The sequence below is a fragment of the Solitalea koreensis genome (assembly GCF_900182575.1).
In the GTDB taxonomy this organism is placed as follows: Bacteria; Bacteroidota; Bacteroidia; order Sphingobacteriales; family Sphingobacteriaceae; genus Solitalea; species Solitalea koreensis.
Map to the genome: position 1 here is coordinate 230,686 of NZ_FXSZ01000004.1, position 57,671 is coordinate 288,356.

General features: G+C 36.4%; 56 protein-coding genes (2 of these 56 only partly in view). 46 read left to right on the plus strand and 10 right to left on the minus strand.

The genetic code is table 11. The annotated features are described in order from the left end of the window. A protein-coding gene (locus FN756_RS08290; protein WP_185955229.1) for a L,D-transpeptidase family protein crosses the window boundary here: on the minus strand, positions 1-988 show its 5' portion. 626 nt of this gene lie to the left of the window's left edge; the window shows 988 of its 1,614 coding nt (coding positions 1-988); it begins with the start codon at positions 986-988; its stop codon lies beyond the left edge, outside the window. A 178-nt stretch (positions 989-1,166) separates the two neighbouring features. After that, positions 1,167-1,883, minus strand: a complete 717-nt coding sequence (locus FN756_RS08295) for a murein L,D-transpeptidase catalytic domain family protein (protein ID WP_246085450.1) — start codon at positions 1,881-1,883, stop codon at positions 1,167-1,169. 213 nt (positions 1,884-2,096) lie between these two features. Between FN756_RS08295 and FN756_RS08300 the strand changes: the two genes are divergently transcribed. Further along, positions 2,097-2,630 carry a hypothetical protein gene (locus FN756_RS08300; protein WP_142603200.1) on the plus strand — a complete coding sequence of 178 codons (534 nt, stop codon included), beginning with the start codon at positions 2,097-2,099 and terminating at the stop codon, positions 2,628-2,630. Between the two features lie 14 nt (positions 2,631-2,644). Here the strand turns inward: FN756_RS08300 and FN756_RS08305 are convergent, their stop codons facing one another. The 4 genes from FN756_RS08305 to FN756_RS08320 all read right to left on the minus strand — a co-directional run bounded on the left by FN756_RS08305 (position 2,645) and on the right by FN756_RS08320 (position 6,929). Continuing rightward, the gene (locus tag FN756_RS08305) at positions 2,645-4,123 is read right to left on the minus strand and encodes a lipopolysaccharide biosynthesis protein (RefSeq protein WP_142603201.1); all 1,479 of its coding nucleotides are present in this window, start codon (positions 4,121-4,123) and stop codon (positions 2,645-2,647) included. 31 nt (positions 4,124-4,154) lie between these two features. Next, complete coding sequence (locus FN756_RS08310) at positions 4,155-4,622, minus strand: GNAT family N-acetyltransferase (protein ID WP_142603203.1); 468 nt, start codon at positions 4,620-4,622, stop codon at positions 4,155-4,157. Positions 4,623-4,671: 49 nt separating this feature from the next. After that, entirely contained in the window at positions 4,672-5,391 is a 720-nt protein-coding gene (locus FN756_RS08315; protein ID WP_142603204.1) for a hypothetical protein, read from the minus strand. Positions 5,392-5,633: 242 nt separating this feature from the next. Continuing rightward, entirely contained in the window at positions 5,634-6,929 is a 1,296-nt protein-coding gene (locus FN756_RS08320) for a glycosyltransferase (RefSeq protein ID WP_142603206.1), read from the minus strand. A gap of 122 nt (positions 6,930-7,051) precedes the next feature. Between FN756_RS08320 and FN756_RS08325 the strand changes: the two genes are divergently transcribed. Beyond that, complete coding sequence (locus FN756_RS08325) at positions 7,052-7,849, plus strand: glycosyltransferase family 2 protein (protein WP_317131200.1); 798 nt, start codon at positions 7,052-7,054, stop codon at positions 7,847-7,849. A gap of 79 nt (positions 7,850-7,928) precedes the next feature. Here the strand turns inward: FN756_RS08325 and FN756_RS08330 are convergent, their stop codons facing one another. The 4 genes from FN756_RS08330 to uvrB form a co-directional block, all read right to left on the minus strand. Next, the gene (locus tag FN756_RS08330) at positions 7,929-10,421 is read right to left on the minus strand and encodes a YfhO family protein (protein ID WP_142603208.1); all 2,493 of its coding nucleotides are present in this window, start codon (positions 10,419-10,421) and stop codon (positions 7,929-7,931) included. A 154-nt stretch (positions 10,422-10,575) separates the two neighbouring features. Next, the gene (locus tag FN756_RS08335; protein WP_142603210.1) at positions 10,576-11,091 is read right to left on the minus strand and encodes an exodeoxyribonuclease X C-terminal domain-containing protein; all 516 of its coding nucleotides are present in this window, start codon (positions 11,089-11,091) and stop codon (positions 10,576-10,578) included. A 134-nt stretch (positions 11,092-11,225) separates the two neighbouring features. Further along, a complete protein-coding gene (locus FN756_RS08340; protein ID WP_142603212.1) occupies positions 11,226-11,522 on the minus strand; it encodes a DUF4834 family protein in 297 nt (98 codons plus the stop codon). Between the two features lie 129 nt (positions 11,523-11,651). Further along, on the minus strand, positions 11,652-13,682 hold the full coding sequence (uvrB, locus tag FN756_RS08345; protein ID WP_142603214.1) for an excinuclease ABC subunit UvrB: 2,031 nt from the start codon (positions 13,680-13,682) through the stop codon (positions 11,652-11,654). 143 nt (positions 13,683-13,825) lie between these two features. Between uvrB and upp the strand changes: the two genes are divergently transcribed. From upp to gmd (FN756_RS08560), 44 genes are all read left to right on the plus strand, one after another. Then, positions 13,826-14,470, plus strand: coding sequence for a uracil phosphoribosyltransferase (gene upp, locus FN756_RS08350; protein ID WP_142603216.1), 645 nt, complete (start codon positions 13,826-13,828; stop codon positions 14,468-14,470). A gap of 97 nt (positions 14,471-14,567) precedes the next feature. Beyond that, a complete protein-coding gene (locus FN756_RS08355; RefSeq protein ID WP_142603217.1) occupies positions 14,568-15,272 on the plus strand; it encodes a YjjG family noncanonical pyrimidine nucleotidase in 705 nt (234 codons plus the stop codon). A gap of 288 nt (positions 15,273-15,560) precedes the next feature. Then, positions 15,561-16,400, plus strand: coding sequence for a UDP-2,3-diacylglucosamine diphosphatase (locus FN756_RS08360; protein WP_142603219.1), 840 nt, complete (start codon positions 15,561-15,563; stop codon positions 16,398-16,400). A 20-nt stretch (positions 16,401-16,420) separates the two neighbouring features. After that, positions 16,421-17,416: a glycosyltransferase family protein gene (locus FN756_RS08365; protein WP_142603221.1), complete on the plus strand. Its 996-nt coding sequence runs from the start codon at positions 16,421-16,423 to the stop codon at positions 17,414-17,416. A gap of 87 nt (positions 17,417-17,503) precedes the next feature. Continuing rightward, a complete protein-coding gene (locus FN756_RS08370) occupies positions 17,504-18,484 on the plus strand; it encodes a DUF6427 family protein (protein ID WP_142603223.1) in 981 nt (326 codons plus the stop codon). A 154-nt stretch (positions 18,485-18,638) separates the two neighbouring features. Next, entirely contained in the window at positions 18,639-19,325 is a 687-nt protein-coding gene (purQ, locus tag FN756_RS08375; protein WP_142603226.1) for a phosphoribosylformylglycinamidine synthase subunit PurQ, read from the plus strand. A gap of 82 nt (positions 19,326-19,407) precedes the next feature. After that, entirely contained in the window at positions 19,408-20,148 is a 741-nt protein-coding gene (locus tag FN756_RS08380; protein WP_142603227.1) for a type III pantothenate kinase, read from the plus strand. Beyond that, positions 20,141-21,439: an OmpP1/FadL family transporter gene (locus tag FN756_RS08385; protein ID WP_142603229.1), complete on the plus strand. Its 1,299-nt coding sequence runs from the start codon at positions 20,141-20,143 to the stop codon at positions 21,437-21,439. Before FN756_RS08380 ends, FN756_RS08385 begins: the two co-directional genes overlap by 8 nt. A 14-nt stretch (positions 21,440-21,453) precedes the next feature. Then, positions 21,454-22,014, plus strand: a complete 561-nt coding sequence (lptC, locus tag FN756_RS08390) for an LPS export ABC transporter periplasmic protein LptC (RefSeq protein ID WP_185955230.1) — start codon at positions 21,454-21,456, stop codon at positions 22,012-22,014. Between the two features lie 103 nt (positions 22,015-22,117). After that, positions 22,118-24,211 carry a peptidylprolyl isomerase gene (locus tag FN756_RS08395; RefSeq protein WP_185955231.1) on the plus strand — a complete coding sequence of 698 codons (2,094 nt, stop codon included), beginning with the start codon at positions 22,118-22,120 and terminating at the stop codon, positions 24,209-24,211. A gap of 91 nt (positions 24,212-24,302) precedes the next feature. Then, positions 24,303-24,818 carry a DUF2480 family protein gene (locus FN756_RS08400; protein WP_142603235.1) on the plus strand — a complete coding sequence of 172 codons (516 nt, stop codon included), beginning with the start codon at positions 24,303-24,305 and terminating at the stop codon, positions 24,816-24,818. A gap of 76 nt (positions 24,819-24,894) precedes the next feature. Further along, on the plus strand, positions 24,895-25,680 hold the full coding sequence (locus FN756_RS08405) for a DUF3108 domain-containing protein (RefSeq protein ID WP_142603237.1): 786 nt from the start codon (positions 24,895-24,897) through the stop codon (positions 25,678-25,680). 116 nt (positions 25,681-25,796) lie between these two features. Further along, the gene (locus FN756_RS08410; RefSeq protein WP_142603239.1) at positions 25,797-26,360 is read left to right on the plus strand and encodes a DUF3109 family protein; all 564 of its coding nucleotides are present in this window, start codon (positions 25,797-25,799) and stop codon (positions 26,358-26,360) included. A gap of 148 nt (positions 26,361-26,508) precedes the next feature. Further along, on the plus strand, positions 26,509-27,390 hold the full coding sequence (gene rfbA, locus FN756_RS08415; protein WP_142603241.1) for a glucose-1-phosphate thymidylyltransferase RfbA: 882 nt from the start codon (positions 26,509-26,511) through the stop codon (positions 27,388-27,390). A gap of 11 nt (positions 27,391-27,401) precedes the next feature. Beyond that, positions 27,402-28,373: a bifunctional phosphoglucose/phosphomannose isomerase gene (locus FN756_RS08420; protein WP_142603243.1), complete on the plus strand. Its 972-nt coding sequence runs from the start codon at positions 27,402-27,404 to the stop codon at positions 28,371-28,373. Between the two features lie 69 nt (positions 28,374-28,442). Then, positions 28,443-29,579 (plus strand): GDP-mannose 4,6-dehydratase, encoded by a 1,137-nt coding sequence (gmd, locus tag FN756_RS08425; protein ID WP_142603245.1) that lies wholly within the window; start codon positions 28,443-28,445, stop codon positions 29,577-29,579. Between the two features lie 7 nt (positions 29,580-29,586). Next, entirely contained in the window at positions 29,587-32,097 is a 2,511-nt protein-coding gene (locus FN756_RS08430; protein ID WP_142603247.1) for an SLBB domain-containing protein, read from the plus strand. Positions 32,098-32,238: 141 nt separating this feature from the next. Continuing rightward, a complete protein-coding gene (locus tag FN756_RS08435; RefSeq protein ID WP_142603249.1) occupies positions 32,239-33,237 on the plus strand; it encodes an NAD-dependent 4,6-dehydratase LegB in 999 nt (332 codons plus the stop codon). Further along, entirely contained in the window at positions 33,230-34,369 is a 1,140-nt protein-coding gene (locus FN756_RS08440) for a LegC family aminotransferase (RefSeq protein ID WP_142603251.1), read from the plus strand. Before FN756_RS08435 ends, FN756_RS08440 begins: the two co-directional genes overlap by 8 nt. 14 nt (positions 34,370-34,383) lie before the next feature. Continuing rightward, on the plus strand, positions 34,384-35,007 hold the full coding sequence (locus FN756_RS08445) for an acetyltransferase (protein ID WP_142603253.1): 624 nt from the start codon (positions 34,384-34,386) through the stop codon (positions 35,005-35,007). 53 nt (positions 35,008-35,060) lie between these two features. Next, positions 35,061-36,134, plus strand: coding sequence for an N-acetylneuraminate synthase (neuB, locus tag FN756_RS08450; RefSeq protein WP_142603255.1), 1,074 nt, complete (start codon positions 35,061-35,063; stop codon positions 36,132-36,134). Between the two features lie 6 nt (positions 36,135-36,140). Continuing rightward, positions 36,141-37,247 (plus strand): UDP-N-acetylglucosamine 2-epimerase, encoded by a 1,107-nt coding sequence (gene neuC / locus FN756_RS08455; protein WP_142603257.1) that lies wholly within the window; start codon positions 36,141-36,143, stop codon positions 37,245-37,247. A 48-nt stretch (positions 37,248-37,295) separates the two neighbouring features. Further along, entirely contained in the window at positions 37,296-38,348 is a 1,053-nt protein-coding gene (locus tag FN756_RS08460) for a nucleotidyltransferase family protein (protein WP_142603259.1), read from the plus strand. Positions 38,349-38,359: 11 nt separating this feature from the next. Continuing rightward, positions 38,360-39,079 carry an acylneuraminate cytidylyltransferase family protein gene (locus FN756_RS08465; RefSeq protein ID WP_142603261.1) on the plus strand — a complete coding sequence of 240 codons (720 nt, stop codon included), beginning with the start codon at positions 38,360-38,362 and terminating at the stop codon, positions 39,077-39,079. 257 nt (positions 39,080-39,336) lie between these two features. Then, positions 39,337-39,672 (plus strand): nucleotidyltransferase family protein, encoded by a 336-nt coding sequence (locus FN756_RS08470; RefSeq protein ID WP_142603263.1) that lies wholly within the window; start codon positions 39,337-39,339, stop codon positions 39,670-39,672. Next, on the plus strand, positions 39,639-40,061 hold the full coding sequence (locus tag FN756_RS08475) for an HI0074 family nucleotidyltransferase substrate-binding subunit (RefSeq protein WP_142603265.1): 423 nt from the start codon (positions 39,639-39,641) through the stop codon (positions 40,059-40,061). Before FN756_RS08470 ends, FN756_RS08475 begins: the two co-directional genes overlap by 34 nt. 15 nt (positions 40,062-40,076) lie before the next feature. Next, positions 40,077-40,943: a dTDP-4-dehydrorhamnose reductase gene (gene rfbD, locus FN756_RS08480; protein WP_142603267.1), complete on the plus strand. Its 867-nt coding sequence runs from the start codon at positions 40,077-40,079 to the stop codon at positions 40,941-40,943. A 14-nt stretch (positions 40,944-40,957) separates the two neighbouring features. Continuing rightward, the gene (locus tag FN756_RS14470; RefSeq protein WP_185955232.1) at positions 40,958-41,119 is read left to right on the plus strand and encodes a hypothetical protein; all 162 of its coding nucleotides are present in this window, start codon (positions 40,958-40,960) and stop codon (positions 41,117-41,119) included. A gap of 33 nt (positions 41,120-41,152) precedes the next feature. Then, complete coding sequence (gene rfbB, locus FN756_RS08485) at positions 41,153-42,211, plus strand: dTDP-glucose 4,6-dehydratase (protein WP_142603269.1); 1,059 nt, start codon at positions 41,153-41,155, stop codon at positions 42,209-42,211. 201 nt (positions 42,212-42,412) lie between these two features. Next, positions 42,413-43,555 (plus strand): Wzz/FepE/Etk N-terminal domain-containing protein, encoded by a 1,143-nt coding sequence (locus tag FN756_RS08490; RefSeq protein WP_142603271.1) that lies wholly within the window; start codon positions 42,413-42,415, stop codon positions 43,553-43,555. Positions 43,556-43,570: 15 nt separating this feature from the next. Beyond that, positions 43,571-44,602, plus strand: coding sequence for a ferredoxin--NADP reductase (locus tag FN756_RS08495; protein WP_142603273.1), 1,032 nt, complete (start codon positions 43,571-43,573; stop codon positions 44,600-44,602). Between the two features lie 18 nt (positions 44,603-44,620). Then, on the plus strand, positions 44,621-45,391 hold the full coding sequence (gene rfbF / locus FN756_RS08500; protein WP_142603275.1) for a glucose-1-phosphate cytidylyltransferase: 771 nt from the start codon (positions 44,621-44,623) through the stop codon (positions 45,389-45,391). 5 nt (positions 45,392-45,396) lie between these two features. Next, on the plus strand, positions 45,397-46,476 hold the full coding sequence (rfbG, locus tag FN756_RS08505; RefSeq protein ID WP_142603277.1) for a CDP-glucose 4,6-dehydratase: 1,080 nt from the start codon (positions 45,397-45,399) through the stop codon (positions 46,474-46,476). Then, entirely contained in the window at positions 46,469-47,383 is a 915-nt protein-coding gene (locus FN756_RS08510) for an NAD-dependent epimerase/dehydratase family protein (RefSeq protein ID WP_142603279.1), read from the plus strand. Before rfbG ends, FN756_RS08510 begins: the two co-directional genes overlap by 8 nt. Positions 47,384-47,391: 8 nt before the next feature. Further along, on the plus strand, positions 47,392-49,110 hold the full coding sequence (locus FN756_RS08515) for a thiamine pyrophosphate-binding protein (RefSeq protein WP_142603280.1): 1,719 nt from the start codon (positions 47,392-47,394) through the stop codon (positions 49,108-49,110). A gap of 70 nt (positions 49,111-49,180) precedes the next feature. After that, complete coding sequence (rfbH, locus tag FN756_RS08520; protein WP_142603282.1) at positions 49,181-50,491, plus strand: lipopolysaccharide biosynthesis protein RfbH; 1,311 nt, start codon at positions 49,181-49,183, stop codon at positions 50,489-50,491. A gap of 16 nt (positions 50,492-50,507) precedes the next feature. Then, on the plus strand, positions 50,508-51,386 hold the full coding sequence (locus FN756_RS08525; protein WP_142603284.1) for a glycosyltransferase: 879 nt from the start codon (positions 50,508-50,510) through the stop codon (positions 51,384-51,386). After that, positions 51,379-52,221, plus strand: a complete 843-nt coding sequence (locus tag FN756_RS08530) for a hypothetical protein (protein WP_142603286.1) — start codon at positions 51,379-51,381, stop codon at positions 52,219-52,221. Before FN756_RS08525 ends, FN756_RS08530 begins: the two co-directional genes overlap by 8 nt. A 3-nt stretch (positions 52,222-52,224) precedes the next feature. Next, the gene (locus tag FN756_RS08535; protein WP_142603288.1) at positions 52,225-52,935 is read left to right on the plus strand and encodes a glycosyltransferase family 2 protein; all 711 of its coding nucleotides are present in this window, start codon (positions 52,225-52,227) and stop codon (positions 52,933-52,935) included. After that, positions 52,917-53,711, plus strand: a complete 795-nt coding sequence (locus FN756_RS08540; protein ID WP_142603290.1) for a glycosyltransferase family 2 protein — start codon at positions 52,917-52,919, stop codon at positions 53,709-53,711. The genes FN756_RS08535 and FN756_RS08540 overlap by 19 nt, the downstream gene beginning before the upstream one ends. A gap of 35 nt (positions 53,712-53,746) precedes the next feature. Further along, complete coding sequence (locus tag FN756_RS08545) at positions 53,747-54,970, plus strand: MATE family efflux transporter (protein WP_142603291.1); 1,224 nt, start codon at positions 53,747-53,749, stop codon at positions 54,968-54,970. Between the two features lie 17 nt (positions 54,971-54,987). Beyond that, positions 54,988-55,902 carry a hypothetical protein gene (locus FN756_RS08550; RefSeq protein ID WP_142603293.1) on the plus strand — a complete coding sequence of 305 codons (915 nt, stop codon included), beginning with the start codon at positions 54,988-54,990 and terminating at the stop codon, positions 55,900-55,902. A gap of 44 nt (positions 55,903-55,946) precedes the next feature. Then, positions 55,947-56,756, plus strand: coding sequence for a glycosyltransferase family 2 protein (locus FN756_RS08555; protein ID WP_142603295.1), 810 nt, complete (start codon positions 55,947-55,949; stop codon positions 56,754-56,756). Positions 56,757-56,774: 18 nt separating this feature from the next. Then, positions 56,775-57,671, plus strand: partial view of a GDP-mannose 4,6-dehydratase gene (gmd, locus tag FN756_RS08560; RefSeq protein WP_142603297.1) — the 5' portion only. 216 nt of this gene lie beyond the right edge of the window; the window shows 897 of its 1,113 coding nt (coding positions 1-897); the start codon lies at positions 56,775-56,777; the stop codon falls past the right edge of the window.

The following is a 57,671-nucleotide window of genomic DNA, read 5'->3' on the forward strand; positions in this document are numbered from 1 at the left end:
CTTTACCTACAATTACAGAACAACTCCAGCTAAGAGTTGATCCTTCATATACGTGCATCTTGAATTCAGGAATATTTACAATTATAAAAGTAGTGTTTGGTTTCGCTTGCATCCATTTACTTCGTTCAAGATTAACCAGGATTTGCAATACTCTGTCATGAATGGGCCGGTTTAATTGCGATAAAACTTGAGGGCCAATTACACCATCCTCCTTGAGGCCATTGCTCTTTTGAAATTCTACAACAGCTTCCTTAAGCTCTTTGGTAAAAAGAGTTGAACGATCATTTGTAGTTAAGTCCCCAAATAAATACAACCGTGTTTTTATTTCAGGTACTGAACCGTTTTTGCTCCCCACTTTAAGCACCGTTGTTTTTAACTCAATACTGTCCCAATTGTTTTTTTTTTCAATTGCATAATATTTCCTTAAAGAATTTAAGAGTAGATCAAACTGATTATTTAGTGTTATCGAATCAAATTTGGAATTTGGAGCATTTTTTAAAAGATGAGTAATCGCCGAATCTGTTGATATTTTATGGAGAGGAATAAACCAGTTAATATCTTTCATTCGTTCATTATCTCCATGATGAATGAAATTAATGAAGTAATAAAAATTGCCTGTAAGTAATAAATCCATTTGTCTTTTTAGAGTGTCAGGTAATGGATCATTGTCGGGAAAGGTTTCTAAATGTGAATAGATTATCTTTAATTCCGGGAAAATCACCATCTTATTTCCAGAATTAAGAGTTGTATAACTATGTAATGCATTAATAAAGCTTTTGGCTGATTCAGTCAATTCAGTGCTGTCAAACCATGCATGCTTAAAATTTCGATTTTTATAAAAGTTAACTATTGAATCTGAAAAAAACCTTAAAAAGTCGTTTTGTGCTACTTCTTTCTGAATCCAGTTACTGTCAATATATAAGGTTTGGTTTGCATGAGTACTGTCAGAAAAAATAAGGGGTTTACTTGGAGATTGGGCTGGGCTCAAGAGAAGACCTATTAGAAAAAGAAAAGAACCAAACGTTAAAATTGATTTGGGGAAAACCATGATCCTTCAATTTAATTGTATTAGTCAATTAGAGAAATGAATAGCTATAACCAAGGATAATTAATTTACAAAAAAAAGGCCTCAAAGACAATTCTTTAAGGCCTGATAGCAGGTGAGATTAGGATCTCAAATATTTGGAGTAGTCATTGTAGTGTGGATCATTACCTGCAATAAAAATTACCGCACCATCTTTAATGGTGTCAATAATTTTCTTGTTTAGTTCAGGCGGCAATGCAGGGCAACCCCAACTTCGACCAAGCATGCCATGAGTCTTTATAAACTGTTGAGATACATAATTGGCTGAATGAACGATAATCTGACGTTCTCTGGCATTGTCATTAATACCGGCTTCCAGGCCATTTAAAATCATGGCATATCCGTGCTTAGGGCTATTAATTACTTCGCCTGCCAAATAAAAGCCAAGGCTGCTTTGTAAAGAACCATTCTTGTTGGAAAATTGAGAAGCAAACTTTTCTCCTGAATTTTTTCCATGAGCCACAAGACTTTGATATAATAATTGCTTTTTCTGCACATCAATAACAAATAAACGTTCTTCGTTTGAAGGTTTATTGAAATCGATAATTGCCAAAATCTTTTTCTTCGGATTTATTTTGTTAAATCCATTCATTGCATTGAAAAGTACCTTATAATCGATCAGTTGACTTAAACCTGTTTGAGTATAAAGTAATTCAGTTTCCAATACTTTTGAAAGAGATGCTATCGGAGCATCCGGGGTTTTGGTGGTTGTTGTATTGTTGGAGTAAGTACTGGTTGTTGTAATTGAAAAAATAAATAAAAGTGTAGCCTTAACTAATCCATTCATCTTTAATCCCATTGCTTTAGTTTTAGTCTTCTTGTACGAAGTTGTAAGTGGTTGGGTTACAAATATTTACTATTTTATTGCATGAAATTGTGCTTGAATGAAAAGAAATGTCTTTATAAAAGATAAGAATAAAATTTATTAATTAAGAATGAATTGGGAAATATTGGCCGTGCTTTTCAAGTAATTGTAAATGAGTAGTTTTAATCCAGTTCATAAATTTACGTTATGAATGCAGATAATATTCGTTTCAATTCTTTAAAACATCATCTGGGCTATATTCAACAATTTGTGTTATTTCCTTCGGTTCACTGGCAGGATGAATTGCTAACGCTGGGGCATTTAGCTTTCGATATCTATACCGGTTTGCTTACGGTATCAGAGAAAGATAAAGAGGTGCTACAAATATTGAAGACTCATGGGGTGATTGATCGTTCTTCTTATTTGCAATTTATAGGCAATATTAATGGCTATAAACTTATTTCGCTGTCGGATGAAAGTGCATGGATATTGCGATGGGGGACAGATGAAAACGAATTTATTCATTTACATCCGGCGAGATTTGGACAATACATCATTCGAGTGAAAGCATCAGCTTTAAAAACAGCTATTGCGCTGGCCATCTCATTAAAGAATAAGATGCAGCCGAACTTAGATGCAATAAATCAGGCAAGAAATTTTATGCAATTACCAATTATTGGTCCCAAAGGAATGGATAGTATAGTCCGCCTTTTTTATATGATTAAGAGAGATGAAGTGTAGTATCCCTGTTTTTTCTATCCTAAATACTTTTTCACATTCTTCTCAATTACCTCATTCATTTCTTGAGATAGGTTGAAATACCAAATTAGTCCAATGTAGGCAATTGTAATGAAGGCAGAACGCACAAAAATATCGAAGTAGAAGTTAGGAAGGGCTGGCATCAATTTAATAAGAAACAGAATGCCGACGCCAATTAATAAGATATAAAGATTTTTGATGTTAAAAGGCTGCATGCCAAATTTTATCCAAACAAACAGGAAACGAAACAGATTGAAAAATAGAGTGGCCGAAGCAGCAGCTAACGCAGCACCTGTAATACCAAAAAGTGGAATGAAGAGATAGTTTGCAGCAATTACAACGACAATCAATGCAATGAAAAAGTAGGTGTCGAACCTGAAGTACCTGGAGGTTGCCAAAATCACTCCATTTACACCCGTAGCCATGTCAAATAAGCTGCCCAAGCCCACGAATAAGATTACATATTTTCCTGCTTCATATTCTTTAGGTAAAAGATAAAAAACATTATCAATGTTGGCCCAAATACCTACAAATAATAAAAGACCCAGTAAAAGTTGATTGATACAGCTTTTTCGATAAATGGATTTAATGGATGACAGATCGTTCTCTTTCCATTTATCTGCAATGATTGTTCCCGCCACTCTATACATTACTCTCGAGGGCATCGCTATCACTGTTCCGAAGAAAATGGTAATCCCATAAATTCCGGTTTGACTTAATCCCAGCATTTTACTGATCATGATTTTGTCGATGTATTGAATGATCATGGTTGTAAAGCCACTAAGTATAGCAAAAAAGCTGATTGCTGCCATGGAACGAACAATGTCTTTGTCAAGAAATTCGAAGTCGGGTTGTAATGTAAAATTGCCATCACGTGCTAATTTTAATCCAATTATTAGCGTAGGTAGGATATTAGCGGCCAGCCAGATGACCATAAATTTTTCAAAATTCATGGTCGTGAACATAAGTAGGGCGGTAGCAATTGCAACAAAGAACTTTTGGAAGAACTCACGAAGTGCAGTTCCGGTTACTGTATCATAAAGGGCACGATTGTAATTGTCAAACACACCAAAAAACAGCAATGCAAAACTTAATAACATTAATGCAAATCTGTATTTCTCAAATACAATTGAATCAGCATTATGAGCGCCCAAAAGTTCAGGCCCTCCAATCCATATGATTAGGCTGCAAAGAATGAAGCCGGCACTGGAAACCAAAATTGAAAGAAATAAAAAACCGTGATTGTTTTTATCTTGATTTCTGAAATACGGAAAATAACGTACTGATGCACTTTGAAAACCAAGGCTACTCAGTTGAACTATAATAGCAGAATAAGAGAGCAATAATTCAAGGATTCCATTTTGTTCGGCACTTAATGCTCTGGGGCGTAAATAAACGGAGGTTATAAAGCCAACGATAACTCCCAAGTAAGAGTAAAAAGTTCCTTTAATGGTTTGTTTTTGGATGATTCCCATGAAAATATGGCTCGCCTACAGAATGAAATGATTATTGCTTCTTTTTGGTATAAACAAAGCTAGGGAACCCTTTAAACTCAAGTTCTGATAAAAGTTCAAAACCAGCATGTTGAAAAGCTTTAACAGAGGCCATGTTATCTTTTTTGATATAAGCTGATATTGTATCGGCAGGATACTGCTCGAAATAGTAATTGCACGCTTCTTGAACCATGCTAGTGGCTAATAAGCGTCCTCTGAAATCTTTATCAATTGAAATTCTGATAAAGTTCTCGTTTTCCTTACGATCAAATAATACCTGGCCAATAGGAATTCCACTTTTTTCATATTCAAAAACAAGAAAGATCGTATTCGGGTCCTGCAATTTTGAATTAAACCAGCTTACATGGGTTGCATAAGGAATCTTACCTGGAGAATAAGAGTTACGTCGTGTATGTTCTTCATTTGCCCATTTAAAGTATAAGTCGAGGTCAGTAGGTTGGGCTAATCGAAATCTTATCATAAGTATTTATGGTATTCAAACATTAAATTAATATATACGTGACCCAAAATTATACATTAGGAATTGATTTTCGTTCGAATGCATCAATATAACTTTTTTCACTTGAGTTAAAAATATTAACTCCTTGTGAATCAGCGTAACTTCTTAATACAAGGTAGCTGTAAAAAGCTTTTGAAATCAATTCGAAAAATTTATGAATTCCGTACTCTTTCGGATCATGCGCTCTTGATTTCATTTCAATTTCTTTTCCTTTTTCATTATAGAAGTGCTTATCTGTTATTACTATATCATTGCTGTTGTCTACAATTAATTGTTCATGCCAACTATGATCTGCACCTAATAAATACACATTTTTAAATTTCCGATTGATGGCAATGAAAATACAGGCGTTAAGTATATTTTGACATTGAGGCATCGCTAAATTATGGCTAAAAAGCCAGTGTTTAACCCATTTAAATCCTTTAGCAACAACGTAGTTATAGTAACAAATGTTAATATTCGGATTTGACTTTTTAAGTTCTAAATGGAACGAATTACGAGCCGATTTTGCAGGCATAAAAATGGTTATTGGCCAGCTTACATCAGTTGCCAGATGTTCGAACGTTTTTTTTACGGCCTCTATTGGAGTTTGTTTTCCGTCGTATGCAGTAAAATATTGATCAAGGAAAATATAATTTGCTGGTTTCAAATCGACGAAATAAGGAGAGACAGCAAAACTGTTGACTACAAATAATTCAGATTTTTGTAGTAAATCACGATGCTTTCCCATGGAGAGATTTAATGAAGGCCCATTTCCAAGAATGTAGCAGGAAGAAGCAGTGGACAACGGCAGTTTCAACCCAAATTTTGATCGGAGGAGAACTTTAATTATGGATATAATCGATTCAAATAGTTGTTGCGAAAATCGCCCAATAGAGTTGATGACCTGTTCTAGCATGTATCAAAATAAAATTATAGAAGAGGTGCGAAATTAAATTAAATTTTAGCAACCTGCGCAAAAGTACTAATTCTCTAAAAAGCTTCCTGTTCCTGTATCGATGAGGTAAGTATCGATTCGTATATCTCTATATACTTGTGAGCGACAACACTTTCGCTATAAGCGTTAGCCACTTTTTCGCGCATGGTGTTGCCTACTTGAACAGTATCGGACTCAAATAAAGCCCAATGAATACCTTTAGCAATATCTTCGCTGTTTAAGTAATTGGCCAGGTAGCCATTTGTTTTATGATCGATAATATCGACTGGACCACTATTGTTAAATGCAATGGGAATGGAGCCACAACTCATGGCCTCAATTAACGTTTGGCCGAATGTTTCATACAAAGAAGTGCTAACAACGGCATTGGATGCTGCATAAAACAGCGGCATCAGTTGTTGGTCATTTATTCTGCCGAAATATTTATAGTCACAAGGAATTTCATTTAAAAAATCAGGGTCATTTTTTATTTCCCCGACTATCATCAAAAAAAGCTGGTTTTTTACAGTTGCATCTTTAGTTAGCATACTTAACGCTTCTTTTAAGTATTGAAAGCCTTTGATAGGGTCGTTTATCTTAGCTGCAGAAAAGAGGATGATTTTTTTTCCAGCAGGTAGGCCCAATTGCTGTCGAGTTTCAATTTTAGGAAGTGGCTGAAAAGCGTCGATGTTGATAACGTTCGGGATGGTTTTTACCGCTTTCTCTCTCCATAATGATGAATGCCTGACCTGTTGTGCCAGCCAGCTGCTTACTGCAACAGGATGGATGTTATTGCGTTTAAGCAACGTGTTTTTTTTAAGCCAGATTCGATGGGATAAATCATTATGAGTAGGATGTTGTAAAAAATGACAATTACCGCAGCTTTCCTGAAAATGTAAACACCCCAATGAGTGATGGCAAATACCAGTTAATGGCCACATGTCATGCATAGTCCAAACGATGGGTTTTCCTGTATTGATGAGTTGTTGGATGTTTTTAAGTGATAGAAAACCTTGGTTTACCCAGTGCAGGTGAATAACATCTGCTTCATTCACTGCCTTTGTTTTACTGAGGTCAATTCCGATATTGGCTATGGATACAGCAAAAAGATGTTTTTTGCTTAACGAATTATTCAGAAAGATAGTTAGACGTTCCCATGCAAATTTGAAAAAATTAAGTTTGGAGATGAAGGTAGATCTGTTTACGGATACAATATTTTCATCAACTGTGCTTTTGTCGCGGACAATCATGGTAGCATGCACTCCTGATTTGCGCAAGGCCTGCATTAATCGTTTACAGGCAATGGCAGCACCGCCGGTTTGTTCAGCTGTATTAATTAGCACAATTTTCATGGAGCAAAGCTAAGTAATTAAATTAATGCTGCTCAACGATCGCCGGCCTGAAAGAGAGAATCGAGAAATTAGTTACTTTTACAACTTTTACATACATATCGCATTTTACTAAACCATAAGCTTTGCAAGGCGGATATAGAACTCAACACATTTCTTCAAAGAAGACAGAAAATCTACCTGTTCTCTCGGTAATTACTATTGTTTATAATGGAGCTGATCTTATAGCGCGTACAATGAAAAGTGTTCTATCTCAAACGTACTCCAATATTGAGTACATTATTGTGGATGGAGCTTCAACTGATAATACCCTTGATTTAATAAAAAAACAGGAGGCTCAAATTGCGCTTTGGGTTTCAGAAAAGGATAAGGGCATTTACGATGCAATGAATAAAGGGCTCGAACTTGCCACCGGCGATTATATACTGTATATGAATGCCGGTGACCAGTTTTTTGCAAATGATACAGTAGAAAAAATATTCGCAAAAGATCCTAAAGCGGATATTTATTATGGTGATACATTAATTGTGGATGATGAAGGAAACAGCCTTGGTCCACGCCGTTTACGACCACCTCAACAACTTAATTGGAAAAGCTTCCGTTACGGAATGTTAGTGTGTCACCAATCTTTTGTGGTTCGCCGCAGTTTAGCCCCAGCTTATGATCTTCATTATAAAATTGCTGCGGATATTGATTGGTGTATCAACTGTTTAAAAGATGCTAAAACAATAATAAATACTGAAATTTTCATTGCCCGCTATTTGTCAGGCGGAGCATCATGGCAAAATCAGAAGCAGGCCTTGAAAGAACGTTTTGATTTGATGCAAAAGCATTACGGAACGGTTTCCGTCATTACCTCACATGTTGTAATTGCGGCCCGATACATTAAGTTTAGATTGCAACGGGGAAAGACAACGAATTAATCTAAAAACAAAAAACCTCCCGAGAATTTCGGGAGGTTTTTTGTTATAAACTTTAAGTCTCAACCCTCAGTCTTTTAAATTAGACTTTTTGTAGTTTCTGAGCGTCCGGCTCTTTTTTCTTTTTGTATTCAAACCAGGCTAAAGCCGCTAATCCTCCAATTAGTAAAATAGAGAATACCATTGAAATTTTTTCTCCGGTATAGTAAGCCTTAGGTTCAAACTTGAACTCAACAATGTGCTTACCTGCTGGTAATTGCATTGCACGTAAAACGTAGTTTGCACGGAAATAGTCAGCAGGTTTGCCATCAACGTAAGCATTCCAGCCTTTATTGTAATAAATATCAGAGAACACGGTAAGTTGTGATGCAGCTGAATTGTATTCGTAGCTTAAGTGATCCGGATGATAGTTGGTTAATTTGATGCTTGCTTTCGGATCAGAATCGATTCCCATGATGTTGATCTTGCTTTTGAAATCTTCATTAACAATGATTTTATCTTTAGGGTCAAAATTGGTTAATGCTTCTAATTCAGCGTTTGCATTAGGTACAAATTGTACTCCAGGAACGAACCAAGCATTACCCATTGCATGCGGATTCTGTTGCACAAAAGCTCCACGACCGGTACTATCCGGTGAGATGATGTATTTGGTGTTCAACATACTTAACACAGCAATGTTTCCACGTACAATTTGACTATCGATTAAATTCTGGTAACGTTTAAGTTTGGCGGCATGGTATCCACCAATGCTTTTGTGAAAAATAGAAGCACTTGGGTTGCTAAACGGATTTCCGGATGTCATGTCATACACACGGTAATAAGGATCTTTATCCTTCATGATATCAAGATCAACTTCACGTGGCTGTTGGTTTTGAGCCAATTCGCTTTTCTTTACAAAGTTTTCATCTTTCAAATAGCGTTTGTCAACGCCCCACATATCAACGATCAAAAACAGGCCTAATGCGATATAAGCATATTGTGCTTTGATTTTATCGGTAACAAAGGCCCAAATAACTCCGGCAGATAAAAGGATAAAGATGAATGAACGGATGGCATCGATTCTGGCGATTGAGATGCGGTCCATTATTAAGGCCTGAATAATTTTATGACTAAAGTCTGCTCCTCCCAATTGGGTTAACTGATCAACTAATGCAGAATCGTTAGGCGACTTAAATGACAATAATAAACTAGGAACGGCAATGAAAATTAGTAAGAAGCCGCCTAAGCCATAAACAGTGTGTTTTAATTTATTCAGAATTTCTTCTTTTTTAATTTCACCATCGAAAATTTGCTTTAGTAAGACGAATGCTAGTAAAGGGATGGCAATTCCGGCAATAACCAAAATGGATTCAACCGCACGGAACTTACTGTACATTGGGAAATAGTCGAAGAAAAGGTCTGAGAACCATTGTAAATTTTTACCCCAGGCAAGAACAATGCTTAACGCAGTTGCAATTGCTAACCACCATTTTAGTGGTCCTTTAACTAAGCTTAGTCCTAAAATAAATAAGAATACTACGATTGCTCCGAAATAATATGGCCCGGAGGTGAAAGGCTTGTCTCCCCAATAACGTCCCATACGGCCAATCTGATCAGCAAACTGTTCCGCTTGTTGTGGGCCAGCGTTGTTTTTAAGTAGTTCTTGATAAACATTTGATTTCTTGGTTAATGGAATTCCATTAGCACCTCCAAACGCATCGGGAACAAGAAATGTGATTGATTCTCCAATTCCTTCGCTCCATTGGTAAGCATATTCTTTAGCTAAGCCTTTAGAAACATTTCCGGTTTGGCCGGTCGTTAAATCTGATTTACCACGAGTTGATTCCTGAGCATACTCATAGTTAACCCATAAGGTACTAAAGTTAACGCCGATGCCCACAATTGCAGCTACCAGTAACGCCAGTGCAGGTTTTATAAAACTATTGAGTTGTTTAGTTTTAAAAGCATTTACAAATTCAACAATTGCCAATACAAGTACAGCAATCATTAAATAGTAAGTCATTTGTGGGTGATTCGCGCGAATCTCCAAGGCAAAGAAAAAAGCAGTTATAGCCGCTCCGAGATAAGCCCTGCCTCTGAAAGCCATAATAATTCCTCCTAAAATAGGAGCAAAGAAAGCAATGGCAATAGCTTTGGTTGTATGTCCTGCTTCGATAATTACGAAGTTATAAGAAGAAAACGCAATGGCCAATGCGCCAATGAATGCAAGCCAAGGTTTAAAACGAAGCATGGAAAACAAGAAGTACCCGCCTAATAAGTATAACAAAACGAAATTCACCGGATTAGGGAAAATATTGTTCCATACGTTAATAACGTGCGAAGCGATGTTTGCAGGGTATTGCGTCCAAATTTGGAAAGATGGCATGCCAGAGAACTGTGAGTTGGTCCAAAGTGGGCCTTTCCCGTCAATTTTCTTGTAAGCCATAATTTCCGTCTGCACAGCGGATGCATTCTGCACGTCGCCTTGAAACAACTTCTTGCCTTGCAAAATCGGACTGAAATACACGAAACAAATAATAATAAAGAGTGCGACTGCAACTACGTGCGGTAAATTCTTCTTAAGCCACTGGTTCATTCTGTTAAAGGTTCTTAGTTTTTAGGTGAGCCAAATATAGAAAAATGTCTTAACTGTAAAAGCTTATATTATAGATCTGGCAAAGTGGAAAATTTTCTTTGCTTAAAACAAAAAACGCGATACAAATAGGGTATCGCGCTTAAATTATCATTGTTTAGTCATCCCAATCATCTTCTTCATCTTCGCCTGTCGGTCCTTCATATGGGAAGTCATCCAGATCACTGAATAGATCATCTTCTTCATACGATGGAGGTGCCGGAGCAAAGTTTGCACGTTGCAGTTCAGGATTTAGTTCCTGTTCATCAACTTCGGTATTTAAATCCAATGATTCCATGCTTGTTTCATCATCATCATCCGGCATACCGAATTCTTGTTTCCAGGCTTCTTCATCAAAATAGGCATAAGCATCTTCTCCTTCTTCCTCTTCTAACCCCAGTGCTCTTACCCACTCGAGTCGTTTGGTTTCAAGAATGTCAATAGCTTCCTCAGAGATAGAAAGATCAGGATTCAGTTTCATTAAATCTTCAATTACCGGCGCGGTAATAAAGAAGTCTTTTTCTTTTCGAACGCATTGTTCAATATAGTCAGGATTTAACTTAACTACTTCTTCAAGTGTTTTACCCTGATAGTGGCCAAACTTTAATTCCGATTCCAGATCGTAGAAATGCATATTATATGATTACACAGATTATTAAATGAGATTATACCGATATGCTGTCGCGAGCTACCGGTTAAGTGTTTCGGTTTTTTATATGATTAAATTGATTTTTTGACAGTGATCCTTAAAACCTAAAGCCTCAAAATTTAGTTCACTTCTTCGTAATCAACAAAATCGCCGGCATTGTCCAATTTAGGTTTTCGTTTTTCGGTTGCAGTCGGCGGTACATAGTCGACATGAATAGAACCCTTTGGTTGGCTATGTTGATATTGATTTTGTTGGTATTGATATTGTCGTTGTTGCTGTTGATAAAACTCTTCAGCTTGTCGCTGGGCTTTACGAGCTATTGAAGTAAATAGAAATGGCGCAACAAATCGTAACAACACGCGGATCAACCACATGATCACTATAATTTCAAATATAAATCTTATAAGCGCTCCCATGATAAAGTAAAATAGTCTGCAAAAATAAGGGTTATGAGCGGAATAACTGTCAATTTATTGTAACGATTTATTACTCAGGCATTCCACTCCCTGGACAATGTTTTAAAAATTGAAGGCAAAGCAATTAATCTATTTTCCATACTTCTCCATCATTAAACCTTCTAAAGCAAACATTTCATCGCGCAGTTTGGCGGCAAGTAAAAAGTCCATTTCTTTAGCGGCTTTCTGCATATCCTTTTTGGTGTTATCAATGCTTTTTTGAAGATCCGTTTTACTCATGTATTGTACAATCGGGTCCGCAACCAAATTCAGCGTTTCGCTTTCTACATAGGCTTGCTGAACACCTCCCCGGAAATCAACCACAGACGTTTGTTCAATAATACCAGCTTTATCGTGTCCGACTGTACGAGGAGTAATTCCATGCTTTTCATTGTAATTGATCTGCTTTTCACGCCTGCGCATGGTTTCATCAATGGTGCGGCGCATGCTGTCGGTAATTTTATCACCATACATAATGACACGGCCATTTTGATTACGAGCAGCGCGGCCAATCGTTTGAATCAATGAACGGTCAGAACGCAAGAATCCTTCTTTATCAGCATCTAAAATAGCAACGAGGGTAACTTCCGGTAAGTCTAACCCTTCTCTTAATAGGTTAATACCAATAAGTACATCGAATTCTCCAAGTCTTAATCCTCGAAGTATCTCAACACGTTCAAGTGTTTTAATTTCAGAGTGAATATATCGACACTTGATACCCAGTCGGTCCATGTATTTAGCCAACTCTTCCGACATGCGCTTGGTAAGTGTGGTTACTAATACACGTCCACCTGCTTTTACGGTTTTATCGATTTCGTCTAATAAATCATCAACTTGATTGGTTACCGGGCGCACTTCAATAGGAGGGTCCAATAATCCTGTAGGCCGAATTACCTGTTCAATGATCACTCCTTCGCTTTGTTCTAATTCGAAATCTCCCGGAGTGGCACTCACATAAATGGTCTGTCCCGACAGGCTTTCAAACTCATTGAAATTTAAAGGTCTGTTATCCAAAGCAGCCGGTAAACGGAAACCGTAATCAACCAGCGCTAATTTCCGTGAGCGGTCACCGCCGTACATGGCTCTAATTTGAGGAATCGAAACATGACTCTCATCAATTACAGTCAAATAATCAGCAGGAAAATAGTCCAACAAGCAGAAGGGGCGAGCTCCAGGTTTTCTTCCGTCAAAAAAGCGGGAGTAATTTTCAATACCTGAACAGTACCCCAGTTCGCGCATCATTTCCAAATCATAGTTCACCCGTTCTTCCAACCTTTTAGATTCTAAGAAGCGATGTTCCTGGGTGAATTGCTCCTTGCGTTGCTCCAGCTCTTCCTGAATGGCCCAAATGGATTGGGTCATTTTATCTTTAGGAGTAACGAAAAGATTAGCCGGGAATATGGCCATATTGTCCATCTTTTCGATGGTTTTTCCAGTATCAGGATCGATAGCGCTTAGTTCTTCAATTTCATCTCCAAAAAAAGAAATACGATAGGCATAATCAGCATAGGCCAGGTAAACATCAACGGTATCGCCTTTCACGCGAAAAGTACCACGACGGAATTCAGCCGTTGTTCGTGAATACAAAATCTCGACTAATCGATGCAAAAATGCATTGCGACTTATACGAGTTCCAACGGCGATTCTAAAAATGGAATTCGCAAAATCATCGGGATTGCCCATACCATAGATACAGGAGATCGACGAAACCACAATTACATCCCTACGGCCAGACATTAAAGCGGAAGTGGTGCGAAGTCGGAGTTTTTCAATCTCCTCATTAATTTTTAAATCCTTTTCAATATAAGTATTGCTGGAAGCGATGTAAGCTTCAGGCTGATAATAGTCGTAATAAGAGACAAAATAATTAACCGAGTTTTCAGGGAAAAACTGTTTGAATTCACCATACAACTGAGCCGCCAATGTTTTGTTATGGCTTAAAATAAGTGTTGGGCGTTGAGTTTGCTGAATTACATTCGCAACTGTAAAAGTTTTACCCGAGCCTGTAACTCCCAACAGCGTTTGGTACATATCTCCCTTGTTTACACCTTCAACTAATTGTTTAATGGCTTCAGGCTGGTCGCCTGTAGGTTGATATAAAGAGGTAAGCTTAAAATCCATGTTGTCAAAGATAACATTTATCGGTTCTAAAGGTTCTAATAGGAGCAAAGTGCCACATCAAATAATGACTGAAATTTCTTAACTTCAAACTGTTTTCTTTTGCTTTTCAATCGGGGTTCTTACTTCTTAAAGCCATTAAGCATATGATACATCTCCTCAATAAAACACCGTCAATTGCTAATCAGTTCATTGCAGAGTTGCGACATATTGATATGCAGAATGATCGGATGCGTTTTCGTAAAAATATGGAGCGTTTAGGTGAAATTTTTGCCTATGAAATCAGTCGGAAAATGGAGTACTTGGAAGAAGATGTTTTAACACCTTTGGGTATGGCCAGGGTTCCATTAATTCAGGAACTGCCGGTTTTAACGACGATTCTTCGAGCCGGATTACCTTTACACCAGGGTTTGCTTAACTATTTTGATAGGAGTGATTGCGCTTATATTTCTGCTTATCGGAAAACCAGTAAAAGCAATGAATTTGAGATTAAAATGGAATACTTTTCAACTCCTGATTTATCCGGCCGGATCGTTATCGTTTCAGACCCCATGCTAGCAACCGGAAGTTCGATGGTGCTGGTTTGTAAAGAACTTTTGGCCCGTTTTGATATTAAAGAGTTACACATTGTTTCAGTTATTGCTTCTGCATTAGGAGTTGAACATGTACGGGCAAATTTACCTAAAGCACAATTATGGCTTGGAGCAGTCGATGAAGAACTTACCTCAAAAGCATACATCGTTCCCGGATTGGGAGATGCTGGAGATTTATGTTTCGGAGAGAAGATATGATCGGTTCATAGTGGATAGTTCATGGAGATTATTTAATTTCGAGCCATATCCAAAAAAAATCATAGCCCGTCAGTTCCTAGGTCTATGAACTAGAATCATGAACCAAAGTGCCAAATACAACCATCTCTTTTTCGATCTCGATCATACTATTTGGGATTTTGACAAAAACGCTGAAGAAACGCTACGTGAGCTTTTTATAGTTTACGATTTGCCATCCATTGGTTTGCATTCGGCCGATGAATTCATTACTACGTATACCCGTAATAATCATCAGCTCTGGGCTGATTATCATTTAGGAAAGATTAACAAACAACAGCTTCGTGAAACCCGCTTTCGCAAAACATTTATGGAACTTTCGGTAAACGAACACCTTATTCCTTTGGATTTCGAAAAGGATTATGTTCGAATTTGTCCGACTAAAACCCACCTCTTTCCTCATGCACATGAAACGCTTGCTTATTTGCAAGCTAAATACAAGCTACATCTTATTTCCAACGGATTTCAGGAATCAACACTAATGAAGGTTGAAAATACAGGTCTGGGAAAATATTTCGATAACATTAATATATCCGAAGTAATAGGTATAAACAAGCCTCATCGAGGTATTTTTGATCATGCATTAACCTTAGCAAACGGCACTGTTGATAATAGTATTATGATTGGGGATAGTCTGGAGGCTGATATCATGGGAGCGAAATCAATTGGCATGGATTGCATTTTCTTTAATCCCCGAAATGTAAAGCATGACATTGAAGTTGATCATGAAATTGCCTGCCTTGATGAACTTACAAAAATCTTATAAAAAGAAAGCCTGAAGCTTTTGATAAATGCAAAACGTTACGAGTATGGGTTAATTAAATCTTTACAAATTGTTCATATTTAATTAACACTAGGTTGGTTTTTTGAAGTGATATTTGAGTCAGTTAATTTAATAACTCTTAAATTAATGGAAACAAGTTTAATCACTTTTTTAATGCTTGCTGTTGTAGTGTTGGGTGTTTATTACCTTAGTCCGTTTGATTTAAAAGTAGAGGACGACGAAGAGTAAATGTCAGGATTACATTTCAAGCTAAACTAATTTAGCCCAGGAATGCCTAAACGAGAAGTGGAGATTGTCATCATATCTGACGTACATCTCGGAACATTTGGCTGCCATGCCAAAGAAGTATTAAAATACCTTAAAAGCATTAAGCCGAAAACGCTAATTCTTAACGGCGACATCATCGACATCTGGCAATTCAGCAAATCTTATTGGCCCGAAATGCACATGAAAGTGCTTCGGAAAATCATGAAATTAGTGAGTCAGGGTGTAAATGTGCATTACCTTACCGGAAACCATGATGAAATGTTGCGCAAGTTTGCGGATTTCGAAATGGGAACTTTTAAGCTTCAAAATAAAGTTGTGCTCAATGTTGATGGTAAACGCGCATGGATTTTCCATGGAGATATTTTTGATATCACCATGCAACATTCCAAATGGCTGGCAAAACTTGGCGCGGTTGGCTACGATTCTCTTATTGTTATCAATACATTTGTGAATTTCATCCTTACTAAATTCGGGCGGGAGAAAATGACTTTTTCGAAGAAGATCAAAGGGAGCGTGAAGAATGCAGTTAAATTCATGAATGATTTTGAAAATACTGCTGCATCAATTGCTATTGAAAAAAAATACGATTATGTAATTTGCGGCCATATTCATCACCCGGAGATAAAAGAAATAAAAAACGATCAAGGTTCGGTGACTTATCTTAACTCAGGTGATTGGGTAGAAAGCCTTACCGCTTTAGAATATAATAAAGGCAGATGGGAAGTTTTTTATTATAAACCCGAAGATTTTACGAATATTGATGTTGATACGGTAGGTGATGACAATGAAAATCTGGATTTAAAAGTGGATGTGAAGTTGTTGTACCAGGCACTTATGAAATAATATTAACCGATAGCTACAATTTGAAAATACTTTTCGCCATTCAGGGAACCGGTAACGGGCATATCAGCAGAGCAAGAGACATTATTCCTCATCTTAAAAAGTACGGCGAGTTGGATCTTTTAGTTAGCGGAACTCAAGCCGATGTGAGCTTAAATCAACCGGTAAAGTATCAGCTTCACGGTTTTAGTTTTGTTTTTGGGAAAAACGGAGGAGTAGATCATTGGAAGACATTCGAAAGCATGAATCTTGGGCAATTACAAAAAGACATTAAAACATTGCCCCTAGAACAATACGATCTCATCATTAATGATTTTGAACCGGTTGCCGCCTGGGCCTGTAAATTGCGTAACATTCCTTGTGTGGGTTTAAGTCATCAATCTTCCTTTCTTTCCCATAAAACACCTCGTCCAAAACGTATTATTCCTCACTGGGCCGAATTGGTTTTGAGTAGTTACGCTCCGGTAAAGGAAGCGGTTAGTTTTCATTTTGAACGTTATGATGAGCACATTCATACACCGGTTATTCGAAAGGAAATACGAGATCTGGTACCAGACAATAAAGGGCATTATACGGTTTATTTGCCGGCATATGATGATGTAAAGCTGGTTAAAGTATTGAAAGAGGTAAAAGATGTGCAATGGGAAATATTCTCTAAACACAGCAAAAAAATATACGACGACGGAAATGTTTCTGTACGTCCGGTAAATAATGCCGAATTCAATTTGAGTTTGGCAACTTGTGAGGGATTGCTGACAGGAGGCGGTTTTGAAGGGCCTGCAGAAGCCTTATTTCTAAATAAAAAACTACTGATTATACCGATGATGGATCAATGGGAACAACAATGTAATGCTGAGGCCTTACGCTTGTTGGGCGTTCCGGTTATAAAAAAAATTGGAAAAGACTTTGTTCAAAAAATCAGTGATTGGGTGCTGAATGGTACTTATATTAAGGTGAATTACCCTGACGAAACGGCTTCAATTGTAGAAAATCTTGTCAAAAAGTATGCGAGAGCTTAACTGGCGATAATATTCATTTATACTAGCTTCTTAGTTTTTTTTTAGCGTAAAAAGTAGGAATATTGCAAAACGCATTAAGCTAACCAAATGATCAATCTTTTTCGCAAGGCGCAGCCATCCAACTTGTTTTTTTTATTTATAATTATTTTGTTGCTGCGGGCGGCGGTATTGTTAAATCCAAGAATTTATACTGCCCTGATCATTTATCAGCCTTTTGCTAAAATTCTAACCTTTTTTACGTTTAGTTTTCTTTCAAATCCGGTTGCCAATATTTTATTTACAGCTGTAATTGTATTTATTCAGTCGGTTATTTTGGGTAGAATTATTACTAAATATAATTTTTTCCATAAAACATCCTATATTCCTGAACTCATGTATGCTGTGTTGAGCAGCCTATTTACCCCCTTTCTTACATTTTCTCCCATTATAATCTGCAATTTTTTATTGTTGTGGATTTTGGATAGAATTTTTTCACTTTACCGAACAACGAATACGATGGGCAGTGTTTTTGATATGGCCATTATTATTTCGATCGGTTCATTGCTCTATTTTCCGTTCATATTTATTTTTCCGATCATTTGGATTAGTCTGTTGATTTTTCGTGCTTTTTTATGGAAAGAATGGATGACAGCGCTTATAGGATTAGCCATACCCTATATTTTATTAGGTACCTGGTATTTTTGGAATAATGATTTTAATGATTTTTACAATGTTTGGTTACCCTTCAAATTTGTAGTTCCTAGTGCACTTGCAATCGAGGCCGAAGATTATTACGCATTAATTCCATTAGGTATCATTTTGCTGCTGTCACTAAATTCAGTGCGTGTAATGTTTTTTAAAAATGTTATACAAATACGCAAATCTCTGCAATCGTTAGCGGTATTAGCATTGGTTATAGTCGCTGCTTTTTTTCTATTACCCAACATGAAAATTAATCAATTAATGTTGGCTACTGCCCCCCTGGCGGTATTTATGGCCTTCTATTTTAATAATGCTCGGATACGTTGGTTTTATGAAAGTATTTTTTTGTTGTTGATTATTTCAATATTCTATTTTCAATTGTTTTAATCGCTTAGTTATAATGAGATAGGGGGGTAAAAGTGTTGTGGAGGGCAATAATTGTAAGTTCTGTCTTCCATCTCACATTTTCCATTAACCGTCCTCGAAAAAAATCCTACCTTTGCATTTTAATTCGTATTTCTCAATACTCAAATCTATTAAAATGAAATTTGGCGTTGTAGTTTTTCCCGGTTCAAACTGTGATCAGGATGCAATTAATCTTTTAAGTAATGGACTTGGCCAGCAAGTGGCAACCTTATGGCATAAAGATCATGATCTTCAGGGTTGTGATTTTATTATTCTTCCAGGAGGTTTTTCATATGGTGATTATCTGCGTTCCGGAGCAATTGCGCGATTCTCTCCGATTATGAAAGAGGTAATTGAGTTTGCAAACAAAGGCGGTTACCTGATGGGTATTTGTAATGGTTTCCAAGTTTTAACAGAAGCCGGGCTGGTACCGGGAGCGTTGTTGCACAATGTGAACCGAAAATTCATCAGTAAAAATATTTACATGAAGGCTCAAACCGAGAATTCATTAATTACTTCTCAAGTGGATACGGCTAAAGCGCTGAAAATTCCTATTGCACATGGCGAAGGTAATTATTATGCCGATGCAGAGGTGCTGAAAATGATTAACGATAATGACCAGGTGTTATTCCGTTACTGTGATGAAAATGGAAATATTACCCCTGAGGCTAATCCGAATGGCTCTATCCAGAATATCGCCGGTGTTTGTAACAAAAATCGCAATGTATTTGGTTTAATGCCACACCCGGAAAGAGCTGCTGATCCAATTTTGGCAAATGAAGATGGTTTAGCACTGTTTGAATCAATTTTACAAACTGTTTAATTATAAGTTTTTAAAAGAAAGCTGAAAACCGGAGGAGAATTCCTTTTACGTTTTCAGCTTTTTTATTTTTATAAATAGCGTGATGAATCTGGTAATTGACATAGGAAACCACCGGTGTAAAATTGCGGTCTTTGATAACAATGAACTGTTGGAAGTACATGCTACCGAAGAATCTCCTTTAGAAGCTGTTGATCGGTTTGTTGAAAAATATAAGCCTGAAAAATCGATCCTGTCATCAGTGGTAGTTACCGATGAAGCACTTATTCGCCGATTATCATTAGCCACAACATTCGTTCAGCTCTCAACAGCTTTACCGCTTCCTTTAAAAAATAATTATGGAACCCCCTCAAGTTTAGGGACAGATCGTTTAGCTGCGGTAATGGGTTCGAAAACCATTGCTCCCAACCGAAATGTGCTCACTATCAATGGGGGAACATGTGTTACCTTTGATCTGCTAACTGCAGATGGTGCCTATAAAGGAGGTGCAATTTCCCCAGGGCTGAACATGCGATTTGCTGCACTCAATACTTTTACCGATAAACTTCCGTTGATTAGTTTTGATGAAAACTTTGAAGCTTTAATCGGAACATCCACGCAGGAGTCAATTTTATCCGGAGTACAAAATGGGCTGATTGCAGAACTGGAAGGAGTGATTATTCAATATAGTGAAGTCTATGAAAACCTTGTTGTAGTAGTCTGCGGCGGTGATTCAAATTTTTTTGTCAGTCGTTTGAAAAATAGCATCTTTGCGCACAACCTTATTTGGCAACCTCATTTAGTGTTAATTGGGTTAAATGCCATTTTAAATTATCAATATGTATAAATTTACACGAGTAGTTACTTCAGTTTTACTTTCGTTAATAAGCGCTGGAGCTTTCGCGCAGGCAACCACTAATTCGCCATATTCAGCTTATGGAATAGGAGGGATTGTTGCACCAACATTTGTTCCTTCAAAAGGAATGGGAGGTTTATCCTTTAGTATGCGCAATCCTGATAATATTAATTTTGCCAATCCGGCTTCTTACAATGCACTTTATCTTACAACTATTGAAGCAGGTGCTCATGGTGTTTATAATAAATTAACTACCAGTAGCCTTAGTGAGAATAATAAAAACTTTTCTATTGATCACCTTGCCTTTGGTTTTCCTGTAGGAAAGGAAAATTCAAGTAAATGGGGAATGGCTTTTGGTATGCTTCCATTTAGTACCTCCGGCTATCAGGTAGGCACGAAAAGTAATTTGGATACAGTTCAGGTATCAAATAATTTGGATGGCGACGGTGGTTATTCACAAGTATTCATTGGAAACTCTGTGAAAGTTGTCAAGGACTTATCCGTAGGATTCAATATTTCTTATGTATTTGGAGAAATATCAAGAACTAATAATTCGGAGTTTACCATTCCTGGTGCTTTCAATAGCCGCACAACGAGTGCGACAAGCGTTAGCGGCTTTAATTTTAACTATGGTTTACAATATGTTTTAAAGAAGGGTGATCATAATTTAATTCTTTCTTACTCAGGTTCTCCTAAATTAAGGCTTGATGCGAAAACTGATTATGTTTCTGATCGTTATGTTAAAAATAGCCAAGGAACAATTATCCGTATGGATACTTCTGATTATCATCCTGGAGTGAAAGGAAGCTATCTTTTACCTTCACAACACGGTTTCGGCATTATGTACCAAAAACCATTTAAACTTCAGGTTGGATTAGATTTTCAATATCAGAACTGGTCCAACTTTGAACAAAATGATCAAAATCAAGGATTCAAAGATGCTTACTCAGTTATCTTAGGTACTCAATATACTCCTGATATTACTTCGGTTTCTAAATACAGTAATCGAATTGATTACCGTGCAGGTTTTAGCTACAATAAGTCATACTTGTACCTGAATAGCAAGAACATAAATCAAGTTCAGCTTAGTTTTGGAGTGGGACTTCCGTTATCGCATCAGTCATTTGGAGGAAATTTATATACTGCTTCAAAACTGAATATTGCTGTTGAATTGGGGCAACGCGGTACAACTGAAAATGATTTGGTAAAAGAGCAGTACGCAAGACTTAATTTTGGATTAACACTTAACGATCGTTGGTTCGTGAAGCGTAAGTTCGATTAATTAATCTAATCGTGTTGAGAAAGAATTTTAATTGGATAATTATTGGATTGGGGCTGTGTGTTATAGCCTGTTCTAATGATTTGGATAAGGTGAATACTATTTCTGCGAAAATTGCGGAGAAACCAGTGGAGCGCAGTAAGAATGTCGATCTCATCTTTTCAGACTCTGCAAAGGTTAAAGCAGAACTTAAAACTCCTGAATATCTTCAGTATAAGGTACAAAATCCTTACGATGAAATGCCTAAGGGCTTAAAGATTGATTTTTTTAGTCCTGATTTGCTTATTGAAAGTACGCTTACAGCGAAGTATGGTATAAGAAGATATAATGAGCAAAATATTGAGGTTCGTGATAGTGTAGTGGTGGTCAATAAGAATGGAAAAAGGCTAACCACCGAGCAATTGATTTGGGATCAACCCAAACACATGATTTTCTCAGATAAATTTGTTAAAATAACCAGTCCAGACGGCACTGTTCAACAAGGTTACGGTATGGAAGCGAATGAAGATTTGTCTAATATCCGAATCAAAAAATTCTCTGGAGAGCTTTATTATAAGGAAGGCTCAGAGACACCTTAAGGGGCTAGTTTCAAAAAAAATTCCTCAAAATGGAAAAATTTGTATCTTGCGCCGCTTAAAAAACCAATTGCTTTAAATTTTAAAATACAGAACTAATATGTTGATGAACTATTTACGTGAACGTGCAGGATTTTTAATCATCGGATTTATTGGTCTTGCTATTATTGCCTTTGTCGTTAGCGATGCTTTGCGATCGAGTTCTCCATTTTTACAGGATTCGCGTAGTAAAGTAGGTACTGTAGCGGGAGAAAATATTTCTTATCAAGAATTCAACAAACGAGTTGAACAAAATTTGAACGCAATTAAAGAGCAGAGTGGTGGTGTTGTGGCTCCTCAAATGGCAAGCTATGCTAATGAGCAAACATGGCAACAAATGGTGCAAGAGATTGTTTTCAAGAAACAAGTTGCTAAAACCGGCGTAGGTTGTGGAGCAGAAGAATTATTTGATATGGTACAGGGTAAAAATCCTGACCCTCAAATTCGTCGTATTTTTACCAACCCTCAAACCGGTGAATTTGACCCTAAGTCAGTTCTTACGTTCTTACACAACAAGGATAAAGATCCGAATACTCAAAAACAATGGAATGAATTTGAGAAAGGGTTGCAATTAAGCCGTTCAACTCAAAAATACATGGGTTTGATTACCGGTGCGATGTATACTACTTCTCTTGAGATGAATCAAGCCAACGTTAACAATACAAAAACAGCTAGTATTAAATATCTAACTCTGAATTATGCTTCAGTTGCTGATGCTTCTGTGAAAGTTAGCGATGATGATATTGAAAAGTATTATAACGAAAATAAATACAAATACAAGCAAAAAGAAGATCAACGTACTTTCGAATACGTAGTAATTAATGTAACGCCTTCTAAAGAAGATACTTTAGCTTCTCAAAAAGACATTGAAAAAATTGCTGCTGATTTCAAAGCATCAACAAATGATTCTTTGTTCTATGCTGTTAATGCTGATACAAAAATGCCTTTGACCTACATGAAAAAAGGACAATTGTCGGCAGTGCTTGATTCAAATTTATATAATGCCTCTGTAGGTACCGTTTATGGTCCTTACTTTGAAGATGGAGCTTATAAGGTAGCTAAATTATTAGGAGTTAAAAATATGCCTGATTCTGTTAAAGCTCGTCATATTTTGATCGGTGCTCAAAAGGGTGGTTTAACTCCAATGGGTATTGCCACAGCTGATAGCTTGAAGAAAATGATTCAATCAGGTAAAGCGAAATTTGCTGATCTTGCTAAAACTCATTCAGATGATCCAGGTTCAGGTAGTAAAGGTGGAGAATTGGGCTTCTTTAGCCGTGGCATGATGGTTCCTCAGTTTGAAGATGCAGTGTTTAATGGCAAACCTGGAGACATTAAAATTGTACAAACGCAATTTGGTACGCACTTAATTGAAATTGAGGATCAAAAGAATACTTCAAAGGCTGTTAAGATTGCGGTAGTAGATCGCGTATTTTCTCCAAGTCAAAATTCGCGTCAGACTTCTTTTGCAAAAGCAAATAATTTCCTTGCCAGCGTTAACAATGCAAAAAGTTTTTCTGAAGCGGTAGAAAAAGCAGGCTTAACTAAACGTATTTCAGATAACATCGGAGCTAATGCTGCAGAAGTTACTGGCTTAGGCAATTCACGTGAAGTTGTTCGTTGGGCATTTCGTGCTAAACAAAATGATGTTTCAGAAGTATTTGATGTAAGTGATAAATATGTGGTAGCTCACTTAATTCAAATTCGTGAAAAAGGATATGTTCCATTGGAATATGTGAAATCAGAAATTGAAGTAGCTGTTCGCCAAGCGAAAAAAGCAGAGCAACTAGCTGAGAAAGCAAAAACAGCCATGAATGGTGCATCATCAATCGATGCTGTAGCAGCTAAATTGGGAACTCCTGTACAAGTTGCTGATGGCCTTACGTTCAATAATCCTGTCATTAATGGTGTTGGTCAGGAATTGAATCTTATGGGTTCTGTATTTGGTTCAACTGCGGGTAAATTGGGTAAAGTAGTTAAAGGAGATCATGGTGTGTTTGTTTACATGGTACAAAACTTTGGTACTCCTGCACCAATTGCTGATGTTAAAGCAATGCGTAATAACCTTGAAATGATGCAAAAACAAATTGCAAGTCAGGGTACGATGGATGCCTTACAAGATAAAGCTAACATTAAAGATAATCGTGCTAAATTCTATTAATAGATATTTTTAAGTAATTTTAAATCTAAAAGACCACCTTGTTGTTAATAAGGTGGTCTTTTGATTTAAGGATTTGTAACAACGGCTCAATATGGATATTCAAGAAACATTTGTAAATAAAGTCGCAAACAGCGGATTAATCAGCTTTGATCTGGCCGATTATTACGATAAAGGCGAGCGACTGTTGTATGATATGAAGGAGAACCTCTTTCAGGGATTGATACTTCGGGAAAAGGATTTTAGAGAGTTTGTTAAAAATCACGATTGGACTCAGTATAAGGATAAAAATATAGCAATAATATGTTCAGCCGATGCCATTGTGCCAACGTGGGCTTATATGTTATTATGCTCAAAACTTGAGCCATTCGCTAAATGTGTTGTGTTTGGCAACCTTGAGTACTTAGAAAGCGTCTTGTTTACAAATGCTCTTCATAAAATTGATATAGAAAATTATCGCGATCAGCGAGTAGTTGTAAAAGGTTGTGGGGATATACCTGTTCCTGTTTCTGCCTACGTCGAAATTACCGCCAAATTGCGTCCGGTAGTGAAAAGCATAATGTATGGCGAACCTTGTTCAACTGTACCCATTTATAAGAAAAAGGATTAAAATTTTTTATCCGAATTTTATAGTAGATTTTAATGTAGTATCTTTTTGCGCGTGACGTTAAAAAAATTAAATCAATATGAGAAAACAGTTTCTGCTTTTAAATTTACTGATTAGTTCATTTTTATCCCATGCTCAAATATCTCCCGAAGTAGGTAATCCACCTTTCCAAGTGGGAGAAGAATTACGCTATAAAATTCGTTATGGCTTATTAAACTGTGCTGAAGGTATCATGCGTGTTGAGGAGTCCCCTAAGGAATTTAATAATAGTAAAGCGTTTAGGCTGATAGCTAGTGGGCAAACCTCAAGTGCGGTGTCATGGATTGTAAATGTTCAAAATAGATGGGATTCTTATGTAAATGCAAATACGCTACTGCCATATATGTTTACAGAAACGGTAAGAGAGGATAACTATCGCCGCGAGGGGTATATCAGCTTTGATCGTAAAAATAAAAAAGCAAACACCAACAAAGGGGTTTTCAATATCAATGAAGATACGTTCGATATTATTTCCATGTTTTACTATGCTCGGGCTCTTGAGTTGTCGGGGGTAAGGCCGGGAGATGTTTTAACATTTAGCTATTTTCTCGATGATACTTTATATCCGATGAATATTCGGTATTTGGGTAAAGAAAAAGTTAAAACTCCCAATGGTAAAGTAGAGTGTTTAAAGTTTACTCCGTCATTAGTTAAAGGCCGCATTTTTAAAAAGAATGGAAAAATGTACTTATGGGTTACTAATGATGCAAATCGTATTCCGGTTCGCGCAGATGTTGAAATCCTGGTTGGGGCCATTCATCTTGATCTGATTTCCTATAAAAACTTAAAACATCCTTTCGGGCAATTGGCAATGAGCGATAAATAGATAAATAATTGCTCCCGAACACTATTTGAACCAGATCGTTCATAACCTTTTCAAAATTTGTAACTTTGTCGCTTACAAAATAGCAGTGAGTAACTGCGCCTTTTAAGTTATAAATTATGATTCAGGTAGAGAACACGTTGGTGCATGAGGATATTATTAAGGAATATTTCGTTTGTAATTTAAATGCCTGCAAGGGAGCATGTTGTGTGCAGGGAAATGCTGGTGCTCCTTTAGAGAATAATGAGCGTGAAATTCTTGAAGAAATCTACCCTAAAATAAAACCTTATCTTACAGAAAAAGGTATTCAAGCCATTGAAAAAGATGGTACTTATGTAGTCGATTTTGAGGGTGATTATACTACTACCTGTGTAGACGGAGATCAAGAATGCGCATATACTGTATTTGAAAACGGGACAGCTTTATGTGGCATTGAGCGCGCTTGGAAAGATGGTGTGATTGATTTTCGTAAACCTATCTCCTGTCATTTATATCCTATCCGAATTACTAAATACCCTGAATTTGATATCCTAAATTATGACCGTTGGAACATCTGCTCAGCAGCTTGTTCACATGGTAGTGAATTAAAAGTATCAATTCATCAATTTTTAAAAGAACCACTTATTCGTAAATATGGCCAAGCCTGGTATGATGAGTTAGAAGAGCAAATTGCAATGCGCTAAATAGCTGCTTCTTCTGAATTCTGTACATGTAATTTATATCACTAAATTTTTATAAATTCGCCGCGCAAAGTGTTTTTTGTTAGACACATGGCGGTCTTGTGCGATGACGATAACTCGCTGATAAATTACCTATTTAAAATAATACTTAGTGAAAGGAATTATACTTGCCGGAGGTTCTGGTACGCGCCTGCATCCATTAACATTGGCCACGAGTAAGCAGATGATGCCTGTTTATGATAAGCCAATGATTTACTACCCATTGTCAACATTGATGGTGGCCGGAATTCGTGAAATTTTAATTATTTCCACTCCTCAGGATCTGCCTAATTTCGAACGTTTATTGGGTGACGGTTCTCAACTCGGTTGTGTTTTCAAATATGCTGTTCAGGAACAGCCAAATGGACTTGCGCAGGCATTTGTTATTGGTGAAGAATTTATTGGGAATGATGCTGTAGCCTTAGTGCTGGGTGATAATATTTTTTATGCTGATGGCTTAACAGAACTATTGCAGAATTGTAAAGATCCTGATGGCGGAATTGTATTCGCATACCATGTTTCCGATCCGGAGCGATATGGGGTTGTGGAGTTTGATAAAGATTATAATGCACTTTCAATCGAAGAAAAACCTGCGCAGCCTAAATCTAGTTATGCTGTTCCCGGTTTGTATTTCTACGATAATGAAGTAGTAAGTATTGCCAAGTCATTAACTCCATCGGCAAGAGGAGAATATGAAATCACAGATATCAATAAAGAGTATTTGCGTCGTAAAAAATTAAAAGTGGGCATTATGAACCGCGGTACAGCCTGGCTGGATACAGGTACTTTTGCTTCCCTTATGCAGGCCGGCCAATTTGTACAGGTAATTGAGGAGCGTCAAGGATTAAAAATTGGCTGTATTGAAGAGGTTGCCTACCTGATGAACTTTATCGACAAAGATCAACTTAAATGTATTGCCGAACCATTGAAAAAAAGCGGGTACGGTCAATATTTATTAAACGTAATAAAAGAACACGAATTATTTCAGTCATAATATACTAAAGTATGAACTACATTAGCCAGGAACTAAAACAATTTTCAAAGCAAATTAAATATGCAGTTGATAACTACAAATCACATGGCATAAGTGCAGATAGCATTTCTAATATTGTTATTTGTGGAATGGGCGGATCGGGTATTGCCGGTCGAATTATTAAATCCTATTTTAATGATAAAATCGCCGTACCAGTTGAAATTGTTAATGATTATAGCCTTCCTCGTTATACAGGCCCGAGTACTTTAACTATTTTTTGTTCTTATTCAGGAAATACGGAAGAAACGGTAGCTGCTTACCAAATTGCGCGTGAAAAGGGCTGCAAAATTATAGCCATAACCGGGGGCGGACAGTTGCAGGCAAAAGCTAATGCAGATGAAAATAGAGTTTATCATGTTGAAGGTGGTCTTCAGCCTCGTATGGCACTAGGATCTCCATTAACCTATTTGTTTTTAATTTTCTTTGATTTATTAGGTCAATATAAAAATGCTGATCTAACCAAAATTGCAGAATTCGCTTCTAATACCGATGATTATATTAATCAATCAGGAGAAATTGTAAATCGTTTTGCAGAAAGTGTTAGCAATAAATATATAATAATTTGTGATCCGTTTTTTGAAGGAGTAGCTATTCGTTTCGCTCAACAAATTAATGAGAATGCCAAGTTAGAAGCATTTGTAAATGTGTTGCCGGAGGCTAATCATAATTCAATCGAAAGCTATTACGGAAAACAAAACACCAACTTTATTTTCATCAATAGTCGCAGCAGTAACCGCACAAATCTTCGTTTTGCATTCCTGAAAGAATTATTAGGCGAGGCTGTTGTTGCTGAAATTTTGGTTAAGGATACTTCTTTGAACGCCCTTTATCATAATATTTATCTGCTTGATTGGATGTCATTACAAATAGCTAATAAAGTAGGAGCAGTATCCAACCAGATTGCTAATATTAATTCGCTAAAAGAGTTTTTAAGTAAGCAATAATAATTTCGTTATCGGTTAATGTCTCGAAGTAGTCAGGTAGGTGTTAACCGGTAACAAGAACCACACTAAATGAAAGTTGCACTAATTACCGGTATTACGGGACAGGACGGAGCGTACCTGGCAGAATTTCTCCTGAAAAAGGGATACTTTGTTCACGGTTTAAAACGTAGAAGTTCGTTGTTTAATACGGATCGTATTGATCATCTCTATCAGGATCCTCATGAGGAAAACCTGCATTTAAAACTGCATTACAGTGATTTGACGGATTCAACCAGCTTAATACGGATCATTCAGGAAACTCAGCCTGATGAAATCTACAACTTGGCTGCAATGAGCCACGTAAAAGTTAGTTTTGATACTCCGGAGTATACTGCTAATGCTGATGGTATTGGTACTTTACGAATTCTTGAAGCAGTTCGTTTACTTGGCTTAACAAAAAAAACCAAAGTTTACCAAGCTGCAACTTCTGAGTTATACGGTTTGGTTCAGGCAGTTCCTCAAAGTGAAACTACCCCTTTTTATCCACGGTCGCCGTATGCAGTAGCTAAATTATATGGTTACTGGATAACCGTTAACTACCGTGAAGCGTATGATATGTTTGCCTGCAACGGTATTTTATTTAATCATGAAAGTCCTATTCGGGGAGAAACTTTTGTGACTCGTAAAATTACACGCGCGGCAGCTAAGATTGCTTTAGGATTGCAAGACAAACTTTATCTGGGTAATCTGGATGCTCAACGTGATTGGGGCCACGCAAAAGATTATGTGGAGGCCATGTACCTGATTTTACAGCAAGAAAAACCTGAAGATTTTGTTATTGCCACGGGCGTTACTACCCGGGTACGTGAATTTGTACGTATGGCCTTTGCTGAGCTGGGAATCGAACTGGAATTTAGCGGTAAAGCTGAAAATGAAAAGGGTGTAATTATTAATGTGGATCATGAACGTTTGGAGGAGTTGGGAATTAAGAATGAAAACTTACACCTCGGCACAACAGTAGTAAAAGTAGATCCTAAATATTATCGCCCAACGGAAGTTGATCTATTATTGGGCGACCCAACAAAAGCCATGACTAAATTAGGCTGGAAGCCTAAGTATGATCTTCCTGCTTTGGTTAAAGACATGGTTCATTCTGACTTACATCTTGTTCAAAAAGACAAATATTTAGCTGATGGCGGCTTTAAAGTCATGAATTATTTTGAATAAATACCTTATGAATATAAAATTTAGAGTTCTAATAAATATCGTTCTTTTAACATTAATCATAATTGTTGGTAAACCGCTTATCACTTTAGCTCAAACTGGAGGAATTTCAATTGAAAACCTGGCGAGCGTTAAGGTTGATAATTTATCAGATGATCAAATTAGAAAGTTTGTAACTCAAGCTCAAAACTCCGGATTAAATGAAAGCCAATTGGAACAATTAGCTCAGCAAAAAGGAATGCCAGCAACTGAAATTGCAAAGCTAAAAGAGAGAATTGCAAAGCTTGGCGGTATTACTACTCAAACCAGAAACGGGGATAAAAGTCAAAAAACAAACAGGACCTTTGATCAAAGTGAATTGGGCAATAATCCAGATTCTACATTATTAAAGAAAAAATCTAAGGTTTTTGGTGCTGAACTATTCAATAATAAGAGTCTTTCTTTTGAGCCTAATTTAAAACTAGCTACTCCCGGAAATTATCAAATTGGGCCTGAAGATGAATTGGTAATTGATATTTATGGCAACTCAGAAGCAACTTACCGTTTACAAGTTTCTCCTGAAGGTTCTATCCGCATTCCTTATTTAGGGCCGGTTTATGTGAATGGCTTAACAATTGATCAGGCTAGGACCCGTATTAATAACCAACTGGCTTCTATTTATTCTGGTATCAAATCGAAACAAACCTCGGTAAATATTACATTAGGTAATATCAGAACCATAAAGGTAACGCTGATTGGAGAAATTAAACTTCCGGGAACCTATACCTTACCTTCATTAGCTACTGTGTTTAATGCATTGTATGCTTCCGGCGGCCCGAATGATAACGGTTCGTTTAGAAATATAAAAGTAATCAGAGATAGCAAAGTTGTTGCCGTAATCGATATTTATGACTTTTTGTTGAAAGGGAGTCAGAGCAAAAACATTCGTTTGCAAGATCAGGATGTAATTAAGGTCAGTCCTTATCAAACGCGTGTAGAATTAACCGGAGAAGTTAAGCGTCCTGCAATTTATGAGACGCTGAAATCCGAAACGCTCGAAGATGTATTTAACTTTGCCGGCGGTTTTACCGATAATGCCTATCGCGATATGGTAAAGGTGGTTCGTAATACAGCTAAAGAAAAGAGTGTTGCCGATGTTCCTGCTACTATTTTTGGCATGTTTACCCCGCAAACCGGTGATGTGTATACGATAGAGAAGATATTGGATCGTTTTGCCAATCGTATCCGTATTGGAGGGGCTGTCTTTCGTCCCGGAACCTTTGCTTTGGAAAATAATATGACCTTAACTCAATTAATCAAAAAAGCAGAAGGTCCACGAGAAGATGCATTTATGAACAGAGCGACGATCAATCGATTGAAGGGTGATCTTAGTCCGGAAGTAATCGCATTTGATCTGAATAAGATTCTGGACGGAACTCAGGCTGATATTGTGCTTAAGCGAGAAGACAGCGTTTTTGTTTCTTCAAAGTTTGACCTGAGGGAAGAATATTCACTTTCGATCGATGGGGAAGTACTAAGACCCGGAACTTACGATTTTGCTGATCATATGAGTCTTAATGATATGATTCTATTAGCCGGTGGTATTAAAGAGTCTGCTTCTTTGAGTAGGATTGAAATTGCCCGCCGGATGAAAAATGTGGATTCACTTTCAAAGAGAGCTCAAACGGCACAGCTTTATAATTTTTCGATTACAAAAGATCTGAAGGATAATCCAGAGGTTGCCAACTTTATATTGCAACCGTTTGACGAAATTCACGTTCGTCCTGCGCCAGGCTATGAGCAACAAAAGAAGATCACGATTGAGGGAGAAGTACTTTATCCAGGCAATTACACCATCATTAATAAAGGTGATCGTATTTCTGATGTAATTAAGCGTTCAGGAGGGTTATCTGCCATTGCATTCCCTGAAGGAGCAGTATTACTGCGTAAGCAAAAACTTACTGAGACCGATAAAATGCTTAAAAGGGAACGATTGAATGCATTAATTAAGCAAAGTAGAGATACATCGGCCGTTATTAAGGAATTAACTAAAGAAGAAAAAGCAAAAGGTGGAATGGGCGAAAAAACGGAGATGATTGAACTTGCTGAAAAAGCTGATTTACTCGGAATTAATCTTCCTAAGATCCTTGAAAAGCCGGGATCAAAATTTGATATTTTGCTTGAAGATGGAGATGTGATTAAAGTGCCTAAGGAGTTGCAAACAGTGCAGGTAAAAGGAGAGGTTCTTTATCCGATTTTGATTCGTTATAGCGGTAATAAAGGATTTAGAGATTATATTTCCAATGCGGGCGGATTTTCCATCAAAGCGTTAAAACGCAAATCGTACATAGTATATGCTAACGGTACAGTAGCCAGTACCAAGAAGTTTTTATTCTTTTCAAGTTATCCTTCAGTTAAACCAGGAGCAGAAATTTATGTGCCGGCACGTGAGGAAAAAGAAAGAATGAGTACAGGAGCCATCGTTGGAATTACCTCAAGTATAGCATCGTTGGCTGTTGTGCTTGTATCGTTGTTTAAATAGAAACTAATATAATTATGATAAAAATGGCTTCCCCAACGATCAGGAAGCCATTTTTTATTACTCAAGTTTCTTCTCACGGAACTTTCCTAGGAATATGTATTTTTACTTCTCGTTTTAGGGGAAATAGTTTCAAAAGATTTCATGCAGTTAAAAAATAAAAAAGTATTGATTACCGGAGCCGATGGTTTTATTGGTAGTCATTTGGTGGAGCGCTTAATTGATGAAGGTGCGAAGGTTAAAGCGTTTGCTTATTACAACTCCTTTAATAGCTGGGGTTGGATGGACACCTTTCCTAAAGAGAAGTTAGAGCAAATCGACGTATTTACAGGTGACGTTCGAGATCCTAATGGAGTTCGTACAGCCATGCAAGGATGCGAGGTGGTGTTTCATTTGGCGGCTTTGATTGCCATTCCGTATAGTTATCATTCACCGGATAGTTATGTAGATACCAATATCAAAGGAACCCTGAATATTTTGCAAGCTGCAAAAGATCTTAATGTTGAAAAAGTGCTGGTCACGTCAACATCCGAAGTATATGGTACTGCTTTATATGTACCGATTGACGAAAAGCATCCAAAACAAGGGCAATCGCCTTATTCTGCTACAAAAATAGGAGCTGATCATATTGCTGAATCTTTTTACCGCAGTTTTAATCTGCCTGTTACGATCGTTCGTCCATTCAATACATTTGGGCCTCGTCAATCAGCCAGGGCAGTAATTCCAACTATTATTACTCAGCTTTTAGCGGGTAAAGAAGAAATTAAACTAGGAGCCTTGCATCCAACCCGCGATTTGCTTTTTGTAAAAGATACTGCAAATGGTTTTGTGGAGATTGCCAAGTCGGATTCGTTGATTGGAGAAGAAGTGAATATCGCTACTCACTCTGAAATTACGGTTGGAGAGCTTGCTCAGAAGTTGATCAATATGATCAATCCTGCCGCAAAAATTATTACGGATGATGTGCGTTTGCGTCCGGAGAAGAGCGAAGTGGAACGTTTGTTTGGTGCTAATGAAAAGATCAAGCAACATACGAATTGGAAGCAAAATTATTCGTTAGATGAAGGTTTGAAAGAAACCATTGAATGGTTCCGAAATCCTGAAAATCTGAAACAATATAAAACGGATATCTATAATGTTTAGTGAGGTAGTTCAATTTATACGTTCTCAGTTTAATAGCGAAAAGTTTATTCCGCTTCATGAACCGGTTTTTGTCGGAAATGAGAAAGAGTATGTATTAGAAACGATTGATTCAACATACGTATCTTCAGTGGGTAAATTTGTGGATCGTTTTGAGGAAATGGTTCGTGATTATACCGGGGCAAAATACGCTATCGCCACTACCAATGGTACCGCTGCTTTGCACATGGCCCTGATGATGGCAGGGGTAGATCGTGGAGATTTGGTGATTACTCAAGCGCTATCGTTCATCGCCACCTGTAATGCCATTAACTACATTGGAGCAGAACCTGTTTTTGTAGATGTCGATTTGGATACGCTGGGTTTATCTCCGGAAAAGGTGGAAGAATTTTTAAAAGAAAATACGGAGATTCGTAATAATACTTGTTTTTTCAAAGCAACCCAACAAAAAATAGCAGCATGTGTCCCGATGCATACATTTGGCCATCCGGCTCGAATTGATCAGCTTAAAGTTATTTGCGAACGCTATCATATCAACCTGGTGGAAGACGCTGCTGAATCCTTAGGTTCAAGTTATCTGGGGCAACAAACAGGTACATTTGGTTTATTGGGCACCTATAGTTTTAACGGTAATAAAACGATAACTTGTGGGGGAGGAGGAGTGATTGTTACCAATGATGAGCGCTTGGGCAAGTTAGGTAAACACCTTACAACCCAGGCAAAAGTGCCGCACCGCTGGGATTTTGTGCATGATCACATCGGGTATAATTACCGCTTGCCGAATTTGAATGCGGCTTTGGCTTGTGCTCAAATGGAGCAGTTGGATGTTTTTATCAATAATAAACGAGAGCTTTCAAAAAAATACAAGGAATTCTTTGATGGCAAAGGATTTAACTTTGTTGTTGAACCCCAATATTCAAGGTCAAACTATTGGTTAAATGCTATTCTGCTCAATGATCGTGAACAAAGAGATGCATTTTTAACGTTTACAAATGATAAGGGAGTGATGACTCGTCCGGTGTGGGCCTTAATGACCAGACTGGAAATGTTCAAACACTGTATAAAAGCAGATCTTGCTAATTCCGAATGGATTGAAGATCGATTGGTAAATATTCCAAGTAGTGTAAGGCTTTGATTGAAACAAAATAAATGAAAAAGGAAGCCATTCTTATAGGGTACTCAGGTCATGGATATGTTGTGGCCGATGCATTAATCTGTGCAGGATATTCAATTAAGGGTTATTTGGATACGGCTGAAAAAGAAAATAATCCTTATAAGTTGGTTTATCTGGGTACTGAGGATAGTGATTCAGCTTCTATTGCCTTGAAATCAACCGGGTTTGTTGTTGCTGTGGGTAATAATGCTATCCGTAAAACGATCACAGAAAAATTAATAGATAAAGAGTTTTTCTCACTCAATATAATTCATCCTTCAGCCATAATTTCAGGTTCTGTTAAAATGGGGACAGGTGTAATGGTAATGGCGGGAGTGGTCGTTAATCCTTTTGCAGAAATTGGTGATGGCGTTATTCTAAATACAAATTGTACAATTGAGCATGAGTGTAAAATTGGTTCTTATACTCATATTGCCCCTGGAGTGGTATTGGCAGGCAATGTAACTATTGGTGAAAATGTTTTTGTGGGAGCAAATTCAGTAATAAAGCAAGGGGTAACTATTGGGAATAATGTAATAATTGGAGCAGGAACTGTCATTATAAGAAATATACCTGATGGAGCTACCGTGGTTGGAAATCCGGGTAGAATTATTAAATAATGTGTTTTTAATGAGTAGCTCTGGGCTTTAATCCATGGAATGAAAAATAATAAATGAGTCAGCTTTTAAAAAATATAAAAGATTATACCCCTTCTCCCTTTGGAAAGGGCAAAGTGATGATCATTGCTGAAGCTGGTGTAAATCATAATGGAGATATTACTCTGGCTAAGAAACTGATCGATGCGGCAGTGGATGCAGGCGTTGATTATGTAAAATTTCAAACCTTCAAAGCTGAAAAATTGGTAAGCAAATCGGCTAAGAAGGCGGAATATCAGGAACGAAACAGTAGCGATGGTGATGATTATCAGTTCAACATGTTAAAAAAACTGGAGTTGGATGAAAAGAGCCATCATGAATTAATTAACTATTGTGCGAGTAAGGGAATTAAATTTCTTTCCACAGCTTTTGATCTGGAAAGTATTGAACTTTTAGATTCATTAGGAATAGATCTTTTTAAAGTTCCTTCGGGAGAGATCACCAACTATCCTTATTTAAAAAAGATTGGCTCAAAAGGCAAACCTGTAATAATCTCAACAGGTATGGCTGATATGAAAGAGATTGCAGAGGCCTTGCAGGTCGTTACAGAAGCTGGTACTCCGCTTGAAAAAATAACCATCCTTCACTGTAATACAGAATACCCCACGCCAATGCAGGATGTAAACTTGCTGGCCATGTTGAATATTCAAGAAGCGTTTAACGTGCAAGTTGGCTATTCCGACCATACTTTGGGAATAGAAATTCCGGTTGCGGCTGTTGCCCTTGGTGCCGTTTGCATTGAAAAGCATTTTACGCTCGACAAAACCATGGAAGGCCCGGATCATAAAGCCTCATTGGAGCCTCAAGAGTTAAAAGCAATGGTTCAAGCCATCCGTAACATCGAAAAGGCGCTGGGTGATGGTGAAAAGAAACCTTCTCCCTCTGAAGCAAAGAATAAAGAGATTGCTCGCAAAAGCATTCATTTGGCGTTGGATTTAAAAGCCGGAGCTATTCTTACTGAAGAAAATTTAATAATGAAACGCCCCGGAAACGGTATCAGTCCTATGCAATTGCCATTGGTTATTGGTAAAAAGCTGAAGGTTGATTTAAAGGAAGACGCTTTGTTAGAATTCAAGCATTTAGATGAATAATAAAAAATGAAAATTGCAGTTCTAACCTCTTCTCGAGCTGACTACGGAATTTACCTTCCACTACTACTTAAACTGCAAATTGATCCGGCATTTGATCTGCGTTTGATCGTTTTTGGTACACATTTAAGTCATTCGCACGGTCATACGATAGATTTGATCGAGAAGGATGGCTTTGCAATTGATTATAGAATAGAAACAGTACCTGATGCTGATTCTGAAGAAGCCATAAGTGCTTCCATGGCGCTGACAGGTATGAAGTTTGCTCCCGTTTGGGCCGCTGAAAAAGAAAATTATGATCTTGTTTTTTGCCTGGGCGATCGATACGAAATGTTTGCAGCAGTTGCGGCTTCCGTGCCTTTCAATATTAAATTGGCTCATATTCATGGCGGAGAAACAACTCTTGGCGCAATTGATAATAAGTTTCGTCATTGTTTGAGTCTTTTTTCTGAATTGCACTTTGTTTCCACGGCAACCTTTGCTAATCGTGTGGCGGAAATCATTGGGTACGCTGAGCATATTTACAATGTAGGAGCGCTCAGTTTGGATAATCTAAATGATATAGAACTGTACACGAAGGATGAATTTAAAAAGCAGTTTAATATTGATATGGAGCAGCCTACTGTATTAGTCACTTTTCATCCCGAAACAGTTTCTGTAGATAGAAATTTAAACCATGTTCGAGCCTTAATAGCAGCCTTAAATGAATTGGATGAACAAGTTGTGATAACGATGCCCAATGCCGATACGATGGGGAACACCATGCGTAAAGAATATGAAGCATTTGCTGCAACAAAATCCAATGTGATCTGTATTGAAAACTTCGGAACCAAAGGATATTTCTCCTGTATGCAACATGCCAACTATTTATTAGGAAACACTTCCAGCGGAATTATTGAAGCAGCATCTTTTAATAAATACGTTATAAATGTAGGCGATAGGCAAAAAGGCCGGGCTGTTTCTGGAAATATTTTAGAGGTTATTCCTGAAAAAAAAGCTATTCTTGAGGCTTGTAAAAAAGTTAAGGAATTAGGAAACTATAAAGGCAAGAACATTTATTTCAGTAGCAATGTCGCTGATCAAATTATAAAAGTGATTAAAGAGAAAGTAGGATGATCTTCAATTATCTCAATACTTTATTCTTAATACTCAAATCTATTTTTCTTGAAAGACATTCAAAAACATATTATAGCTCATACATCTTCAGCTCGTGATGCTTTGCGTCAGCTCGATAATCTACCTTCATTAGATGAACGTACTCTTTTTGTATTGGATGAAGATGAGAAAATTGTTGGTTCTGTAACCGACGGTGATATTCGTCGGGGTTTACTCAACGATAAAGAAATTTCAAATCAGGTTATGGTGTTCATGAATCCGGGATTCAAATTTCTGGAAGAAGACATGCTTGATTTGGGCAAAATAGCAGAGTTTAGAGCTAAGGATATACATCTAATCCCGATTATAAATAAGTCGAAGCATATCGTCAGATTGCTGGATCTGAAAAAACAGCATTCTGTTATTCCTGTTTCGGCGCTTATAATGGCTGGGGGGCGTGGAGAGCGTCTTAGGCCCCTTACTGACCTTACTCCTAAACCGATGTTGAAGGTAGGGGCCAAACCCATTATTGAGCACAATGTTGATCGACTGGCGAGTTTCGGTATTCAGGAAATCTATATCAGTGTAAAGTATCGTGGTGAGCAGATCGAGCGTTTTTTTGGAGACGGTTCTTCCAAAGAGCTTCAAATAAAATATATCCATGAAGAACAGCCTTTAGGAACATTAGGTGCATTAGGATTAATACAAGAATTCAAAAATGAGCATGTACTGGTGATGAATTCTGATATATTAACCAATATTGATTACGAAGATTTCTACAAGTTTTACCTCGAGTCAGGTGCTGATCTCTGTATAGCAAGCATTCCTTACCAGGTTAAAATTCCTTATGCGGTTCTTGAAACCAGTGATAATACTATACTTTCATTTAAAGAGAAGCCTACTTATACCTATTATTCTAATGGAGGTATTTATTTGATGAATAAATCACTTCAAGAAATGGTTCCTGAAAGCCAATTATACAATGCGACTGATTTAATGGAAGAGATGATTAGCCAGGGGAAGAAAGTAGCCCATTATCCGGTGCTGAATTATTGGTTGGACATTGGCCGCCATGAGGATTTTTTAAAAGCCCAGGAGGATATCAAACACCTTAAGCTGTAATCTCTGCTGAAATGAAACCTAATCAACAGTTATCCGAAGAAGTCCGCTCCGAGACCTTATTTTTAATTCCTGCCCGCGGAGGTTCAAAAGGTATTCCTGGTAAAAACATCAAACCTTTAGCAGGCAAGCCATTGATTTATTATGCCATTGATGTAGCCAGGGAACTTTCTACAGATGAACATATTTGTGTAAGTACAGACGATGAAGGGATTAAAAGTGCTGTAGAAGACTATAATATGCACGTCCCTTTTATGCGCCCTACAGCATTAGCGACCGATCAAAGTGGTACGTATGAAGTTTTATTACACGCTATTAATTTCTACAAAGAGCAAGGTAAGAATTATAAAATCTTAGTTTTATTGCAGCCAACTTCGCCTTTTCGAACCAGTCAACAAGTGAAGGAAGCATTAAGCATGTTTAGTTTCGATTTAGATATGGTTGTATCGGTAACTGAAAGTAAAAACAATCCTTATTACAATCTATTTGAAGAAGATCAAAACGGTTTTCTACATAAATCAAAAGAAGGTGCTTATACCCGCCGGCAAGATTGTCCCTCTGTTTATGCCTACAATGGGGCTATCTATGTGATAAATGTTTCTTCATTAGTACAAATGCCACTGCATCAGTTTACCAAAATTAAAAAGTACGAAATGGATGAACGCACATCCATTGATTTAGACACGCTAAACGACTGGAAATTGGCAGAAATCTTAACTGATAGTTATAAATAGAGGTCAGTTTTAGATGCAATTCTGCAATAATCTACTTGATAAGTAATTCTAATTAAAGAGACTATAAATTAAACTGCCTTCTATTTAATTCTGTTTTGTTATGGCATGAATTATTCGCAGATTTGCACTCGCATTCTGGAATAATCATTTTTATTTAGAGTAGCCAAGCCATTTATCTTTTATGAAGGAAACCAACCTGCCAACAACTACTATCACTAGCGCAGAGGACGAAATTTCGCTAAAGCAAGAGATTGTGCATGGAAACTGAAAACCTGGATCATCAATTAGCCTATATAGAAGAAGTAAAGCAAATTCTGCTGGACCAGAAAGGGATAGAGGAATATGCTGTTTTTCTTTATGGCAGCAGAGCTCGCGGATCACATCATCGACGATCTGATATTGATATAGGAGTATTGGGAAAACAAGAGATGGATTCTTTTTTAAAGGCTGATCTCGAGCAAAAATTGGAAGACAGTAATGTGCCTGTTTTTATTAGCCTTGTTGATTTTTATAGGGTTGATAAAGCATTTAAGCAAGAGGCCTTGAAAAATATTCAGATATGGAACTGTCCGAACGATATACAGCTTTACTAACAGATTTTGAAAAAGCATTGAAAAGTTTTTCAAATGCCTTAGAAATGGATAAAAATAAATTTAGTGTCGAAGAACTTGATTTATTTCAAAACGGTTGTATTCAGAAGTTTGAGTACACGACTGAGCTTGCATGGAAACTGGGGAAGGTGCTGTTAGAATGGAATGCAGGAGAAATGCAATCTTCGCCGAAACAAGTGATAAGGGCAATGTTTTCGTATAACTTTATCGATGAAAATTTAAGCCAATGCTTATTGAAAACCATAGAGGATAGGAATGCACTTAGTCATGTGTATAAAGAAGAGTTGTATGAGTCTGTATTAGTGCACTTACCGGCCCATGCTGATTGTTTGCAACAGTATTTAGTGCAACTGAAGCAAAAAGGAGTTTAATTAACCATTAACCAAATGAATATATTAGTAACCGGCGCAAACGGACAATTAGGCAATGAATTAAGATTACTGGATCAAACCAGTACCCATAACTTCATTTTTACCGATGTTGCTGAACTAGATATTTGCAATGCTGAACATGTTAATCGGTTTTTTGAAACGAATGCTATAAATGCTTGTATCAATTGTGCCGCGTATACGGCGGTTGATAAAGCTGAAACGGATCAAGAATTGGCTTACGCAATTAACGTAATTGGTCCTGAAAATTTGGCAAAAGCTTGTGCTATTCATAATGCTGTTATGCTGCAAGTGTCAACCGATTTTGTGTTCGATGGCAATGCTTCAGTACCTTATACAGAAGATATTCCAGTTACTCCACTAAGTATTTACGGTCAAACTAAAGCAGATGCTGAGCAATTGGTGTTAGCTTTGAACCCAAAAACATTCGTGCTTCGAACCGCTTGGTTATATTCCTCGTTCGGAGGTAATTTTGTGAAAACCATGTTGCGTCTGGGGGCTGAACGATCGGAATTAGGGGTGATTTTTGATCAGGTAGGAACGCCAACTTATGCACGAGATTTAGCAAATGCTATTCTTGTGATGATCGAAAAGGAAAATTCTGAATACGGAATCTATCACTATAGTAATGAAGGGGTAGCGTCCTGGTTTGATTTTGCAAAAGCTATATTTGAACTCGGTAATCTTTCTCCTAAAGTAAAGCCATTGCGCACTGAAAATTATCCTACACCAGCCAAACGTCCGCATTTTAGTGTAATGGATAAGCAAAAAATAAGGAAAGAATTTGGACTGGAAATACCTTATTGGAGAGAAAGTTTGAAAGAATGTTTAAGCCTTTTAGTAGAAGGTGAAATCAAAAATTAATACTTGCCCCATCATTGAGCGTTGGGAATCAAAATCCGGCGGGCCATGGATTGGTTTGTGTGGAGAAGCTTTCGGATTTTGTGCCCTTTTCTTTGCTTCGTTTCTTTTGGGCAAGCAAAAGAAATGAAGAGAAAGTGACCGAATTAGGAATTCTTGATTTAGAGTTATCAGTATAGAATATATCCCTTTAAAAAAGGGTAATAAACATAATGAAAAAGATATTAATTACCGGAGGTGCCGGGTTTATAGGTTCACATGTGGTACGTTTGTTCGTAAACAAGTACCCTGACTATACCATAGTTAATTTGGATAAGTTGACTTACGCGGGCAACTTAGCAAATTTGAAAGATATCGAGCAGAAAGCAAATTATAAGTTTGTAAAGGGGGATATAGTAGATGCAGTTTTCATAAATGACTTGTTTCAAACGGAACAGTTTGATGCAGTTATTCATTTAGCGGCCGAATCACATGTGGATCGTTCCATTACAAACCCTTTGGATTTCGTGATGACGAATGTGATAGGTACCGTGAATTTGCTGAATGCTGCCAAGAATTTGTGGAAGCCTGAACTGGGCAAAGAGATGACCGATAAACGTTTCTACCATGTTTCAACCGATGAGGTGTACGGAACCTTAAATGAAACTGGTATGTTTACCGAAGAAACCGCTTATGATCCACATAGTCCTTATTCCGCATCAAAAGCAAGTTCTGATCATTTTGTAAGAGCTTATGGCGATACCTATGGTTTGCCTATTGTGATTTCTAACTGCTCAAACAATTATGGCCCATTTCATTTTCCTGAGAAATTGATTCCACTTTGTATCAATAATATTAAGAACAATAAACCGCTTCCAATTTATGGTAAAGGTGAAAATATAAGGGATTGGTTGTTTGTAGAAGATCATGCACGAGCGATTGATGTGATTTTCCATTCAGCAAAAAATAGCAGCACTTACAATGTAGGCGGACATAACGAATGGACAAACATTGATGTAATCCGTTTGCTGTGCAAAATCATGGATGGCAAACTAGGTCGGGAAGAAGGCGAATCAGCTAAACTGATCACTTTTGTAAAAGACCGCGCTGGTCATGACTTACGTTATGCCATCGATTCCACCAAATTGCAAAATGAACTCGGTTGGAAACCTTCGCTTCAGTTTGAAGAGGGTTTGGAAAGAACGGTTGACTGGTTCTTGGAAAATGAAGAGTGGTTGGAAAATATCACTAGCGGTGCGTATCAAGAATATTATCAGCATCAATATTTGTAAAAGTATTCAAGTAAGGTGAATATGAGTATCCGCTAAAGATTCAGGAAGTTGTTGACGAAACAGAGGATACAATTTACGATTCGTTGTGGAAAAAATAATGAGGTTAAGAATAAAATTTCTAACGAATTTGGCGCTGCGTAAAAACTTATGTTCATCGCCAGGGATTTAAAAATATTAAAATAGATTACACGACGAAATTTGATGAACGGGAATAACAGTAATAACGACCTTGTTGAATACACCGTTCCTTCTGTTGAAGGGAAAAAAGTAGAAACCAAGTCGGTGCTGGCTGACGATGAAATTTCATTGAAAGAAGTCATTGAAAAGCTGGTAGAGTGGTGGCAATATTTGCTATCCAAATGGGTGATTATTGTTGCAGCCGGACTTCTCGGTGGCGCAATTGGTTTTACCTATGCCTTGTTTCAAAAGCCTCAATACACGGCCCGATTAACTTTTGCCTTGGAAGAAGAAAAAGGAGGAGGGTTAGGTGCTTATGCAGGTTTGGCTTCACAGTTTGGTATTGATTTGGGCGGAGGCGGAGGCGGTATATTCGCGGGTGATAATTTAATCGAGCTGATGAAGTCGCGTTCGATGATAGAACGCACTCTATTGAGCGAAGTTGACATTAATGGAAAAAAACAAACACTTGCAGAATATTATATCGATATCAATGGGTTGCGTGAAAATTGGGCAAAGAAACCGGAGTTGTCCAATATAAATTTTCCAATTAATGCTAGCCGTGACAAGTTTACACGGGCTCAGGATAGCGTTTTGAATACCATTACTGAAAACCTTAAAAAAAGTACCATCTCTGTTGATAAGACTGATAAGAAATTAAGCATTCTTGCAGTAACCTGTAAATCAGAGAATGAATTATTTTCAAAATCTTTAACGGAGGGTTTAGTTGCAACCGTAACCGGTTTTTATACCAAAACCAAAACCGGCCGTTCTGCGAAGAACGTAGCCATTTTACAAAATAAAGCCGATTCTTTACGCAATGAAATGAACCGTGCCATGTACGGTAGAGCCGCAGCAGTTGATCAGACATTGAATTTAAACCCTGCCCGCCAGACGGCTACCATTCCTTCTCAACGTAAGACTATCGATGTGCAAATGTTGAGTTCTGCTTATGCTGAGGTGGTGAAAAACTTAGAGATCTCCAAAATGGCTTTAATGCGCGATACGCCATTAATTCAGGTGATTGATGAACCGATTTTGCCCTTGGGGAAGGAGAAGTTTGGGAAGATGAAGGGGTTGATGCTGGGAGGAATATTAGCGGGCTTTTTAACCATAATTGGCTTATTGGGTAGAAAAGTGTTTTCGGGGATACTGGAGGAAGATTAAATAGTAAAGAGTGCTATGCAAAAGTATACTTTAAAAGTTCAGGAAGTTGTTAATGAAACGGGCGATACGATTACTATTCGTTTCAAGCAACCCGGCTTGAAAAAAGTTAAGTATAAACCCGGTCAATATCTTACCATTTGTGTAAATGTTAATGGACGTAAGTATAAACGCCCCTATTCTATTTCATCTGCCCCGGGAATTGATTCGACTGTTGATGTTACTGTAAAACGTGTTGCAGGAGGGGTGGTATCTAATTTCTTGAATGATACTATTGCAGAAGGACAGATGATGGAAGTTTTAGAGCCAATAGGTGATTTTGTCCTGAGTGAGAATCAGAGTTCAGCAAATCTGGTATTATGGGGTGCAGGCAGTGGTGTAACGCCACTATTGTCAATACTGAAAGCTTCTCTAATCAATTCAATTGGTCACATAAGTCTGGTTTATTGCAATCGGGATCATGATTCGGTAATCTTTAAGAAAATGCTTGATGCGATAGTTGAGCAAAATCCAGACCGACTAAAAGTATATTATATCTATTCTAAACCTAAAAGGGAGGATCATAATATCTTTCAGACGGGAAGGCTTAATAAGCAAATGGTTCATAAGATAATAGAAGAAATTAGTGATCCCATTAATACACTTCACTATATCTGCGGTCCAAAAGGAATAAAGGAGACTGTTGTGAATGAACTTATCTCTTTGAGCTTTCCGGAAAATCAAATTTATTTTGAAAACTTTGAGAAAACGATTGATCCCAAGGAATTCGAAGGGGTAGAAGATCGGGAAATTTCGATTGATTTTAATGGAACGAATTCAATGTTAAGAGTAGAGAAGGGAAAATCGTTTTTAGATGCCGCTTTAGACTCAGGATTCGATTTACCTTACAGTTGTCAAATTGGGACTTGCTTGGAATGTAAAGGGAAAATTATAAGCGGAGATGTAAGAATGTTAGGCTTAGAGAAAGTCCCATCTGAATTAATGACTGATGAGTGCTTGCTTTGCTGCTCACACCCATTAACTGATAATATACAAATACAGATTAATTAGATAATAATATTTCTATATATGAAAGTAGTTTTACTTGCTGGAGGATTAGGTACTCGTTTATCGGAAGAGACAGTATTGAAACCCAAACCTATGGTGGAAATTGGTGGCATGCCTATTCTTTGGCACATCATGAAGATCTATTCAGCTCATGGGTTTAATGATTTTGTTATTTGTTTGGGTTATAAGGGCTATGTGATTAAGGAGTATTTTGCTAATTATTTTCTTCATAAGTCTGATGTATCTATTGATTTGAAAAGCAACTCTGTAAAAGTACATGATTCTCAGGCTGAACCTTGGAATATTACCTTGGTAGATACCGGTAATGAATCAATGACCGGTGGCCGTGTAAAACGTATTCAACATCATATCGGCAATGAGCCATTCATGCTTACCTATGGCGATGGCGTAGCTAATGTGGATATAAAGGGATTGGTTGATTTTCATAAGAAGAGTGGTAAACATTGTACTGTAACATCCGTACAGCCTTCAGGTCGATTTGGCTCTTTGAATATTAATGGAGATAATACCGTTCATTCTTTCCTGGAGAAACCCAAAGGCGACGGTTCTTGGATCAATGGAGGTTTCTTCGTTTGTCAGCCAGAAGTTTTTGATTATATAGAAGGTGATTCGACCATTTTTGAACGTGCTCCAATGGAAAAACTTGCTTCCGACGGACAAATGGTAGCCTATCAACATGATGGTTTTTGGAAACCGATGGACACACTTCGTGATAAAATTGAATTGGAAGAAAGTTGGGTGGCGAATAAGGCTCCTTGGAAAATTTGGTAAATAGTATGTTTAAAGCTTTAGAAGAAACATATAAGGGCAAAAAGGTTCTTTTAACCGGGCATACTGGTTTTAAAGGAGCTTGGATGTTAAAAACATTATCCATGTTAGGAGCCGAAGTTCAAGGCTATTCTTTGACTCCGAAGAACGATTTTGATCTTTATAATCTTATAGATGGTGATAAATTATGCACATCTACAATTGCTGATTTGCGGGATAAAGAATTGTTAAAAAAGACAGTTCTTGATTTTCAGCCTGATTTTGTTTTTCATCTTGCAGCTCAGCCATTAGTTCGATTATCATACGAGATTCCTGCTGAGACTTTTGAGGTAAACGCTATTGGCACCGCAAACTTATTAGATGGTGTACGTTTATTGAATAAACCCTGTAATGTTGTTCTAATTACTACAGATAAGGTTTATCATAATAATGAATGGTTATACCCTTACAGAGAAAATGATAGGCTAGGAGGATACGATCCATACAGTGCTAGTAAAGCATGTGCGGAACTGGTCATTGATTCTTACAGAAATTCGTTTTTTAATTTATCTAAATATAATGAACACAAAAAAGCAATCGCAGTTACCCGCGCAGGCAATGTAATTGGTGGAGGTGATTGGGCAAAAGATCGTTTGATACCCGATATTGTTCGTTCATTAATTAAAAATGAAACAATAGAGATACGTAATCCTAATGCTGTTCGTCCATGGCAACATGTATTGGAACCAATAATTGGTTATCTGTTGTTGGGAACTTACTTAGATAACGATCCAATTAAGTACGCACAGGCGTATAATTTTGGGCCTTCTGCTACTGACGCTTTGCCGGTTGTTGACATGGTTAATTTAGCTATTAAAGCTTGGGGCTGTGGAAATTATGAAGTCAAACAGAATGCGAATCAACCTCATGAGGCAGGTCTTCTAAAGTTAGACATTAATAAAGCTAGTGTTGAATTATTATGGCAGCCTAAAATGAATGCTGTTCAAGCAGTTGAATTCACTATTGATTGGTATAGACAATATAATTCTACTAAATCAGAAATCGGTAGATTTACCGAGACTCAGATTAAAGAATATATAAATGCTTAGAGTTCTCATCACAGGGGCTACCGGATTCATAGGATCTCATATTGCTGACTCATTGGTTAAGAGCAATTATGAGGTTATTGCTTTAAAACGAGAAAATTCAGACTGCTGGCGTTGTGAGGAGATAAATGACAAGATTAAATGGATCAATTTAGATGAAGAAGGTCAATGGAAGAAAGTGGTTATTAGATATAATCCAGAAGTTTTTATTCACAGTGCTTGGATTGGGGTAGAGGCACATGAAAGAGATAATATAAAAACTCAAATAAAAAACATTGACTTCTTAACAGATTTGCTGGAAATAGCTAAAGAATTAAAAATTAGAAAATTTGTTAATCTAGGTTCTCAAGCTGAGTATGGTTGTATTGACGGAAAAGTAAATGAGAGCTTTAATGCAAACCCTACTACTACTTATGGCAGTGTAAAGCTTGCTTCTTTAGAAATTTTTAAAACTTTTTGCATACAGCACAATATTAATTGGGTTTGGTTAAGGTTGTTCTCGTTTTTTGGTGAGAAAGAGTGTAGGAATTGGTTGATTCCTGCTTTAATTCAGAGAATGCAGGAATCCAATGAAATGGATTTTACTCCCGGATTGCAAAAGTATGCTTACCTCTATGTTAAGGATTTAGGTGAAATAACAAATAGAATGATTTCGCAACCAATTGATTCTGGAATTTATAATGTTTCTTCAAATCAAGCAATTACCTTAAAGGTATTAATAGAGAAGATTAGAGACAAAATAGCACCAACTTTTAAATTAAACTTTGGGGCATTATCTTATAGGGAGAATCAATCAATGCACATTGAAGGAGATAGTTCAAAACTAATTAACCAATTGGGAGAAATTCAGCTTACTGATTTCGACCAAGCTTTGAATAGTACAATTGAATATTATATTTCTAATAAATAAAGACCTGGATGAAAGCATCAGATTTTATAGCTGATTTCTTAGAGAAAAAAGAAATAAAGAGTGTTTTTGAGTTATCGGGGGGGATGATTACGCATCTTTTAGATTCTATTAGTCAGCGTACTCAAATAAATATTGTCACGATGCATCATGAGCAAGCTGCTGCTTTTGCCGCTGATGCTTATGGACGAGTAACAGGTTTGCCTGGCGTGGCTTTAGCTACTAGTGGTCCTGGTGCAACTAATTTACTTACAGGTATTGGAAGTTGTTATTTTGATTCCTCTCCTGCAATTTTTATCACAGGGCAAGTAAATCGTCATGAACTGAAGGGCGAAAGAGCAATAAGACAATTAGGTTTTCAGGAAACGGATATAATATCTATGGCCAAACCGATTACAAAAGCTTGTTTTCAAATTAATAATCCGGATGAAATTCCTGATATTTTTGAAAAGGCATTTCGAATCGCAAGCGAAGGAAGGCCAGGTCCGGTACTTATAGATATTCCTATGGATGTTCAAAGAGCTCAGATTGAACCGGTTCCTGAAACTATACAAGATGTTGTTTGTCAGGACTTATCGGAACGAGACCTAAATAATTTACTTGCTGATATTCAAAAGGCAAAAAAGCCTTTAGTACTTGTTGGTCGAGGTGTTAAAGCAGCTAAATGCCAGGAATTATTTGATCAATTTATTGAACAAACTCAAATACCTGTTATAAGTACTTTACTTGCGGTTGATGCGATTGAATATGAACATGAATTACGGGTTGGATTTATAGGTAGTTATGGTAACCGATGGGCTAATATTGCTTTCGGAGAAAGTGACCTTTTAATAGTTTTGGGCAGTCGATTAGATATTCGTCAAACAGGAGCCGATACAAAATTTATTGAGAATAGGAAAATCTATCATATAGATTGTGAGGAGGGGGAAATTAATAATAGGGTTAAGGGGTGTGTTCCTTTTCTGACGGATTTAAAAACCTTCTTCAATCAATTTGCAGTGCTTAGTAGCAAATTAGAATTTGAGAAGCCTTTGTCTTGGCTTGAATATATAAATGATTTAAGAAATCAATGGCCTGATACAAAAGAATTAACACCTATAGGTATTAATCCTAATGTATTTATGAGTCAACTTTCTGAAGTTAGTGAAAAGGCATTTTCTTATTTAGCTGATGTAGGAAGTCACCAAATGTGGGCTGCACAGTCTTTAAGGCTAAGGAAAGGGCAACTCTTTTTAACTTCAGGCGGAATGGGGGCTATGGGATTTGCACTACCTGCTAGCATAGGTGCAAGTATAGCCAAGGAGAAAGCTCCCGTTGTAGTCATTATTGGAGATGGGTGTATGCAAATTAATATTCAAGAACTACAAACGATTGTTCGAAATAAATTGCCTATTAAGATGATAGTGATGAACAATAAGAGTTTGGGAATGATACGGCAATTTCAGGATAGTTATTTTGATTCAAGATATCAATCTACATATTGGGGATATGATGCACCTGATTTTGAAAAAGTTGCCAAAGCTTATGGCTTAGGAACAAAAACGATTTCTACTACAGAAGAAATTGACCAAGCGGTAAAATGGTTATGGGATAATGACAATAGTGATAAACCATTATTGTTACAGGTTATGATTGATACTCATACTAACACCTATCCTAAAATCGCATTTGGTAAACCATTAACAGAAATGGAACCGTTTGCAAAACCAATTGAAATGGAAGGAACCTAATAGTCATAAAACTTTAGGTTAAAATAAAACTAATGTAAAATAATTGATAAAGATATATATCTTCTAAAGCATGGAATTAGTGAAAAACTGTAATGTCGATTCATTGCAAGATAGTATTAGAGAAATTGCAAAAAAGAAAACTACCCAAATAATTGTTCCGGGTGAAAACTATATTCCTGTAACAGGAAAAGTACTTGATGAAGAAGATTTATTGTTAGGGGTAGAATCGGTTTTGGATGGATGGTTAACCGCTGGTCGTTTTTCTAATCAATTTGAAAAAGAATTTGCATCGTATTTTGGAGCTTGCAAATCGTTATTGGTAAACTCTGGATCATCTGCAAACCTAGTTGCTTTTTATACACTGACTTCTCCAAAGCTTGGAAACAGAGCAATTAAACCGGGAGATGAGGTGATTACGGTTGCGGCAGGCTTTCCAACCACCATCAATCCAATGATTCAGTTTGGAGCTGTTCCTGTGTTCGTTGATGTTGATATTGCTACGCATAATATCAAAGCAGAAATGATTGAACTTGCTATTTCTCCTAAAACGAAAGCCATTATGATTGCTCATACTCTTGGTAATCCTTTTAATTTGGATGAAGTGATGCGAGTGGCTAAAAAATATAATTTATGGGTGGTAGAAGATGATTGTGACTCATTGGGAGCAACTTATAACGGTAAGAAAACAGGCACTTTTGGTGACTTGTCAACTTTTTCTTTTTATCCTGCTCATCATATTACGATGGGAGAGGGAGGAGCTGTTGTAGTTAATAATCCTGAATTAGCTAAAATCGCTGAAAGTTTCCGCGATTGGGGCCGTGATTGCTATTGTGAGCCAGGTAAAGATAATACCTGTGGATGCCGCTTTGGGCAGCAATTAGGTTCATTGCCTTATGGTTACGATCATAAATATACCTATTCGCATATTGGTTTTAATTTGAAAGTAACTGATATGCAGGCTGCACTAGGAGTTTCCCAGTTTAAAAAGTTGGATTCATTTGTTGCTAAACGTCGTGAAAATTACAAGGCCTTATATGAAAGAATGAAACAATTTGAAGATGTATTCATTTTACCTGAGCCTACTCCTAATGCCGATCCTTCTTGGTTTGGTTTCTTGTTAACCCTACGTGAAGGTGATGCAGCCGATCGTCATATGCTAGTACAGCATTTGGAAGAAAAGAAAATTGGAACCCGATTATTATTCGGAGGGAATTTGTTGCGCCAACCCGCTTATGCAAATATTCAACATCGCATTGTTGGTGATTTAACCAATACTGATATCATTATGAATCAATCATTTTGGTTGGGAGTTTGGCCTGGCCTAAATGAATCTCATTATGATTATATGGCTGATGTGATTGACAGTTATTTAAAAGGATAAATTGTTTTTTAAATTATTGTCAAATAAACAACATATGCGAATCTCAGCATTCCTTCCCGTTTACAATGAAGAAAAACGAATTGATTCGGCGCTAACTTCTTTACAATGGTGCGATGAAATAATACTACTGGACAAGTACAGTACTGATAGAACCGTTGAAATTGCTCGTAGGTATGGAGAAAAAGTGAAAATCTTTTTCATGAATAACTCTGAAACTTATGATGCTAATGAATGGAACTTTCTGTTTGATCAATGTAGTGGAGAATGGATCATTCGTTTTACAGCTAGCGATATTATGCATCCTGAATTAGCTTTAAGTATTCAGACTTTAATTAATAATGATTCATTCAACTACGATATTATTGAAATTCCATTTAGAAGATATGTTTTAGGACTGCAATCAAAATACTCCCCTTGGCATTCAAATGTCTGTCCAATGGTTTTTAGAAAATCAGCACTTTATCTTGATAAGCATGATGTACATCATGCTTTAAAATTTAAGGGTACAACTTATACCATGAAAGGGCATGACGTTTATTGTATGCATCATTTGACCCATGAAACGGTTGATATAATGATGGAACGTCATTTAAGATATTTAAGAGGAGAGTCCAGAGGATTTGAAAGTGACGAATTGAGAAAGCCATTTATTTCAGTTATCCTAGAAACTTTAAAAGTTTTCTTTTATCGTAGATCATTTGTTTTAGGATGGGATGGAATTATGCTGGGTTTTGCATATATCACATATCATATGATGTCATTTGTATATAAATGGGAGAGAAAAAGAAATAATGCCGCCGAAGTTTATAGAGTTTTGAGAGAAAACTCTATAGAAGATTGGAATAAGAATTCTTTGAATAAGGTTAATATTTCTGAGAACAATTATTATGAGTAATTATAAAAAAGTTTTTTGCTCGTTTGGAGATTCTAGATTACAGAAAAGCCTGAAAAGAATTAAGGATCAAGCGGTTGAAATGAACGCGTACGATAAAATATTTATATACGATGAAACTTTCTTAGATACCTTATTCCAGAATAAGTTCTCTGATAAATTGAAGCCAGGCTGTAGAGGGTTTGGTTATTGGTGTTGGAAACCTCAAGTTATTTTACAAACGCTTGAGAAAATGGATGAGGGGGATATTTTACAATATTCCGATTCTGGATGTCATCTTAATAAAAATGGGAGAGACCGATTATTGCAATATTTTGATATAGCTAAAAATAGTAATTCAGGAATTTTAAGTTTTAGAACTAAACATGAACATGAGCTTTGTTCTGGTGAAAGTTTTTATGCTAATTATGAATACAAATATAACAAGGCAGATCTATTGCAATATTTTAATGTTTTGAATGATAGAAGATTTACTCATACTGTTCAATATGAAGCAGGAATAATATTTATCCGAAAGGAAAAATTCACTGTTGAGTTTATAAAGAGATGGATTGCAACTTTTTCTGAGAATTTTGGATTTATAGATGACTCTCCTTCAAAAATTCCAAATCTGGATGGCTTTATTGATCATCGGCATGATCAAAGTATTTATTCGATTTTATGTAAAATAAATGGAGTGAAAGAACTGTTTTCAAGTGAATATTATGTTGAAGGAGATTGGAGTCAACTTGAAAATTATCCAATTTGGGTAAAAAGAGATATGGATTTTGGTTTGGCGCATAGAATTAAAAGAAAAATTAAAAGCGGCCTGAAATATTTTATAGCGAAGTTTTCTTAATTTATGGTTAAATACTCGATTATCACAGTTTGTTTGAATTCGGAAGAAACTATTGAGAGATGTATTCGAAGTGTACAATGTCAGAAAGGCCAGAATATTGAGCATATTGTTATTGATGGGTTATCTTCAGATAAAACTTTGGACATAGTAAAGAAATACGAAGATGTTACTTATCTATCAGAAAAGGATAACGGCATTTATGATGCAATGAATAAAGGTGTTAATCTATCAAAGGGGGATTATGTATTATTCCTAAACTCTGACGATGAACTTAAATGTAATTATTTTGAAGAGTGCGATAGAGTGCTTGAAAATTCTGATTTTGATTTTTTAGGGGTTGGAGTAAAAATGATCTCTAATCAAAATGTGCGTGAGTGGATTCCTGAAAATTTGAGTTTGCTGAAACACTTGTGGAGAATGCCCATTCCTCATCCGGGTTTCCTTGTTAAAAGAAATTTGTTTTTAAAGTTAGGTGGATTTGATACACAGTTTAGAATAGCTGCTGATTACGATTTTGTATTAAGGCTTTTTAGATTGACGAATAAAGGAGCAGTATTAAAAAAGAGTTTAGTGAATTTTTATTTGGGGGGAGTTAGTAATAGTAGTAAAATACTAGCGGAAAATCATAATGTTCGTATTAAAAATTATAACAGCCAGGTTTTTATCTACTTGGCTTATGCCTTGGATTATTTGAGATGGATAAAAAACAAATAGACGTTTCAGTTATAATACCTTATTATAATGCCAATCACTGTATCGAAAGAGCACTAAGTTCAATAAATGAGCAGTCTTTTTTACCTAAAGAGGTTATCATTGTGGATGACTGTAGTGATGAGGCCTGTTCGCTGAAATTTATAGAGGAAAAAAAAAGCCTTTATTCGTTTGAAATTAAGCTTTTATATCACAAAAATAATTTGGGAGCATCTGCTGCCCGTAATACTGGTATAAGGGAAGCGCGTTGTTTATATGTCGCATTTTTGGATGCTGATGACTGCTGGATTGAGGAAAAATTAGAAATACAACTGAAGCGCATTGGAGAATATGATCTTTTGTATAGCCATTATTCAGAATCAAAAAGTCAAATTAATCAGGGTAAAATCAATCAGGAATTAATAGGCCATAAAGAAGTTTCTTATTTCGATATTTTGAAAAAGAATCTTTCTCCAGTTACTTTATTAGCGAAGAGAGAATCCCTTATTTTTTTTGATGAAAGATTTAGACGGTGTGATGATTTTAAAATGTCTATTGAGGCTCTGGCGAATGGACTTAAAGTTGGTTTTTTAGACTTTGACGTTTCTTATGGATTTAAAAAAGCTATAGGGGAATCAGGGCTTACAAAGTCATTAGTTAAAATGTCAATTTCATATTTGAAAGCCTGTGCTTATTTAATAATAGAATATCCTAAACTAATATTTACCATGCCTCTTTTTATTTTGTTTGAGGTATTCAAGTTTCCGATCAGATGTTTAAAAGTATACTTCATAAACTGAAAATAAGTAATGTTGTAATCGAAAGGGGCATTAAAATGCTGTATACAATTTTGAATTTGTATTTAGGAGCAAATTTTCTTTTTCCAAAAGATTTTTTGATTCTGCAGCAAATTACATTGTTTCAATCCTTTTTATTATTTGCAATTTCTTTACCTGTAGGTTCAATTTTTATTCGTTTGGGTAATTCAAATTTGGAATACTTTAAAACTTTAATTGGTGGAACAGTATTATTTAGAGGTCTAATAGGAACATTGTCAATATTGGTATTTAATGTTTATTTGCATTATGCAGGTTATGCAATTAGTGACATTGGAACTATTGCTCTAGGTCTTCTACCTACTTTAATAAGCTCAGTTTTCTTTATAGATATTATTCCGCACATCTTCAATTTTGAAGGACGTAAAAACTGGGAACTAATTACAGTTTATAGTCTGTTTTTTATTGTAAAATGTCTAACTATAATTGTTTTTAAATCTATTTGTTTAAAAATATTAATAGAGTTTTTTGAATCAATAGTTCTTGTCTTTTGGGTTAATTTAACATACTTAAAAGGAATCTTTCAATTTAGCTTAATTAAATCCTCTTTTAAAAGATTGTTAAAAATGATTAGATTTTCAACAGGATTGTATTTAAATGGTATTTTGTCAGTTTTTATTTTAAGGATTGATCAATTTGTGTTAATTAATTTTATTGATAAATCAACTCTAAGCAAATATATGTTAATCGTCTCAATTTCTAGTTTGTTTTTAATTCCAATGACCCTATTGGGAGAGAGATTAGCATTTACAATTACAATGGCTAAAACACAATCAAAGGCAATATTTAAGGAGAAATCAGTTAAATCTTTATTAACATTTACTTTGTTGAGTTTAGTGTTATATATAATATTTGCAGGGATATTTACTCATGTTAGTTCCATTTTTTTTAAGAGAAATTTAGATGATTTATTTATTGTGGGTTTAATTTTAGGATTTTCTATAGTTTCTAATTCAATTGGAATGGTGTTAGGGCAAATAAACACGACAATTAATGATGGAGTTTATACGATGAAAAGGAGTTTTATAGGGTGTATTTGCATGTTTATTGGGGTAAATATAGGTTTTAAATTATACGGAATAATTGGGGTGGCAATAGCTGCATCTTTTACACTTTTTTTAACTAACATTTTGTTTTGGTTTTTTTCTGAAAGAATACGAGAGGTTTTATTTTATCACCCGGTTCAGAAAAATATAATGTCATTAAAGGAACAAAGTAATTAAATAAAAATTAAAGTATTTTGATTTCTTCAGTGAAAAGTTTTCGATTTTTAGTTTTTATTCTTATTGTGCTTATTGAAGGCTTTATTTTATTTGCTTTATTTAATCAATCAATAGCAATAGAAGGTGATGTGGTAGCCTATCTAAATCTAGCGAGAGGTATTATTAATGAAGGAGATGTGTTTGAGCCCGCATCCTTTTTTTTATTTAAACTTATTGGATTATTTCCCTTAGAACTACACTTCCTACTTTTATTTTCTTTAGTTTATTCTTTGTCTATTTTAGAAAGCTGGGCAATATTAAAAAAAACGAACTCCATCTTATGGTTACTTTTTTTTGTTTTTTCAATTATGCCATTTGCACATGCAATTAATATAAGAACTGGTTTTGGTGCTTTTTTTATTATTTTATTTTATAATAGTTTGTGGGCTGTATTTGTTTTGCCATTTTTTCATGCCTCATTTTTGCCCTTAGTGTTAGGTTGGAAAATTAACTTTTCAAGATTTAAGTTTTTTATTGTTCTGGTAATAGGTCTATTAATTGCCTCAATTTTAATATCAATAGTATCGAATAAGCTTATTACTTACTATGGATATCTTTCTCTTGATGGAAGTATTTTAGGATTAATTACAGAAATTTTATTATTAGCATTATTCATATATTACTTTAAAAAGAAATATACAGTTAAATCTCATTTGCTTTGGAATAGAGTTCTTTATATAGTTTTGGGGGTTGCAATTATTACTATTCCCCTGGCGATTATTTCGTCTCGTTTTGTAACGTTAACATACCTTTTAATACTTATTCTTAGACTTAATTCTTTTAAAAAGAATAAAAAGAAGGGAACCATGAATGGTTTAATTTATTTGATTCTCTTTGGTAGTTTGATTGCATTTAGAATTTACAGGGTATTAACGATGTTTGGGTATGTATAATAGTTGTTTAATTCAGTATTTTATTAAAGAAAAAATTGTTGAAAATGAAAACAACGGCTTCTATTGTTTTATACAATAATAATGTTGAGGAGCTGACTTATGTAGTCAGTTGTGTATTAAAATGCAAGTTTATTGATAAGTTGTATTTAATCGACAATTCCCCTAAAAGTCTATCCCAAAGTTTTAGAGTAGATGAAAGAATTGAATTTATCTTTAATAATGCAAACTTAGGATATGGTAAAGCACATAATATTGCCATTCAAAAATCAAAAGGATTAAGTAAGTATCATTTAATTTTAAATCCTGACATTTCATTTTCTGAAGGCACATTGGAATCCATATATAACTTTATGGAGCAAAATCCAGATGTTGGACAATTGATGCCCAAAATACTCTATAATGATGGAGAAATACAACGTTTATGTAAACTACTACCTACTCCATTTGATTTAATAGGGAGACGCTTTTTTAAGCATTCAGGATGGGCTCAAAAGCGTAATCAGAAATATGAGTTATGTGGCTTTAGTTATGATAAGATCATAAATACACCTTGTCTTTCAGGTTGCTTTATGTTTTTTCGTAATGAAATATTGCAAGAATCAGGTGGTTTTGATCCTAGGTATTTTATGTATTTGGAAGATTATGATCTAACCAGAAGGGTGCATAAATTGACAAAAACAATCTTCTATCCTGAAGTTCAGGTATTTCATGGATTTAAGAAGGAGTCTTATTCTAATCCTGTTTTGTTAAAGCATCATATTCGTTCAGCTATTAAGTATTTCAATAAGTGGGGTTGGGTATGGGATAAAGATCGAGATGAATTGAATAAACAGATTTTGAGGCAGGTTAGTTAATATTAGATTAAAGACATAATGAAAAAAGCACTACTTACAGGTATAACAGGCCAAGACGGAGCATATTTAGCTGAATTTTTATTAAAAAAAGGATACGAAGTGCACGGCATCAAACGCCGCTCTTCATTGTTCAATACCGATCGAATTGATCATCTATACCAAGATCCACATGAAGAAAATGTGCGTTTTAAATTGCATTACGGAGATTTAAGTGATTCAACCAATTTAATTCGGATTATTCAGGAAGTACAACCGGATGAGATTTACAACTTAGGAGCGATGAGCCATGTAAAGGTTAGTTTTGATACTCCGGAGTACACCGCTAATGCAGATGGTATAGGTACTTTGCGTATCTTGGAGGCTATTCGTATTTTAGGATTAGAGAAAAAGACTAAAATTTACCAGGCCTCTACTTCTGAGTTGTATGGATTGGTGCAGGCAGTTCCTCAATCAGAAACCACACCTTTTTACCCGCGTTCTCCCTATGCAGTTGCTAAAATGTATGCCTATTGGATTACGGTAAACTACCGCGAAGCTTATAACATGTTTGCTTGTAACGGCATTCTGTTTAACCATGAAAGCCCGTTACGAGGAGAAACCTTTGTAACTCGTAAAATTACCCGCGGTACTGCAAAAATAGCCATGGGCTTACAAGACAAATTATACTTAGGCAATTTGGATGCGAAGCGCGATTGGGGACATGCTAAGGATTATGTAGAAGCAATGTGGTTAATCTTACAACAAGATAACCCGGAAGATTATGTAATTGCAACTGGGGTTACTACGACTGTTCGGGATTTTGTTCGTATGTCATTTGCCGAAGTAGGCATGGAAATCGAATTTAAAGGGGAAGGTGTGGATGAAAAGGCTTACGTAGTTTCATGCTCAAATCCTGATTATATTATTACCGAGGGA

Coding starts and splice junctions, on each gene's coding strand:
- FN756_RS08530 (WP_142603286.1), top strand. CDS start 51,379: ATGAGTAATTATAAAAAAGTTTTTTGCTCGTTTGGAGATTCTAGATTA.
- rfbD (WP_142603267.1), top strand. CDS start 40,077: ATGAATATATTAGTAACCGGCGCAAACGGACAATTAGGCAATGAATTA.
- FN756_RS08440 (WP_142603251.1), top strand. CDS start 33,230: ATGTTTAGTGAGGTAGTTCAATTTATACGTTCTCAGTTTAATAGCGAA.
- rfbH (WP_142603282.1), top strand. CDS start 49,181: ATGGAATTAGTGAAAAACTGTAATGTCGATTCATTGCAAGATAGTATT.
- FN756_RS08340 (WP_142603212.1), bottom strand. CDS start 11,522: ATGGGAGCGCTTATAAGATTTATATTTGAAATTATAGTGATCATGTGG.
- rfbB (WP_142603269.1), top strand. CDS start 41,153: ATGAAAAAGATATTAATTACCGGAGGTGCCGGGTTTATAGGTTCACAT.
- FN756_RS08470 (WP_142603263.1), top strand. CDS start 39,337: ATGGAAACTGAAAACCTGGATCATCAATTAGCCTATATAGAAGAAGTA.
- uvrB (WP_142603214.1), bottom strand. CDS start 13,682: ATGGATTTTAAGCTTACCTCTTTATATCAACCTACAGGCGACCAGCCT.
- FN756_RS08435 (WP_142603249.1), top strand. CDS start 32,239: ATGCAGTTAAAAAATAAAAAAGTATTGATTACCGGAGCCGATGGTTTT.
- FN756_RS08465 (WP_142603261.1), top strand. CDS start 38,360: ATGAAACCTAATCAACAGTTATCCGAAGAAGTCCGCTCCGAGACCTTA.
- FN756_RS08385 (WP_142603229.1), top strand. CDS start 20,141: ATGTATAAATTTACACGAGTAGTTACTTCAGTTTTACTTTCGTTAATA.
- rfbG (WP_142603277.1), top strand. CDS start 45,397: ATGTTTAAAGCTTTAGAAGAAACATATAAGGGCAAAAAGGTTCTTTTA.
- rfbF (WP_142603275.1), top strand. CDS start 44,621: ATGAAAGTAGTTTTACTTGCTGGAGGATTAGGTACTCGTTTATCGGAA.
- FN756_RS08330 (WP_142603208.1), bottom strand. CDS start 10,421: ATGAACCAGTGGCTTAAGAAGAATTTACCGCACGTAGTTGCAGTCGCA.
- FN756_RS08405 (WP_142603237.1), top strand. CDS start 24,895: ATGAGAAAACAGTTTCTGCTTTTAAATTTACTGATTAGTTCATTTTTA.
- FN756_RS08430 (WP_142603247.1), top strand. CDS start 29,587: ATGAATATAAAATTTAGAGTTCTAATAAATATCGTTCTTTTAACATTA.
- FN756_RS08320 (WP_142603206.1), bottom strand. CDS start 6,929: ATGAAAATTGTGCTAATTAATACAGCTGAACAAACCGGCGGTGCTGCC.
- gmd (WP_142603245.1), top strand. CDS start 28,443: ATGAAAGTTGCACTAATTACCGGTATTACGGGACAGGACGGAGCGTAC.
- neuC (WP_142603257.1), top strand. CDS start 36,141: ATGAAAATTGCAGTTCTAACCTCTTCTCGAGCTGACTACGGAATTTAC.
- FN756_RS08410 (WP_142603239.1), top strand. CDS start 25,797: ATGATTCAGGTAGAGAACACGTTGGTGCATGAGGATATTATTAAGGAA.
- FN756_RS08310 (WP_142603203.1), bottom strand. CDS start 4,622: ATGATAAGATTTCGATTAGCCCAACCTACTGACCTCGACTTATACTTT.
- FN756_RS08315 (WP_142603204.1), bottom strand. CDS start 5,391: ATGGGAAAGCATCGTGATTTACTACAAAAATCTGAATTATTTGTAGTC.
- FN756_RS08360 (WP_142603219.1), top strand. CDS start 15,561: ATGCCTAAACGAGAAGTGGAGATTGTCATCATATCTGACGTACATCTC.
- FN756_RS08355 (WP_142603217.1), top strand. CDS start 14,568: ATGAACCAAAGTGCCAAATACAACCATCTCTTTTTCGATCTCGATCAT.
- FN756_RS08370 (WP_142603223.1), top strand. CDS start 17,504: ATGATCAATCTTTTTCGCAAGGCGCAGCCATCCAACTTGTTTTTTTTA.
- FN756_RS08295 (WP_246085450.1), bottom strand. CDS start 1,883: ATGGGATTAAAGATGAATGGATTAGTTAAGGCTACACTTTTATTTATT.
- FN756_RS08545 (WP_142603291.1), top strand. CDS start 53,747: ATGCTGTATACAATTTTGAATTTGTATTTAGGAGCAAATTTTCTTTTT.
- FN756_RS08300 (WP_142603200.1), top strand. CDS start 2,097: ATGAATGCAGATAATATTCGTTTCAATTCTTTAAAACATCATCTGGGC.
- FN756_RS08395 (WP_185955231.1), top strand. CDS start 22,118: ATGAACTATTTACGTGAACGTGCAGGATTTTTAATCATCGGATTTATT.
- FN756_RS08535 (WP_142603288.1), top strand. CDS start 52,225: ATGGTTAAATACTCGATTATCACAGTTTGTTTGAATTCGGAAGAAACT.
- FN756_RS08445 (WP_142603253.1), top strand. CDS start 34,384: ATGAAAAAGGAAGCCATTCTTATAGGGTACTCAGGTCATGGATATGTT.
- FN756_RS08335 (WP_142603210.1), bottom strand. CDS start 11,091: ATGCATTTCTACGATCTGGAATCGGAATTAAAGTTTGGCCACTATCAG.
- neuB (WP_142603255.1), top strand. CDS start 35,061: ATGAGTCAGCTTTTAAAAAATATAAAAGATTATACCCCTTCTCCCTTT.
- FN756_RS08420 (WP_142603243.1), top strand. CDS start 27,402: ATGAACTACATTAGCCAGGAACTAAAACAATTTTCAAAGCAAATTAAA.
- FN756_RS08495 (WP_142603273.1), top strand. CDS start 43,571: ATGCAAAAGTATACTTTAAAAGTTCAGGAAGTTGTTAATGAAACGGGC.
- FN756_RS08490 (WP_142603271.1), top strand. CDS start 42,413: ATGAACGGGAATAACAGTAATAACGACCTTGTTGAATACACCGTTCCT.
- FN756_RS08400 (WP_142603235.1), top strand. CDS start 24,303: ATGGATATTCAAGAAACATTTGTAAATAAAGTCGCAAACAGCGGATTA.
- FN756_RS08555 (WP_142603295.1), top strand. CDS start 55,947: ATGAAAACAACGGCTTCTATTGTTTTATACAATAATAATGTTGAGGAG.
- FN756_RS08380 (WP_142603227.1), top strand. CDS start 19,408: ATGAATCTGGTAATTGACATAGGAAACCACCGGTGTAAAATTGCGGTC.
- FN756_RS08540 (WP_142603290.1), top strand. CDS start 52,917: ATGGATAAAAAACAAATAGACGTTTCAGTTATAATACCTTATTATAAT.
- FN756_RS08510 (WP_142603279.1), top strand. CDS start 46,469: ATGCTTAGAGTTCTCATCACAGGGGCTACCGGATTCATAGGATCTCAT.
- FN756_RS08305 (WP_142603201.1), bottom strand. CDS start 4,123: ATGGGAATCATCCAAAAACAAACCATTAAAGGAACTTTTTACTCTTAC.
- FN756_RS08475 (WP_142603265.1), top strand. CDS start 39,639: ATGGAACTGTCCGAACGATATACAGCTTTACTAACAGATTTTGAAAAA.
- purQ (WP_142603226.1), top strand. CDS start 18,639: ATGAAATTTGGCGTTGTAGTTTTTCCCGGTTCAAACTGTGATCAGGAT.
- FN756_RS08515 (WP_142603280.1), top strand. CDS start 47,392: ATGAAAGCATCAGATTTTATAGCTGATTTCTTAGAGAAAAAAGAAATA.
- upp (WP_142603216.1), top strand. CDS start 13,826: ATGATACATCTCCTCAATAAAACACCGTCAATTGCTAATCAGTTCATT.